Annotated in this window: 55 protein-coding genes and 2 pseudogenes (1 of these 57 running past the window's edge); 37 read left to right on the top strand and 20 right to left on the bottom strand. The window is 71.1% G+C overall.

Going from position 1 to position 55556, the window contains the following annotated elements:
- The 19 genes and pseudogenes from ACFYZB_RS14165 to ACFYZB_RS14075 form a co-directional block, all read left to right on the top strand.
- Window positions 1-726: pseudogene (locus tag ACFYZB_RS14165) on the top strand (trypsin-like serine protease) (its annotated part extends 387 nt beyond the left edge of the window); the annotation flags it as partial.
- Between the two features lie 196 nt (window positions 727-922).
- Entirely contained in the window at window positions 923-2053 is a 1131-nt protein-coding gene (locus ACFYZB_RS14160) for an LCP family protein (protein ID WP_388758192.1), read from the top strand.
- Window positions 2054-2208: 155 nt separating this feature from the next.
- Window positions 2209-2433 carry a 50S ribosomal protein L31 gene (gene rpmE, locus ACFYZB_RS14155; protein ID WP_014675000.1) on the top strand — a complete coding sequence of 75 codons (225 nt, stop codon included), beginning with the start codon at window positions 2209-2211 and terminating at the stop codon, window positions 2431-2433.
- A 105-nt stretch (window positions 2434-2538) separates the two neighbouring features.
- Window positions 2539-3606 carry a peptide chain release factor 1 gene (prfA, locus tag ACFYZB_RS14150; RefSeq protein ID WP_388758190.1) on the top strand — a complete coding sequence of 356 codons (1068 nt, stop codon included), beginning with the start codon at window positions 2539-2541 and terminating at the stop codon, window positions 3604-3606.
- A gap of 35 nt (window positions 3607-3641) precedes the next feature.
- Window positions 3642-4487: a peptide chain release factor N(5)-glutamine methyltransferase gene (gene prmC, locus ACFYZB_RS14145; protein ID WP_351215683.1), complete on the top strand. Its 846-nt coding sequence runs from the start codon at window positions 3642-3644 to the stop codon at window positions 4485-4487.
- 53 nt (window positions 4488-4540) lie between these two features.
- Window positions 4541-5188: an L-threonylcarbamoyladenylate synthase gene (locus ACFYZB_RS14140; protein ID WP_153546521.1), complete on the top strand. Its 648-nt coding sequence runs from the start codon at window positions 4541-4543 to the stop codon at window positions 5186-5188.
- Entirely contained in the window at window positions 5185-5862 is a 678-nt protein-coding gene (locus ACFYZB_RS14135) for a protein-tyrosine-phosphatase (RefSeq protein WP_351215681.1), read from the top strand. Before ACFYZB_RS14140 ends, ACFYZB_RS14135 begins: the two co-directional genes overlap by 4 nt.
- Before the next feature lie 89 nt (window positions 5863-5951).
- On the top strand, window positions 5952-7190 hold the full coding sequence (gene glyA / locus ACFYZB_RS14130; protein WP_388758187.1) for a serine hydroxymethyltransferase: 1239 nt from the start codon (window positions 5952-5954) through the stop codon (window positions 7188-7190).
- A 151-nt stretch (window positions 7191-7341) separates the two neighbouring features.
- On the top strand, window positions 7342-8670 hold the full coding sequence (locus tag ACFYZB_RS14125) for an MraY family glycosyltransferase (RefSeq protein WP_388758185.1): 1329 nt from the start codon (window positions 7342-7344) through the stop codon (window positions 8668-8670).
- 302 nt (window positions 8671-8972) lie between these two features.
- On the top strand, window positions 8973-9410 hold the full coding sequence (locus tag ACFYZB_RS14120) for a hypothetical protein (protein WP_153546527.1): 438 nt from the start codon (window positions 8973-8975) through the stop codon (window positions 9408-9410).
- A 273-nt stretch (window positions 9411-9683) separates the two neighbouring features.
- Window positions 9684-10454: a F0F1 ATP synthase subunit A gene (atpB, locus tag ACFYZB_RS14115; RefSeq protein ID WP_351215731.1), complete on the top strand. Its 771-nt coding sequence runs from the start codon at window positions 9684-9686 to the stop codon at window positions 10452-10454.
- Window positions 10455-10522: 68 nt separating this feature from the next.
- Entirely contained in the window at window positions 10523-10762 is a 240-nt protein-coding gene (locus ACFYZB_RS14110; protein ID WP_053670587.1) for an ATP synthase subunit C, read from the top strand.
- Window positions 10763-10800: 38 nt separating this feature from the next.
- Window positions 10801-11352, top strand: a complete 552-nt coding sequence (locus tag ACFYZB_RS14105; RefSeq protein ID WP_351215672.1) for a F0F1 ATP synthase subunit B — start codon at window positions 10801-10803, stop codon at window positions 11350-11352.
- Window positions 11349-12164 carry a F0F1 ATP synthase subunit delta gene (locus ACFYZB_RS14100; protein ID WP_351215670.1) on the top strand — a complete coding sequence of 272 codons (816 nt, stop codon included), beginning with the start codon at window positions 11349-11351 and terminating at the stop codon, window positions 12162-12164. The genes ACFYZB_RS14105 and ACFYZB_RS14100 overlap by 4 nt, the downstream gene beginning before the upstream one ends.
- Window positions 12165-12329: 165 nt before the next feature.
- The gene (gene atpA / locus ACFYZB_RS14095) at window positions 12330-13922 is read left to right on the top strand and encodes a F0F1 ATP synthase subunit alpha (protein ID WP_351215668.1); all 1593 of its coding nucleotides are present in this window, start codon (window positions 12330-12332) and stop codon (window positions 13920-13922) included.
- A 21-nt stretch (window positions 13923-13943) separates the two neighbouring features.
- Complete coding sequence (locus tag ACFYZB_RS14090) at window positions 13944-14861, top strand: F0F1 ATP synthase subunit gamma (RefSeq protein ID WP_351215666.1); 918 nt, start codon at window positions 13944-13946, stop codon at window positions 14859-14861.
- Complete coding sequence (gene atpD, locus ACFYZB_RS14085; RefSeq protein ID WP_388758181.1) at window positions 14862-16298, top strand: F0F1 ATP synthase subunit beta; 1437 nt, start codon at window positions 14862-14864, stop codon at window positions 16296-16298.
- 129 nt (window positions 16299-16427) lie between these two features.
- A complete protein-coding gene (locus tag ACFYZB_RS14080; RefSeq protein ID WP_023546729.1) occupies window positions 16428-16802 on the top strand; it encodes a F0F1 ATP synthase subunit epsilon in 375 nt (124 codons plus the stop codon).
- A gap of 148 nt (window positions 16803-16950) precedes the next feature.
- Complete coding sequence (locus tag ACFYZB_RS14075; RefSeq protein ID WP_351215662.1) at window positions 16951-17397, top strand: DUF2550 domain-containing protein; 447 nt, start codon at window positions 16951-16953, stop codon at window positions 17395-17397.
- 25 nt (window positions 17398-17422) lie between these two features.
- Here the strand turns inward: ACFYZB_RS14075 and ACFYZB_RS14070 are convergent, their stop codons facing one another.
- Together ACFYZB_RS14070 and ACFYZB_RS14065 are read right to left on the bottom strand one after the other, a co-directional pair.
- Complete coding sequence (locus ACFYZB_RS14070) at window positions 17423-19243, bottom strand: glycosyl hydrolase family 18 protein (RefSeq protein WP_388758178.1); 1821 nt, start codon at window positions 19241-19243, stop codon at window positions 17423-17425.
- A 198-nt stretch (window positions 19244-19441) separates the two neighbouring features.
- Window positions 19442-20650 (bottom strand): cytochrome P450, encoded by a 1209-nt coding sequence (locus tag ACFYZB_RS14065; RefSeq protein ID WP_351215658.1) that lies wholly within the window; start codon window positions 20648-20650, stop codon window positions 19442-19444.
- Between the two features lie 223 nt (window positions 20651-20873).
- Between ACFYZB_RS14065 and ACFYZB_RS14060 the strand changes: the two genes are divergently transcribed.
- From ACFYZB_RS14060 to ACFYZB_RS14045, 4 genes are all read left to right on the top strand, one after another.
- The gene (locus ACFYZB_RS14060; RefSeq protein WP_388758175.1) at window positions 20874-21569 is read left to right on the top strand and encodes a response regulator transcription factor; all 696 of its coding nucleotides are present in this window, start codon (window positions 20874-20876) and stop codon (window positions 21567-21569) included.
- The gene (locus ACFYZB_RS14055; RefSeq protein ID WP_388758173.1) at window positions 21566-23029 is read left to right on the top strand and encodes an ATP-binding protein; all 1464 of its coding nucleotides are present in this window, start codon (window positions 21566-21568) and stop codon (window positions 23027-23029) included. The genes ACFYZB_RS14060 and ACFYZB_RS14055 overlap by 4 nt, the downstream gene beginning before the upstream one ends.
- 73 nt (window positions 23030-23102) lie before the next feature.
- On the top strand, window positions 23103-23510 hold the full coding sequence (locus ACFYZB_RS14050; protein ID WP_351215652.1) for a hypothetical protein: 408 nt from the start codon (window positions 23103-23105) through the stop codon (window positions 23508-23510).
- Entirely contained in the window at window positions 23510-23728 is a 219-nt protein-coding gene (locus ACFYZB_RS14045; protein ID WP_388758170.1) for a hypothetical protein, read from the top strand. Before ACFYZB_RS14050 ends, ACFYZB_RS14045 begins: the two co-directional genes overlap by 1 nt.
- A 30-nt stretch (window positions 23729-23758) precedes the next feature.
- Here ACFYZB_RS14045 and ACFYZB_RS14040 read toward each other — a convergent pair whose 3' ends face one another.
- From ACFYZB_RS14040 to ACFYZB_RS14030, 3 genes are read right to left on the bottom strand one after another with little or no spacing between them, the layout of a single operon-like run.
- The gene (locus ACFYZB_RS14040) at window positions 23759-24331 is read right to left on the bottom strand and encodes a cob(I)yrinic acid a,c-diamide adenosyltransferase (RefSeq protein ID WP_388758168.1); all 573 of its coding nucleotides are present in this window, start codon (window positions 24329-24331) and stop codon (window positions 23759-23761) included.
- A gap of 13 nt (window positions 24332-24344) precedes the next feature.
- Complete coding sequence (locus ACFYZB_RS14035) at window positions 24345-25094, bottom strand: ABC transporter permease (RefSeq protein ID WP_388758166.1); 750 nt, start codon at window positions 25092-25094, stop codon at window positions 24345-24347.
- A gap of 10 nt (window positions 25095-25104) precedes the next feature.
- Complete coding sequence (locus ACFYZB_RS14030; protein ID WP_388758164.1) at window positions 25105-25890, bottom strand: ABC transporter ATP-binding protein; 786 nt, start codon at window positions 25888-25890, stop codon at window positions 25105-25107.
- Between the two features lie 96 nt (window positions 25891-25986).
- On the opposite strand from ACFYZB_RS14030, the gene ACFYZB_RS14025 reads away from it, so the two are divergent.
- The 3 genes from ACFYZB_RS14025 (at window position 25987) to ACFYZB_RS14015 (ending at window position 29218) form a co-directional block, all read left to right on the top strand.
- A complete protein-coding gene (locus ACFYZB_RS14025) occupies window positions 25987-26643 on the top strand; it encodes a TetR/AcrR family transcriptional regulator (protein ID WP_388758162.1) in 657 nt (218 codons plus the stop codon).
- A gap of 31 nt (window positions 26644-26674) precedes the next feature.
- A complete protein-coding gene (locus ACFYZB_RS14020; protein WP_388758160.1) occupies window positions 26675-27562 on the top strand; it encodes a LysR family transcriptional regulator in 888 nt (295 codons plus the stop codon).
- A gap of 87 nt (window positions 27563-27649) precedes the next feature.
- Entirely contained in the window at window positions 27650-29218 is a 1569-nt protein-coding gene (locus ACFYZB_RS14015) for an AMP-binding protein (RefSeq protein ID WP_388758158.1), read from the top strand.
- Between the two features lie 42 nt (window positions 29219-29260).
- Here ACFYZB_RS14015 and ACFYZB_RS14010 read toward each other — a convergent pair whose 3' ends face one another.
- Genes ACFYZB_RS14010 through ACFYZB_RS14000 form a run of 3 tightly spaced genes read right to left on the bottom strand, consistent with a single transcriptional unit; the run spans window position 29261 to window position 31091 of the window.
- A complete protein-coding gene (locus tag ACFYZB_RS14010; RefSeq protein ID WP_388758156.1) occupies window positions 29261-29959 on the bottom strand; it encodes a hypothetical protein in 699 nt (232 codons plus the stop codon).
- 11 nt (window positions 29960-29970) lie between these two features.
- Window positions 29971-30858, bottom strand: a complete 888-nt coding sequence (locus ACFYZB_RS14005) for an XRE family transcriptional regulator (protein ID WP_388758154.1) — start codon at window positions 30856-30858, stop codon at window positions 29971-29973.
- Window positions 30855-31091 (bottom strand): hypothetical protein, encoded by a 237-nt coding sequence (locus ACFYZB_RS14000; RefSeq protein ID WP_351215629.1) that lies wholly within the window; start codon window positions 31089-31091, stop codon window positions 30855-30857. The genes ACFYZB_RS14005 and ACFYZB_RS14000 overlap by 4 nt, the downstream gene beginning before the upstream one ends.
- Before the next feature lie 509 nt (window positions 31092-31600).
- On the opposite strand from ACFYZB_RS14000, the gene ACFYZB_RS13995 reads away from it, so the two are divergent.
- From ACFYZB_RS13995 to ACFYZB_RS13985, 3 genes are all read left to right on the top strand, one after another.
- On the top strand, window positions 31601-32449 hold the full coding sequence (locus ACFYZB_RS13995; protein ID WP_388758152.1) for a 3-hydroxyacyl-CoA dehydrogenase family protein: 849 nt from the start codon (window positions 31601-31603) through the stop codon (window positions 32447-32449).
- Window positions 32450-32613: 164 nt separating this feature from the next.
- Entirely contained in the window at window positions 32614-32937 is a 324-nt protein-coding gene (locus tag ACFYZB_RS13990) for an STAS domain-containing protein (RefSeq protein ID WP_100828269.1), read from the top strand.
- A 296-nt stretch (window positions 32938-33233) separates the two neighbouring features.
- Window positions 33234-35657, top strand: coding sequence for an ATP-binding protein (locus tag ACFYZB_RS13985; protein WP_388758588.1), 2424 nt, complete (start codon window positions 33234-33236; stop codon window positions 35655-35657).
- 14 nt (window positions 35658-35671) lie between these two features.
- Here ACFYZB_RS13985 and nucS read toward each other — a convergent pair whose 3' ends face one another.
- On the bottom strand, window positions 35672-36343 hold the full coding sequence (gene nucS, locus ACFYZB_RS13980) for an endonuclease NucS (protein ID WP_351215623.1): 672 nt from the start codon (window positions 36341-36343) through the stop codon (window positions 35672-35674).
- Between the two features lie 276 nt (window positions 36344-36619).
- On the opposite strand from nucS, the gene ACFYZB_RS13975 reads away from it, so the two are divergent.
- Complete coding sequence (locus ACFYZB_RS13975) at window positions 36620-37012, top strand: SCO5389 family protein (protein WP_030656147.1); 393 nt, start codon at window positions 36620-36622, stop codon at window positions 37010-37012.
- Window positions 37013-37127: 115 nt separating this feature from the next.
- Here ACFYZB_RS13975 and ACFYZB_RS13970 read toward each other — a convergent pair whose 3' ends face one another.
- Window positions 37128-38156: an LLM class flavin-dependent oxidoreductase gene (locus ACFYZB_RS13970; protein ID WP_388758149.1), complete on the bottom strand. Its 1029-nt coding sequence runs from the start codon at window positions 38154-38156 to the stop codon at window positions 37128-37130.
- A 221-nt stretch (window positions 38157-38377) separates the two neighbouring features.
- Here ACFYZB_RS13970 and ACFYZB_RS13965 point away from each other — a divergent pair, with 221 nt between their 5' ends.
- Window positions 38378-38710 carry an ATP/GTP-binding protein gene (locus ACFYZB_RS13965; RefSeq protein ID WP_388758147.1) on the top strand — a complete coding sequence of 111 codons (333 nt, stop codon included), beginning with the start codon at window positions 38378-38380 and terminating at the stop codon, window positions 38708-38710.
- 268 nt (window positions 38711-38978) lie between these two features.
- Here the strand turns inward: ACFYZB_RS13965 and ACFYZB_RS13960 are convergent, their stop codons facing one another.
- From ACFYZB_RS13960 to mce, 5 genes are all read right to left on the bottom strand, one after another.
- Window positions 38979-39866: an ABC transporter permease subunit gene (locus tag ACFYZB_RS13960; protein ID WP_388758145.1), complete on the bottom strand. Its 888-nt coding sequence runs from the start codon at window positions 39864-39866 to the stop codon at window positions 38979-38981.
- Window positions 39863-41269: an ABC transporter ATP-binding protein gene (locus tag ACFYZB_RS13955; protein WP_388758143.1), complete on the bottom strand. Its 1407-nt coding sequence runs from the start codon at window positions 41267-41269 to the stop codon at window positions 39863-39865. Before ACFYZB_RS13955 ends, ACFYZB_RS13960 begins: the two co-directional genes overlap by 4 nt.
- Window positions 41270-41514: 245 nt before the next feature.
- Window positions 41515-42450, bottom strand: coding sequence for a cellulose-binding protein (locus ACFYZB_RS13950; protein ID WP_228623609.1), 936 nt, complete (start codon window positions 42448-42450; stop codon window positions 41515-41517).
- Window positions 42451-42632: 182 nt separating this feature from the next.
- Entirely contained in the window at window positions 42633-46514 is a 3882-nt protein-coding gene (gene scy / locus ACFYZB_RS13945) for a polarized growth protein Scy (protein WP_388758140.1), read from the bottom strand.
- Window positions 46515-46719: 205 nt separating this feature from the next.
- Window positions 46720-47160, bottom strand: a complete 441-nt coding sequence (mce, locus tag ACFYZB_RS13940; RefSeq protein WP_055704832.1) for a methylmalonyl-CoA epimerase — start codon at window positions 47158-47160, stop codon at window positions 46720-46722.
- Between the two features lie 149 nt (window positions 47161-47309).
- On the opposite strand from mce, the gene ACFYZB_RS13935 reads away from it, so the two are divergent.
- The 3 genes from ACFYZB_RS13935 to ACFYZB_RS13925 all read left to right on the top strand — a co-directional run bounded on the left by ACFYZB_RS13935 (window position 47310) and on the right by ACFYZB_RS13925 (window position 50862).
- Complete coding sequence (locus tag ACFYZB_RS13935; protein ID WP_351216099.1) at window positions 47310-48509, top strand: acetyl-CoA C-acetyltransferase; 1200 nt, start codon at window positions 47310-47312, stop codon at window positions 48507-48509.
- A 51-nt stretch (window positions 48510-48560) separates the two neighbouring features.
- A complete protein-coding gene (meaB, locus tag ACFYZB_RS13930; RefSeq protein ID WP_351216101.1) occupies window positions 48561-49517 on the top strand; it encodes a methylmalonyl Co-A mutase-associated GTPase MeaB in 957 nt (318 codons plus the stop codon).
- A 151-nt stretch (window positions 49518-49668) separates the two neighbouring features.
- On the top strand, window positions 49669-50862 hold the full coding sequence (locus tag ACFYZB_RS13925) for an MFS transporter (protein ID WP_388758137.1): 1194 nt from the start codon (window positions 49669-49671) through the stop codon (window positions 50860-50862).
- A 142-nt stretch (window positions 50863-51004) separates the two neighbouring features.
- Here the strand turns inward: ACFYZB_RS13925 and ACFYZB_RS13920 are convergent, their stop codons facing one another.
- The 4 genes from ACFYZB_RS13920 to ACFYZB_RS13905 form a co-directional block, all read right to left on the bottom strand.
- The gene (locus tag ACFYZB_RS13920; RefSeq protein WP_351216105.1) at window positions 51005-51481 is read right to left on the bottom strand and encodes a MarR family transcriptional regulator; all 477 of its coding nucleotides are present in this window, start codon (window positions 51479-51481) and stop codon (window positions 51005-51007) included.
- 92 nt (window positions 51482-51573) lie between these two features.
- Window positions 51574-52335: an AIM24 family protein gene (locus ACFYZB_RS13915; protein ID WP_351216107.1), complete on the bottom strand. Its 762-nt coding sequence runs from the start codon at window positions 52333-52335 to the stop codon at window positions 51574-51576.
- Between the two features lie 53 nt (window positions 52336-52388).
- A complete protein-coding gene (locus tag ACFYZB_RS13910) occupies window positions 52389-53039 on the bottom strand; it encodes an AIM24 family protein (RefSeq protein WP_388758135.1) in 651 nt (216 codons plus the stop codon).
- 2 nt (window positions 53040-53041) lie between these two features.
- A complete protein-coding gene (locus tag ACFYZB_RS13905; protein WP_351216170.1) occupies window positions 53042-53674 on the bottom strand; it encodes an AIM24 family protein in 633 nt (210 codons plus the stop codon).
- A 160-nt stretch (window positions 53675-53834) separates the two neighbouring features.
- Between ACFYZB_RS13905 and ACFYZB_RS13900 the strand changes: the two genes are divergently transcribed.
- From ACFYZB_RS13900 to ACFYZB_RS13890, 3 genes are all read left to right on the top strand, one after another.
- Window positions 53835-54179, top strand: coding sequence for a DUF3817 domain-containing protein (locus ACFYZB_RS13900; protein WP_351216111.1), 345 nt, complete (start codon window positions 53835-53837; stop codon window positions 54177-54179).
- Window positions 54176-54469 carry an MTH1187 family thiamine-binding protein gene (locus ACFYZB_RS13895; RefSeq protein ID WP_351216113.1) on the top strand — a complete coding sequence of 98 codons (294 nt, stop codon included), beginning with the start codon at window positions 54176-54178 and terminating at the stop codon, window positions 54467-54469. The genes ACFYZB_RS13900 and ACFYZB_RS13895 overlap by 4 nt, the downstream gene beginning before the upstream one ends.
- A gap of 99 nt (window positions 54470-54568) precedes the next feature.
- Window positions 54569-55321: a hypothetical protein gene (locus tag ACFYZB_RS13890; RefSeq protein WP_388758132.1), complete on the top strand. Its 753-nt coding sequence runs from the start codon at window positions 54569-54571 to the stop codon at window positions 55319-55321.
- Window positions 55322-55378: 57 nt separating this feature from the next.
- Here the strand turns inward: ACFYZB_RS13890 and ACFYZB_RS13885 are convergent.
- A pseudogene (locus ACFYZB_RS13885) lies at window positions 55379-55556 on the bottom strand (IS200/IS605 family accessory protein TnpB-related protein); the annotation flags it as partial.

Below are 55556 nucleotides of genomic sequence, written 5' to 3'. Positions count from 1 at the left end.
CGCACCAGCTCCACCAGCGACGTCATCGCGCAGACGCTGAGGACGGCGACCCTGCCGATCCAGTCCGACAGCACCTGCTCCGGCGCCTACGGCAGCGACTTCGTCGCGGGCCACATGGTCCGCGCGGGCAACCCCGCGACCGGCAGCGACTCCGGCACCACCGCCACCTGCAACGGTGACTCCGGCGGCCCGCTGATCGTGAACAACCGCATCGTCGGCATCGTCTCCTGGGGCAGCTTCTCGGGCTGCAACACGATCCTGCAGACGGACCTGGACCGGGACGGCTACCAGGACTTCGTGCTGCGCCGCAGCAGCGACGGGGCGGTCTTCTGGCTGCACTACGTCCCGGCCACCCAGAGCTGGAGCAAGAAGGAGATCGCCGGCAACTGGTCCACCCGGAAGTTCACCGTCGCCCCCGGCGACGTCACCGGTGACTACCTGCCCGACCTGCTCTCGGTCGACTCCTCCGGCATCCTGTGGGTCTACCCGGGCAGGGGCGACGGCACCTTCGCCGCCCGCGTCGAGGTCGGCTCCGGCTGGGGCCAGTACAACTCCCTGCGCGGCCACGGGGACTTCGACGGCGACGGCAAGGCCGACCTGATCGCCCACCGGAGCGGCACCGACGACGTGTACCTGTACCGGGGCACCGGCAAGGCGACCAGCGAGATCTTTGCCACAAGGATCTCGGTCGGCACCGGTTTCCAGGCGTACGACATCTGGGGCTGAAACCGCAGGTGAGCAAGGATCACCGCCCGTGACCCGACCACGCAGAGTGCCCATCGCCGCACGCGGTGGGCATTTTGCGTTGTGCAACCCTTGCCCGAGTTTCTCCGTCTGCCCTTACGGGGCGACGATGGAGCGGTACCGACCGCGCCTGACCCTGAAAGCAGGGGGTAACCGACCGACGAGACCTAGGAGCGATGTGTCCGCCGAGAGCACGCCGGAGCCCGCCATAACCGCGCCGGATGAGACCGGCCCCCGAAGCGGTGGCAAGGGCCGCCGCCGCAAGGCCCGCAGCAGGAGCCGTAAGGCCCTGCTGGTCACGGCCTGGACGGCAGCCGGTGTGGTCGTGCTGGGCGGGGCCGGCGCCGGATACCTCTACTTCAAGCTCAACGGCAACATCCGAAGCGTCGACATCGACCAGGCCCTCGGCAACGACCGGCCCTCGAAGGTCGACAACGGCTCCGAGAACATCCTGGTCCTCGGCTCGGACACCCGCTCCGGCTCCAACAAGCAGCTCGGCGGCGGCACCGACGACGGCAGCGCCCGTTCCGACACGGCGATGATCGTCCACGTCTACCAGGGCCACAGGAAGGCAAGCGTGGTCTCCGTCCCGCGGGACACCCTGATCGACCGCCCGGCCTGCACCGACACCAAGGGCACCACGCACCCGGCGGCGTCCGGCGTGATGTTCAACGAGGCCTACGGCACCGGTGGCGCGGCCTGCGCGGTGAAGACCGTCGAGTCCCTCACCGGCATCCGCATGGACCACTACCTTGAGGTCGACTTCGCGGGCTTCCAGAAGCTCATCGACGACCTCGGCGGCGTACCGGTCACCACGACGAAGAACATCGACGACCCGCAGAGCCACCTCACCCTGCAGGCCGGCACCCACACCCTGGACGGCCGCCAGGCCCTCGGCCTGGTCCGCACCCGGCACGGCGTGGGCGACGGCTCGGACCTGGGCCGCATCCAGCTCCAGCAGGCCTTCGTCAAGGCACTGATCAACCAGGTCGAGCAGGTCGGCGTCTTCAGCAACCCGAAGAAGCTCTACGACCTCGCCGACACCGCCACCAAGACGGTCACCACCGACTCCGACCTCGGCTCGGTCAACTCCCTGATCGACTTCGCGGACGGTCTCAAGGGCATCGGCGCCAAGAACATGACCATGATCACCATGCCGGTCCAGTACGACCCGTCCAACCCCAACCGCGTGCTCATGGAGAAGCAGAAGGCCCAGCTGGTGTGGGACGCGCTGAGGAACGACCGGCAGATCCCGAAGTCGGCCACGGCGGGCACGGCCACCGGTGAGGCCAAGGGCGTGGTGAGGTAGCCGACGCCCCACCCGCTCACCCGCCGGAATAGAACGAGCGCACCCCCGGTTTGGGTGGATGGCCCCAGTCCTGGCAGACTGGTACGTCGGCTCCGGTTCACGCTCCCGCACCCCGCGGCGGCGACCCGGCGCCCTCCCGAAACCTAGGAGACACCTTGAAGCGCGACATCCACCCCGCGTACGTCGAGACGCAGGTCAGCTGCACCTGTGGCGCGTCGTTCACCACCCGTAGCACCATCGAGTCCGGCACCATCCGGGCCGAGGTCTGCTCCGAGTGCCACCCGTTCTACACGGGCAAGCAGAAGATCCTCGACACCGGTGGCCGTGTGGCCCGCTTCGAGGCCCGCTTCGGCAAGGCTGCCGCCGGCTCCAAGAAGTAGCGAGCCCCATATCGCCGGTCCACGGTCACGCCCTCGCGGGGGTGTGCCCGGGACCGGCGTTTTTGGTCGCCCGCCCTTCCCTTCACCGCAGTACAGGAGCCCAAGATGTTCGAGGCCGTCGACGAACTCGTCGCCGAACACGCCGATCTGGAGAAGAAGCTCGCCGACCCGTCGGTCCACGCCGACCAGGCGAACGCGCGCAAGCTGAACAAGCGCTACGCCGAGCTGACCCCGATCGTCGCCACGTACCGCTCCTGGAAGCAGGCCGGCGACGACATGGAGACCGCGCGCGAGCTCGCCGCCGACGACCCCGACTTCGCCGCCGAGGTCAAGGAGCTGGACAAGCAGCGCGAGGAGCTCACCGAGCGCCTGCGCTTCCTGCTGATCCCGCGCGACCCGAGTGACGACAAGGACGTCATCCTGGAGATCAAGGCGGGCGCGGGCGGCGACGAGTCCGCGCTCTTCGCCGGCGACCTGCTGCGCATGTACCTGCGCTACGCCGAGCGCGTCGGCTGGAAGACCGAGATCATCGACGCCACCGAGTCCGAGCTGGGCGGCTACAAGGACGTCCAGGTCGCGGTGAAGTCCCGCGGTCAGCTCGAACCCGGCCAGGGCGTGTGGGCCCGGCTGAAGTACGAGGGCGGCGTGCACCGCGTGCAGCGCGTGCCGGCCACCGAGTCCCAGGGCCGTATCCACACCTCCGCCGCCGGTGTCCTCGTGACCCCCGAGGCCGAGGAGGTGGACGTGGAGATCAACCCGAACGACCTCCGCATCGACGTCTACCGGTCCTCCGGTCCGGGCGGCCAGTCCGTGAACACCACCGACTCCGCGGTGCGCATCACGCACCTCCCGACCGGGGTCGTCGCCTCCTGCCAGAACGAGAAGAGCCAGCTGCAGAACAAGGAGCAGGCGCTGCGTATCCTGCGCTCCAGGCTGCTCGCCATGGCGCAGGAGGAGGCCGAGCGGGAGGCCGCCGACGCCCGCCGCAGCCAGGTCCGCACGGTCGACCGCTCCGAGAAGATCCGCACCTACAACTTCCCGGAGAACCGCATCTCCGACCACCGCGTCGGCTTCAAGGCGTACAACCTGGACCAGGTCCTGGACGGCGACCTCGACGCGGTGATCCAGGCCTGCGTCGACGCCGACTCGGCGGCGAAGCTGGCAGCCGCGTAAGACACCCACGCACGAGCACGACACGGAGGACTTGCGTGAACCTGCTGCTCGCGGAGGTGGCCCAGGCCACCCAGCGGCTGGCCGACGCCGGCGTGCCCTCGCCGCGTACCGACGCGGAGGAGCTCGCCGCGTTCGTGCACGGCGTCAAGCGCGGCGAACTGCACTCCGTGAAGGACTCGGACTTCGACGCCCGGTACTGGGAGGTCATCGCCCGGCGCGAACAGCGCGAGCCGCTGCAGCACATCACCGGGCGCGCCTACTTCCGCTACCTGGAGCTGCAGGTGGGGCCGGGCGTCTTCGTGCCCCGGCCGGAGACCGAGTCCGTGGTCGGCTGGGCCATAGACGCGGTGCGCGCCATGGACGTGGTCGAGCCGTGCATCGTCGACCTGTGCACCGGCTCCGGCGCCATCGCGCTCGCCCTCGCCCAGGAGGTCCCGCGCTCGCGCGTGCACGCCGTGGAGCTGTCCGAGGACGCCCTGGTGTGGACGCGGAAGAACGTGGCCGGGTCCAGGGTCGACCTGCGGCAGGGCGACGCCCTGACGGCCTTCCCCGACCTCGACGGGCAGGTCGACCTCGTGATCTCCAACCCGCCGTACATCCCGCTCACGGAGTGGGAGTACGTGGCTCCCGAGGCCCGTGACTACGACCCCGAGCTGGCGCTGTTCTCCGGTGAGGACGGCCTCGACCTGATCCGGGGCATCGAACGCACCGCACACCGTCTCCTGCGCCCCGGCGGGGTCGTCGTGATCGAGCACGCCGACACCCAGGGCGGCCAGGTGCCGTGGATCTTCACCGAGGAGCGGGGCTGGGCCGACGCGGCCGACCACCCCGACCTCAACAACCGCCCCCGGTTCGCCACCGCCCGCAAGGCGCTGCCGTGAGCACCACCCCCATGACTTCGATTTCGCAGTACGTGTACGAGGAGGCCCGCTAAATGGCACGGCGATACGACACCAACGACGCGACCGACCGCGCGACGGGTCTGCGCGAGGCCGCGTCCGCCGTCCGCCGGGGCGAGCTGGTGGTGCTGCCGACCGACACGGTGTACGGCATCGGCGCCGACGCGTTCTCCTCCGAGGCCGTCGCCGACCTGCTCGCCGCCAAGGGCCGGGGCCGCAACATGCCCACCCCTGTCCTCATCGGTTCCCCGAACACGCTGCACGGCCTCGTCACGGACTTCTCCGAGCTCGCCTGGGAGCTGGTCGACGCGTTCTGGCCGGGCGCCCTGACCCTCGTCGCCAAGCACCAGCCGTCCCTGCAGTGGGACCTCGGCGACACCCGCGGCACGGTGGCCGTCCGCATGCCGTTGCACCCGGTCGCGATCGAGCTGCTCACCGAGGTCGGTCCCATGGCCGTCTCCTCCGCCAACCTCACCGGCCACCCGGCGCCGGAGAACTGCGACGCCGCGCAGGAGATGCTCGGCGACTCCGTCTCCGTCTACCTCGACGGCGGTCCCACCCCGGCCAATGTGCCGTCGTCCATCGTGGACGTCTCCGGCCCGGTGCCGGTGCTGCTGCGCGAGGGCGCGATCTCCCCGGAGGAGCTGCGCAAGGTCGTACCCGACCTCGAGGTGGCGAATTGACGGCCCCTGAAGCGGGGCGTGGCATAGGCGTCGGGGAGCGTGTCGCGGAGGAGACGACGACGTTCGGCTTCCCCCACGACACCTTCCGCATCCTCCACGTCAGCACCGGCAACGTGTGCCGCTCGCCCATCACCGAGCGGCTGACCCGCCATTTCGTGGCGGAGCGGCTCGGCGTGCTCGGCGGCGGTCTGATCGTGGAGAGTGCCGGCACCTGGGGCCACGAGGGCGCGCCGATGGAGGCCAACGCGGAGACCGTGCTGGCCGAGTTCGGCGCGGACGCCTCCGGCTTCTTCGGCCGGGAGCTGCTGGACGAGCACGTGATCAGGGCCGACCTCGTGCTCACCGCCACCCGCGACCACCGCGCCCAGGTCATCTCCATGGGCCATTCGGCGGGCCTGCGCACCTTCACCCTGAAGGAGTTCACCCGGCTCGTCCGGGCGATAGATCCGGCCACCCTGCCGCCCCTGGACGACGGCGTGGTCATGCGCGCCCGCGCCCTGGTGCGTGCGGCGGCGGCGCTGCGCGGGTGGCTGCTCGCGCCCACGGCGGAGGCGGACGAGGTCCACGACCCGTACGGGGCGCCCCTGCCGTTCTTCCGGTCGGTCGGGGACGAGATACACCAGGCGCTGGATCCGGTGGTGACGGCGCTGACGGGGGTTCCCGCGCGGACCTGAGCACCCCCAAGGGGCCGCAATACCGGGCATCCAGGGCATCTCGGGCCTACATTGGACCTACGTCACCGTCGACCGTCCGGGAGCCCGCCATGTCGGTCACCCCTACCCTCGAGACCGATGTCCTGCGGCGGCAGGACCCGGCGATGGCCGAGATCCTGCTCGCGGAACTGGCGCGGCAGTCCACGACCCTGCAGCTGATCGCCGCCGAGAACTTCTGCTCGCCGGCCGTGCTCGCCGCCCTCGGCTCGCCGCTCGCCAACAAGTACGCCGAGGGCTATCCGGGCGCCCGGCACCACGGCGGCTGCGAGATCGTCGACCTCGCCGAACGCGCCGCCATCGACCGGGCCAGGGAACTGTTCGGCGCCGAACACGCCAACGTCCAGTCCCACTCCGGCTCTTCGGCCGTGCTGGCCGCCTACGCCGCCCTGCTCCGCCCCGGCGACACGGTCCTCGCCCTCGGCCTGCACTACGGCGGCCATCTCACCCATGGCTCGCCCGCGAACTTCTCCGGCCGCTGGTTCGACTTCGTCGGGTACGGCGTGGACGCGGAGACCGGGCTCATCGACCACGACCAGGTGCGCCACCTGGCCCTGGGCCACCGGCCCAAGGCGATCGTGTGCGGCTCGATCGCCTACCCGCGCCACATCGACTACGCCTTCTTCCGCGAGGTCGCGGACGAGGTCGGGGCCTATCTGATCGCCGACGCCGCGCACCCGATCGGGCTGGTCGCCGGCGGCGCGGCGCCGAACCCGGTGCCGTACGCCGACATCGTGTGCGCGACCACCCACAAGGTGCTGCGCGGTCCGCGCGGCGGGATGATCCTGTGCGGGAGCGAACTGGCCGAGCGCGTGGACCGGGCGGTGTTCCCCTTCACTCAGGGCGGCGCGCAGATGCACACGATCGCCGCGAAGGCCGTCGCGTTCGGCGAGGCGGCAACACCGGCCTTTGCCGTGTACGCCCATCAGGTGGTCGCCAACGCACGGGTTCTCGCCGGTCACCTGGCCGCCGAGGGCCTCACCGTCACCACCGGCGGCACGGACACCCATCTGATCAGCGCCGACCCGGCCCCGCTCGGCGTGGACGGCCGCACCGCACGCGGTCGGCTCGCCGCCGCCGGGATCGTCCTGGACTGCTGCGCCCTGCCGCACGGCGACGGCCGGGGCCTGCGCCTGGGCACGGCCGCGGTGACCACGCAGGGCATGGGGGAGCCGGAGATGGTGCGCATCGCCGCGCTGATGGCGGCCGTGCTGCGGGGCGAGAGCGAGCCGGCCGCGGCACGGGAGGAGGTGCGGGTTCTCACAGGTGCTTTTCCGCCGTATCCGGACTGAACGGGGGTAGGCGATGTCCCGTACGCCCCGATGTGCGCGGTGGTCCACAGCCGGGCGTGCAACCATCGTGGCTACCCGGAAGTCCCCATCCATATACGTCCATCGCTAGGGTATGGGGCTGTGATGGCCAGCGAGACCCGTGGGGAAGCCTGTGCGTGAATACCTGCTGACGCTCTGCATCACGGCCGCGGTGACGTACCTGCTGACAGGGCCGGTACGGAAGTTCGCGATCGTGGCCGGGGCGATGCCGGAGATCCGGGCGCGTGACGTGCACCGGGAACCCACTCCGCGCCTCGGCGGTATCGCCATGTTCTTCGGCCTGTGCGCGGGGCTGCTGGTCGCGGACCACCTGACCAACCTCAACGAGGTCTTCGCGAAGTCGAACGAGCCGCGGGCCCTGCTCTCCGGCGCGGCCCTGATCTGGCTGATCGGCGTCCTGGACGACAAGTTCGAGATCGACGCGCTGATCAAGCTGGGCGGGCAGATGATCGCCGCGGGCGTGATGGTCGTGCAGGGTCTGACGATCCTGTGGCTGCCCATCCCCGGCGTCGGCAACGTGGCGCTGACCCAGTGGCAGGGCACGCTGCTGACCGTGGCGCTCGTGGTCATCACGATCAACGCGGTGAACTTCGTGGACGGCCTGGACGGTCTCGCGGCCGGCATGGTCTGCATCGCGGCCGGCGCGTTCTTCCTGTACGCCTACCGGATCTGGTACTCGTACGGCATCGAGGCCGCCGCCCCCGGCACCCTGTTCGCGGCGATCCTGATGGGCATGTGCCTGGGCTTCCTGCCGCACAACATGCATCCCGCGCGGATCTTCATGGGTGACTCCGGCTCGATGCTGATCGGCCTGGTACTGGCCGCCGGCGCGATCTCGATCACCGGCCAGCTCGACCCGGACGCGCTGAACCTGTACGTGGGTTCCGAGAAGGCCGCGGTGCACGCGACGGTCCCGGTCTACATCCCGCTGCTGCTGCCGCTGACGATCATCGCGGTGCCGACGGCGGACCTGGTGCTCGCGATCGTCCGGCGCACCTGGCGCGGTCAGTCGCCGTTCGCCGCGGACCGCGGGCACCTGCACCACCGGCTGCTGGAGATCGGCCACTCGCACAGCCGGGCGGTGCTGATCATGTACTTCTGGTCGGCGCTGATCGCCTTCGGCGCGCTGGCCTACTCGGTCAACTCGGCCTCGATGTGGATCGTGCTCGGCGTGGTGTTCCTCAGCGCGGTCGGTCTGGTCCTGCTGCTGCTTCCGCGCTTCACGCCGCGGGTGCCGGTGTGGGCGCACTGGTTCGTGCCGCCGCGCTACCGGCTGCGCCGCCGTACGGCCCGGGCCGCTGTGGCCAGGGAGGCCGTGGAGGCCGTGGAGGCGGAGGAGACGCAGGAGACGACGGAACGGGCCCCCGTCACCGCGGGAGTCTCGGGCGTCAACGGAGCGACCGCGATCGGCGCTCGTTCGCGTTTTCTTGACCGGCGCTGACCCGCTCAAGGTAAGAATCAGACGAGAGCATTGCCAACTCGTGGTGCACCAAAGCCCTCCAATACCAGACAAATGGGCCCGGTTTTTGCACAGACGCGCACTGTCACTCTCATGTGTGACAGCAAGCACACCGACCAGGTAAAGACCTCATCAAATAGTTTGTGATACGGTTCACGAGAACCCGGGATAGAACCGAAGGACCGTAGTGCGACGGTCCATTGGTGTGAGGTCTCGATCACTCAGCCCGGGACTACGCTCGTCCATGACGACACCCTGCCCCCTGTGAAAGCGGAGTTGCCGCCATGCCGTCCAAAGACGCCCGGAACCTACTGCAGATCGCTGTGCCCGCAGCGGCTGCAGGCGCGATCGCCGTCGCCGTGAGCGCCGCGGTCGCGGGGGGCAAGGGCGCGCTCGGCGCGGCTGTCGGCACGGTGCTGGCCATCCTGTTCATGGGAATCGGTCTGTACGTGCTGCAGTGGACGGCAAAAACGCTCCCGCAGCTCTTCCAGGCCATGGGCCTCATGCTCTACATGGCCCAGCTGCTGCTCCTCTTCATCTTCGTCGCCGTCTTCAAAGGCACCTCCCTCTTCAACGGCAAGGCGTTCGCCGTGGGGATCGTGGTCACGACCGTCGCGTGGATGGCCGCACAGGCCCGCGCGCACCTGAAGGCCAAGATCTTCTACATCGATCCCGACTCCGCGAAGAGCGACAAGCCCGAGAAGACAGGGCCGTCATCGTGAGGGGTAGGGGCGGGATAAAGGCTTGTGAGATCTCCTGCTATCGTCCGGTGCCAACTGCGGCATCGCGGGCGCGGGCATCTGAGCTGACGCCTGCTCGATCGCGAGGCTCGATGCCCCCCAGCCGCCCCCACATCCGTAACACCAGTCCGGTGCCGATCCGCGGCCGCGCGCCGCGCCGACACAACGAGGTTGCCGTACCCATGCGTCACGCCGAAGGAGCCCGCGGTGAGTGCTGACCAGACCCAGCTCGCCTTTGACTGGAGTTGCCGGATCATGTCCGACAACGGGTGCGGCTTCCCGGCTCCGGGCCTGCACTCCTTCCTGTTCAAGCCGATCGTCACGGTCGGGGGCTTCGACTTCAACAAGGTGATGTTGCTCGCGCTCATCACCACCGCGCTCGTGGTCTCCTTCTTCTGGGCCGCGTTCGGCAGGGCGAAGGTCGTCCCGGGCAAGCTGCAGATGATCGGCGAGGCCGGCTACGACTTCGTGCGCCGCGGCATCGTGTACGAGACCCTCGGCAAGCGCGAGGGCGAGAAGTGGGTACCGCTCATGGTCTCCATCTTCTTCTTCGTGTGGATCATGAACGTCTGGTCCGTGGTCCCGCTGGCGCAGTTCCCGGTGGGCTCGATCATCGCCTACCCGATCGTGCTGGCCGTCCTCGTCTGGGTCCTGTGGGTCGGACTGACCTTCAAGCGGCACGGCTTCGTCGGCTTCTTCAAGAACATCACGGGCTACGACAAGTCGCTCGGACCGGTGCTCCCGCTCGTCATGGTCATCGAGTTCTTCTCGAACCTGCTGGTCCGCCCGTTCACGCACGCGGTGCGACTCTTCGCCAACATGTTCGCCGGTCACCTGATGCTGGTGATGTTCACCGTCGCCTCCTGGTACCTGCTGAACAGCTGGATGATCCCGGCCGCCGGCGTCTCCTTCGTGATGACGATGGCCATGATCTGCTTCGAGCTTTTCGTGCAGGCCGTCCAGGCGTACGTCTTCGTACTGCTGGCCTGCTCCTACATTCAGGGCGCTCTCGCCGAGCACCACTGAGCCCCACCACACCCCCGGTCGTCCGGTGGCCAACCCCCACCGGTCCGTAAAGAGAAGGAAGATTCAGCATGGCTGCCACTGAGACCCTCGCCGCTGTCTCCGGTTCCATCGGTTCTGTCGGTTACGGCCTCTCCGCCATCGGCCCCGGCATCGGCGTCGGCATCATCTTCGGTAACGGCACCCAGGCCCTCGCCCGCCAGCCCGAGGCCGCGGGTCTGATCCGCGCCAACCAGATCCTCGGCTTCGCCTTCTGTGAGGCGCTGGCCCTCATCGGCATCGTCATGCCGTTCGTGTTCGGTACGAAGTAAGACTTCCCCACCGACACGTTTCGACGAAAGGCACTGATGTGATCGCCAACCTGGTACAGCTGGCGGCCCCGGAGAAGGGCGGCAACCCGCTCCTTCCCGAGGGTCCGGAGCTGCTCGTGGGCACCATCGCCTTCGCCATCGTGTTCTTCTTCTTCTGGAAGAAGCTGCTTCCGAACATCAACAAGGTTCTGGAGGAGCGTCGCGCGGCGATCGAAGGCGGCATCGAAGAGGCCGACGCCATGAAGGTCGAGGCCCAGAGCGTCCTGGAGCAGTACAAGGCCCAGCTCGCCGAGGCCCGGCACGAGGCCGCGCGCCTGCGCCAGGAGGCGCAGGAGCAGGGTGCCACCCTCATCGCCGAGATGCGGGCCGAGGGCCAGCGGCAGCGCGAGGAGATCGTCGCCGCCGGTCACGCCCAGATCGAGGCCGACCGCAAGGCCGCCGCGCAGACGCTGCGTCAGGACGTCGGCAAGCTCGCCACCGAACTGGCCGGCAAGCTCGTCGGCGAGTCCCTCGAGGACCACGCCCGCCAGAGCCGTGTGATCGACCGCTTCCTCGACGAGCTCGAGGAGAAGGCCGAGGCCACGCGATGAACGGAGCGAGCCGCGAGGCCCTGGCAGCCGCACGTGAGCGTCTCGACGCGCTGACGGACTCCACGTCCGTGGACGCCGTGTCGCTCGCCGACGAGCTGGCGGCCGTCACCGCGCTGCTCGACCGCGAGGCCGGACTGCGCCGGGTCCTCACCGACCCGGCGAAGCCCGCAGAGGCCAAGGCGGACCTGGTCCAGCGTCTGATCGGCGCCCAGGTCAGCGGGCCCGCCGCCGACCTGGTGGCCGGGACGGTGCGCTCCCGCTGGTCGCAGTCGCGCGACCTGGTGGACGCGCTGGAGGAGCTGGCGGACATCGCCGACCTCACGGCCGCGGAGAAGCGGGGCACCCTGGACGAGGTGGAGGACGAGCTGTTCCGGTTCGGCCGGATCGTCTCCTCCAGCACCGAGCTGCGCGCCGCGCTGACCGACCGCTCCGCCGGTACGGCGGCCAAGACCGAGCTGCTGAACCGGCTGCTCGGCGGGCGGGCCAAGCCGGCCACGGAGCGTCTGGTGACGCGCCTTGTGACCGCGCCGCGTGGACGTAGCCTGGAAGCGGGACTGGAGTCCCTGTCCAAGCTGGCTGCCGAGCGCCGGGACCGCATGGTCGCCGTCGTCACCTCGGCGGTGCCGCTGAGCGACGGCCAGAAGCAGCGCCTCGGCGCCGCCCTCGCCAAGCTCTACGGCCGCCGGATGCACCTCAACCTGGACGTGGACCCCGAGGTGATCGGCGGTATCCGGGTGCAGGTCGGTGACGAGGTCATCAACGGCTCCCTCGCGGACCGGCTGGACGACGCCGCCCGCCGCATGGCGAGCTAGCAGCAACTCGATATTCGAGACGCTCGACATTCGGGACAACTCGACATCTCGAGAAAAGCAGTACGTACTTACGGCCCTGGTTGGGCCGTGCAGAGGATTCCTGGGGGTCGCCCCCAGACCCCCCAAGTGAAACTTCGGGCCCAACAAGGAGAGCAGGGAACCCAGATGGCGGAGCTCACGATCCGGCCGGAGGAGATCCGGGACGCGCTGGAGAACTTCGTCCAGTCGTACAAGCCGGACGCGGCCTCGCGCGAGGAGGTCGGTACGGTCACCCTTGCCGGCGACGGCATCGCGAAGGTCGAGGGTCTTCCCTCGGCCATGGCCAACGAACTGCTGAAGTTCGAGGACGGCACCCTCGGCCTCGCCCTCAACCTCGAGGAGCGCGAGATCGGTGCCATCGTCCTCGGTGAGTTCAGCGGCATCGAGGAGGGTCAGCCGGTCACGCGCACCGGCGAGGTCCTCTCCGTCGCGGTCGGCGAGGGCTACCTCGGCCGTGTCGTCGACCCGCTCGGCAACCCGATCGACGGCCTCGGCGAGATCGAGACGTCCGGCCGCCGTGCGCTGGAGCTGCAGGCCCCCACGGTCATGCAGCGCAAGTCGGTGCACGAGCCGATGGAGACCGGCTACAAGGCCGTCGACGCGATGACCCCGATCGGCCGCGGTCAGCGTCAGCTGATCATCGGTGACCGCCAGACCGGCAAGACCGCCCTGGCCGTCGACACGATCATCAACCAGCGCGACAACTGGCGCTCGGGCGACCCCAAGAAGCAGGTCCGCTGCATCTACGTCGCCATCGGCCAGAAGGGCTCCACCATCGCCGGCGTGCGCCGCGCGCTGGAGGAGAACGGCGCCCTGGAGTACACGACCATCGTCGCCGCCCCGGCGTCCGACCCGGCCGGCTTCAAGTACCTGGCGCCGTACACCGGTTCGGCCATCGGTCAGCAGTGGATGTACGAGGGCAAGCACGTCCTGATCATCTTCGACGACCTCTCGAAGCAGGCCGACGCCTACCGCGCCGTGTCCCTGCTGCTGCGCCGCCCGCCGGGCCGTGAGGCCTACCCGGGTGACGTCTTCTACCTGCACTCCCGGCTGCTGGAGCGCTGCGCCAAGCTCTCCGACGACATGGGTGCCGGTTCGATGACCGGTCTGCCGATCGTCGAGACCAAGGCCAACGACGTCTCGGCGTTCATCCCGACCAACGTCATCTCCATCACCGACGGCCAGTGCTTCCTGGAGTCGGACCTGTTCAACGCCGGTCAGCGCCCCGCGCTGAACGTCGGTATCTCCGTCTCCCGAGTCGGTGGTTCCGCCCAGCACAAGGCGATGAAGCAGGTTTCCGGCCGTCTGCGCGTCGACCTCGCCCAGTTCCGTGAGCTGGAGGCGTTCGCCGCCTTCGGTTCCGACCTGGACGCCGCGTCGAAGTCCCAGCTGGAGCGCGGCCAGCGCATGGTCGAGCTGCTGAAGCAGGACCAGTACCAGCCGATGTCCACCGAGGACCAGGTCGTCTCCGTGTGGGCCGGCACCACCGGCAAGATGGACGACGTCCCGGTCGCCGACATCCGCCGCTTCGAGCGGGAGCTGCTGGACTACCTGCACCGCAAGGAGCAGGGCCTCATGACCTCCATCCGTGAGGGCGGCAAGATGTCCGACGACACGCTCACGGCCGTCGCCGACGCGATCGCGGACTTCAAGAAGCAGTTCGAGACGAGCGACGGCAAGCTGCTCGGCGAGGACGTTCCTGCCGCTGCCGCCAAGTGACGTAAGGAAGGGACCTGACTCATGGGAGCCCAGCTCCGGGTCTACAAGCGTCGCATCCGATCCGTCAGCGCGACCAAGAAGATCACCAAGGCGATGGAGATGATCGCCGCCTCGCGTGTCGTGAAGGCACAGCGCAAGGTGGCGGCCTCCACGCCGTACGCGAACGAGCTCACGCGTGCGGTCACGGCGGTCGGCACCGGCTCGAACACCAAGCACCCGCTCACCACGGAGACGGAGAACCCGACCCGTGCCGCGGTCCTGCTCCTCACGAGCGACCGGGGCCTCGCCGGCGCCTTCAACTCCAACGCCATCAAGACGGCGGAGCAGCTGACCGAGCGCCTGGAGCGCGAGGGCAAGCAGGTCGACACGTACATCGTCGGCCGGCGCGGTGTCGCCCACTACAACTTCCGTGAGCGCAAGGTCACGGAGTCGTGGACGGGCTTCACGGACGAGCCGTCGTACGCGGACGCCAAGAAGGTCGCGGCGCCCCTGATCGAGGCCATCGAGAAGGAGACGGCCGAGGGCGGCGTGGACGAACTCCACATCGTCTTCACCGAGTTCGTCTCGATGATGACGCAGACGGCGCTGGACGCCCGGCTCCTTCCGCTGCGCCTCGAAGAGGTCGCCGAGGAGGCCCACCCCAAGGGTGAGATCCTCCCGCTGTACGACTTCGAGCCCTCGGCGGAGGACGTCCTCGACGCCCTGCTGCCGCGCTACGTGGAGAGCCGTATCTACAACGCGCTGCTCCAGTCGGCCGCTTCGAAGCACGCCGCCACGCGGCGCGCGATGAAGTCGGCCACCGACAACGCGGGCGAGCTGATCAACACGCTCTCCCGTCTTGCCAACGCGGCCCGCCAGGCCGAAATCACCCAGGAAATCAGCGAGATCGTCGGTGGCGCGAGCGCCCTGGCCGACGCGACCGCGGGGAGTGACCGATAAATGACCACCACTGTTGAGACCGCGACGGCTACGGGCCGCGTCGCCCGGGTCATCGGCCCGGTCGTCGACGTGGAGTTCCCCGTCGACGCGATGCCGGACATCTACCAGGCCCTGCACGTCGAGGTGGCCGACCCGGCCAACGCCGGCGAGAAGAAGACGCTGACCCTCGAGGTCGCCCAGCACCTGGGCGACGGCCTGGTCCGCACCATCTCCATGCAGCCGACCGACGGTCTGGTCCGCCAGGCCCCGGTCACCGACACCGGCGCGCCGATCTCCGTGCCGGTCGGCGACTTCACCAAGGGCAAGGTGTTCAACACCCTCGGTGAGGTGCTGAACGTCGACGAGTCCTACGACGGCGAGCGCTGGCCGATCCACCGCAAGGCCCCGAACTTCGACGAGCTCGAGTCCAAGACCGAGATGTTCGAGACGGGCGTCAAGGTCATCGACCTGCTCACCCCGTACGTCAAGGGCGGCAAGATCGGCCTGTTCGGCGGCGCCGGCGTCGGCAAGACGGTGCTCATCCAGGAGATGATCTACCGTGTCGCCAACAACCACGACGGTGTCTCCGTGTTCGCCGGTGTCGGTGAGCGCACCCGTGAGGGCAACGACCTCATCGAGGAGATGACCGACTCGGGCGTCATCGACAAGACCGCGCTGGTCTTCGGGCAGATGGACGAGCCCCCGGGCACCCGTCTGCGCGTCGCGCTGGCCGGCCTCACCATGGCCGAGTACTTCCGTGACGTCCAGAAGCAGGACGTGCTGTTCTTCATCGACAACATCTTCCGCTTCACGCAGGCCGGTTCCGAGGTCTCCACGCTGCTCGGCCGTATGCCGTCCGCGGTGGGCTACCAGCCGAACCTGGCCGACGAGATGGGCCTCCTGCAGGAGCGCATCACCTCGACCCGCGGTCACTCGATCACCTCGATGCAGGCGATCTACGTCCCCGCCGACGACCTGACCGACCCGGCCCCGGCGACCACCTTCGCCCACCTCGACGCGACGACGGTTCTCTCCCGTCCGATCTCCGAGAAGGGCATCTACCCGGCCGTGGACCCGCTGGACTCCACGTCCCGGATCCTGGACCCGCGCTACATCTCGCAGGACCACTACAACGCGGCCATGCGCGTGAAGAACATCCTGCAGAAGTACAAGGACCTCCAGGACATCATCGCGATCCTCGGTATCGACGAGCTCGGCGAGGAGGACAAGCTCGTCGTCCACCGTGCCCGTCGCGTGGAGCGCTTCCTGTCCCAGAACACCCACGTCGCCAAGCAGTTCACCGGCGTGGACGGTTCGGACGTCCCGCTCGACGAGTCGATCGCCGCGTTCAACGCGATCTGCGACGGCGAGTACGACCACTTCCCCGAGCAGGCGTTCTTCATGTGCGGTGGCCTCGAGGACCTCAAGGCCAACGCCAAGGAGCTGGGCGTCTCCTGAACTCCTTGAGTTCATGGGAGAGGGGCGCGGGCGCACTCTTCGGGGTGCGTCCAGCCCCTCTCTCCACGCCCACTAGAATTGACCCCAACACCCGGCAGAACCGCCGGGTGGTGACCCGAGGAGCCACCCTTGGCTGCTGAGCTGCACGTCGAGCTGGTCGCCGCCGACCGCCAGGTCTGGTCCGGCGAGGCCACCCTGGTCGTCGCGCGCACCACGTCCGGCGACATCGGCGTCATGCCCGGTCACCAGCCGCTGCTCGGTGTGCTGGAGTCGGGCCCGGTGACCATCCGTACGAGTGAAGGCGGGACGGTCGTCGCCGCGGTGCACGGCGGTTTCATCTCGTTCGCGGACAACAAGCTGTCCCTGCTGGCCGAGATCGCCGAGCTGTCGGACGAGATCGATGTCCAGCGCACGGAGCGGGAGCTGGAGCGCGCGAAGGCGGAGGGCGACGCCGCGGCCGAGCGCCGCGCGGACGTCCGCCTGCGTGCGGCGGCGGCGCGCTGATCCAGCCGCGCGGTACGTTGACATCACTCAGCCGCGGCCGGCCCGGAGCAATCCGGTGCCGGTCGCGGCTGAGGCAGATGTGGGTGTTTTTTCCGTTTCATTACTCAGTAACAGAAGCAGTTCCTAGGAGACGAGGAGGTCGGTGCCGATGGTCCTCGCTCTGACTGTGTGCGGGATCGTGGTCGCGCTCGTGGTGGTGGGACTGTTCCTGTTCGGGTTGCGCCGCAGGCTCATCCAGCGCTCCGGCGGGACCTTCGACTGTTCCCTGCGCTGGGACGTGGCCGAGAAACCGGACGCGGGCGGCAAGGGCTGGTCCTACGGCGTCGCCCGCTACAACGGCGACCGCATCGAGTGGTACCGCGTCTTCTCCTACGCCTTCCGGCCGCGCCGCACCCTGGAGCGGGCCGCCATCGAGGTGGCCGGCCGCCGGCTGCCCGAGGGCGAGGAGGAACTGGCGCTGCTCTCCGACGCGGTGGTCCTCGCCTGTACCCATCGGGGCACGCGCCTCGAACTCGCCATGAGCGAAGACGCGCTGACCGGATTCCTAGCGTGGCTGGAGGCAGCCCCGCCCGGTCAGCGCGTCAACGTCGCTTAGAGCTCTTTTTCCGGGTCCTGCGGTTCTACAGGTTGCTGCTGATGGCGTTCACGAGTTCACCGTCGCTGGTGTCGCCGCTGAACTCCCAGAAGAACGCGCCGCCGAGCCCCTGGGACTTGGCCCAGCTCATTTTCCCGGCGATGGTCGACGGGGTGTCGTACGACCACCAGTTGCTGCCGCAGTGGGCGTACGCGGTACCGGCGACTGTGCCGGTGACCGGGCAGGACGTCTTGAGCACCTTGTAGTCCTCGATGCCCTGCTCGTAGGTGCCGGCCGCGGGTCCCGTGGCCGTGCCGCCCGGGGCGTCCTGGGTGACGCCGGTCCAGCCCCGGCCGTAGAGGCCGATGCCGATGAGCAGCTTGGAGGCGGGGACGCCGACGGACTTGTACTTGGCGATCGCGTCGGCCGTGTCGAACCCGGCCTTCGGGATGCCGTTGTACGAGGTGAGCGGGGAGTGCGGGGCGGTCGGGCCCTGTGCGTCCCAGGCGCCGAAGAAGTCGTACGACATCACGTTGTACCAGTCGACGTAGCTCGCGGCGCCGGCGTAGTCGGCGGCCTCGATCTTGCCGCCGGAGGAGCCGTCGGCGGTGACCGCGGCCGTGACCAGTTTGCTGGAACCGAACTTGGCGCGCAGCGCGGCCAGCACGTTCTTGAAGGCCGCGGCCCCGCTGGTGTCACAGGACAGGCCGCAGGCGTTCGGGTACTCCCAGTCGATGTCGATGCCGTCGAAGACGTCGGCCCAGCGCGGATCCTCGACCAGGTTGTAGCAGGACTGGGCGAAGGCGGCCGGGTTGGCGGCGGCCTGGGCGAAGCCGCCGGACCAGGTCCAGCCGCCGAAGGACCACAGCACCTTGAGGTTCGGGTACTTGGCCTTCAGCTCGCGCAGCTGGTTGAAGTTGCCGGCCAGCGGCTGGTCCCAGGTGTCCGCCGCGCCGCTGACCGACTGGTCGGCGGTGAACGTCTTCTGGTAGTCGGCGTAGGCGTCACCGATCGCGCACTGGCCGTTCGTCACGTTGCCGAAGGCGTAGTTGATGTGCGTGATCTTCGCCGCGGAGCCGGACGTCACCAGGTTCTTGACGTTGTAGTTGCGGCCGTAGATGCCCCACTCGGTGAAGTAGCCGAGCTTGACCTTGTCGCCGCTGGGCGGGGGAGTGGTGGTGCCGCCGGTGGTGTGCACCTTGACCGCGCCGCTGACCGGGCCGGTCTGGTCGGCGGTGTCGCGGGCCTGCACGGTGTAGGAGTAGTCGGTGCCGGCACTCAGGCCGCTGTCCGTGTAGGAGGTCGTCGTCACCGTGCCGACGACCTTGCCGTCGCGCAGGACGTCGTAGTTCTTCACGCCCTTGTCGTCGGTGGCCGCGCCCCAGGAGAGCTTGACCGAGGTGTCGGTGATGTTCGAGGCGGTCGGGGTGCCGGGCGCGGAGGGCGGCGCGTCACCGGGGACGGTCGTACCGTCGCAACTGTCGCCGTTGAGCTTGCAGTTGCTCGGCGATCCCGGTCCCGAGCCGTTGAAGCCGAAGGAGACGGAGGCGCCGGGGGCGATGGTTCCGTCGTAGGACTTGTTCTTCGCGGTCCAGTGGGTGCCGGAGCTGGTGACGTCCGCGTCCCAGGCGGAGGTGACGGACGTACCGGAGGGGAAGTCCCACTCGACGGTCCAGGAACTGATGCTGCTGGTACCGGTGTTCTTGATGGTCCACTGACCGCCGAAGCCGGTTCCCCAGTCGCTGGTCTTGCTGAAGCTCGCCGTGGCGTTGCTCGCGGCCTGGGCGGGGTTCGCGAGACCGACGAGGCCGGCCAGGGGGAGCAACAGGGTCGCGAGCCCTGCCGCGGCTCTGTGTCTGAAGCGCATGCTGCGCCTCCTCGTTATGGGGTTGTGGGGTTGGGGGCGTCAGGGGCATGACTGAGCCTTCACGCCCATGGTGCTGCGAGAGTAGAAAGGTCTGGACCACGGGTCAATAGGTCTGGACCAATTCGGATGCTGGTCTTCGAAACCTCTCGCTGCTCCCCAACTCCTGTGCCGGTGAGGCGGCTTGGACCGGCAGGGCGGTCACCAGGCGACGGGCAGCTCGGCGAGGCAGTGGAAGACGGGGTGCTCACGGAAGCGGAGCCGGGAGGGCTCGCAGGCCAGACGGAGCGTCGGCAGCCTGGTGAAGAGGGAGCCGAGGGCGAGCGTCACCTCCAGCCGGCCCAGCGAGGCGCCGAGGCAGAAGTGGGCGCCATGACCCCACAGCAGATGGCCGGAGGCGTCGCGGTGGATGTCGAGCCGTCCGGGGTCGGGGAAGACGGCGGGGTCATGGTTGGCGGCGAGCAGACTGATCATCACCGACTCGCCCTCCCTGACCAGGGTCTCGCCGATCCGGAGGTCCTCCGTGGCCTGGCGCACCACGCCGTCCTGGACGATCGACCAGAACCGCATCGACTCCTCCACGAAGCCCGGCAGGAGCGCCCCGCTCCCGGCGAGGACCTCGGCGCGCAGCCGGTCATCGGTGAGCAGGCTCGACGCGCTGACCGCGATCTGCGTGGCGGTCGACTCGTGGCCGGCGACGAGCAGGAGTTTGAGCACTCCCAGGAGATCGGCGCGATCGAGGTCGCCGGTGATCACGTGCTGGTGGACGAGACGACTGACCAGGTCGTCACCCGGGTCGGACTCCTTGGCGCGCGCCGTCTCGTCGAGGAAGGCGATGATCCGGTGGTGCGCCGCCAGCGAGAGAGCCGGGTCACCGTCCGCGAGCATGATCTGGGTCTGCTCCAGGAAGAACGCGGTGTGCTCGTCCGGGATCCCCAGCAGCCGGGCGATGACCAGCGCCGACACCTTGGTGGCGAAGTCCCGTACCAGATCGGCGGGTTGCGGACCGGACGCCAGCGCGTCGGCCACCTGGTCGGTCACCTCCTGCACCCGGGGCCGCAGCGCGCGCACCCGGCGCACGGTGAACTCCGGGGCGACCGTCCTGCGCAGCCGGCCGTGCTCCGGATCGTCCATCCGCAGAAATCCGCTCGGCCGGTCGTCGACGGGCACGGGGAAGCGCACCGGAAAGCCGGGCCGCGTCTCGTCGGCGCTCAGCCGGGGGTCCTTGAGGGCCGCCCTCACCTCCTCGTGGCGGGTGATCAACCAGACCAGCTGTGCCTCACCGGCGCCTGCCGGCAGCCGGACCCGCGTCGGCGGGCCCTCACGCACCACACCGAGGGCCGGCGGAGGCGACATCGGACACACGCGGGCCAGCGGCCAGTCGAGGACGCGGGAGTCTGCACCGGGCATGGTCCTTCCCTTCATCGCGTACGAATACCCGGGCCACCCGGCATCCCGGCGACGGGTGCCCCAACCGGACCACACAAGCACCCGCCCCTGACACCCCGGTGACCCACCACTGACCCCCGGGGCCGGATCGACTCCGCCGGGCCGCGTCCGCCGCCGGCCCCGCCCACCCTGCCGCCCTCCCGGTGCGGGGTCGTACGCTGACCGGCGACGAGGAGGGCGGCCCATGACGGACACGGCGGGATCCGGTGCGGTGCTGGTCGTAGACGACGACGCGGCGATCCGGCGCTCGCTGGAGCGCGGCCTCAGGCTCAGCGGCTTCGCGGTGCGGACCGCCGCCGACGGGCCCGAGGCGCTGGCCGCGATCCGGGACGCGCCGCCCGATGTGCTGGTGCTCGACGTGTCGATGCCCGGCATGAGCGGCATCGAGCTGTGCACCCGGCTGCGCGACGAGGGCCGGGACCTGCCCGTCCTGATGCTCTCCGCGCTGGACGAGACCGCCGACCGGATCGCCGGGCTCCAGGCGGGCGGCGACGACTACCTGGTCAAGCCGTTCGCCCTGCAGGAACTGGTGCTGCGGCTGCGGGCCCTGCTGCGCCGCCGCCCGCCCACCGGCCGCGCGCACCTGCGGGTCGCGGGCCTGGTGATCGACCCGGCCGCCCGCACCGCCGAGCGGGACGGCAGGCCCCTGGACCTCACCCGGCGCGAGTTCGAGCTGCTGGAGGTGCTCGCCCGCAACGCCGGCCTGGTCCTCACCCGCGACCAGCTCCTGGAACGGGTCTGGGGCTACGACTTCGACGTGCGCACCGACGCCGTCGACACCTTCGTCAGCTATCTGCGGCGCAAACTCGAGGCGGAGGGGCGTCCGCGGCTGATCCACACCGTGCGCGGAGTGGGCTTCGTCCTGAGGGAACGGCCGTGAGACTCTCCACCCGGATCGCCCTCGCCGTCGGCTGCACCGTCCCGCTGCTGGTGCTGGCCTGCGGCTGGCTGCTGCTGCACCTGGTCGCCCGCGATCTGCACCGTACCGAGGACCAGCATCTGCGGCAGCGCGCGGTGGCCGTCGCCCCCGAGGCCCGGGCGCTGCTGCGGGCCACGGCGAACGGCAGGCCCAGGGCGGCGGACACCCGGGAGCGACAGCTGTTCAGCGCCGCGCTCGACGTCGGCGTACGCGTCGCCGGACCGGGCGCGGACTTCAGCGGCGGACCCCAGCCCGGCCCGGCCGTGGCCCTGCCCGACGTCTCCTCCGGCTTCGCCACCGTCCGCGACGGCGCCCGCAGTTGGCGGGCCCTGGCCCGGCCCCTGAAGGGCCCCACCGTCTCCGGCACCCTGTGGGTCTTCTCGCCCGACACCGCCGACCGCGCCCAACTCCGCCTCGTCCGGCGCCGGGTGATCCTCACCGCCGTACTCGCAGCCCCCCTGTCCGGGCTGCTCGCCTGGGGCCTGGCCACCGGCGCGAGCGCACCGCTGCGCCGCCTCACCCGCCGTACCGCAGGCCTCGACCCGCGCACCAGCACGGCCCGGCTGCCGGAAGGACGCACCGGGGTGCGGGAGGTGGACGAACTGGCCACGACCCTCAGGACCGTCCTCGCCCGCTACGACGAGCAGGCCGCCCGCACCGGCGAGGCCCTGGACACCGCCCGGTCCTTCTCCTCCGCCGCCGCGCACGAACTGCGCACCCCGCTGATGAGCATGGGCACCAACCTGGACATCCTCGCCGACCACCCCGGCCTGCCGGATGCCGACCGCACCGAGGTGCTCGCCGATCTGCGGCGCGAGCACGCCCGGCTGCTGGGCCTGCTGGTGATGCTGCGCGAGCTGGGGCGCGGGGACCTGGTGGAGGCGGAGGCGTTCCGGGACGTCGACCTGTCCGAGGTCGCCGACGCGGCCGTCGCGGAGGCCCGCCGCCGTGCCCCGGACGCCGACATCGCCCTGGACGCGGCACCCGGGCCCACCGTGCACGGCTGGGAACCGGGCCTCAGGCTGCTGCTGGACAACCTGCTCGGCAACGCCCTCGCCCACGGCCGCGACGCCCGGGGCCGGGCACGGGTGCGGGTCGGCGTGACCAGCACCGCCGGCCAGGTCCTCGTCACGGTCGACGACCACGGGCCCGGGGTGCCGCCCGACGCCCGCGCCCGGATCTTCGAGCGGTTCCAGCGGGGGCCGGACAGCGCGGGCTCCGGGCTCGGCCTCACCCTCGTCGCCCAGCAGGCCGCCCTGCACCGGGGGAGCGTCGCCGTGCACGAGGGGCCGGACGGCACCGGGGCGCGCTTCGCGGTACGGCTGCCGTCGGGCGGCGCGGACCTGCCCGGCCGCCGGGACTGGCTGATCGGTACAGCCGGGGCAAACCGGTCACAGAGTTTCCCCAAAGACACTTCCTAGCCTCCGTTGCGATGGACGACGGGCCCGTCCGAGAAGGGACACGGGCTCGTCCGCGAAGGGAACGGAGACACCGATGAACGCACGTCGACGGACGCGCACCCTGCTCGCCGGGTGCGCCGTGGCGGCCGTACTGGCGGGCACCGCCGGGGTGGCCTCGGCCGACAGCAGCACTCCCGCGACCGGGCCCACCGGTGACGGGGCGCACGCCCTGTGCAAGCGGGTGCCGAAGATCGACCGCCGGATCGAACGGGCCCTGAACCGGCTGGACGCCGGCCCCGGCACCCGTGGCTCCATCGCCCGCCTGGAGCAGCGCGTGGACAACGCGAAGAAGGCGGGCCACACTCAGGTCGCCACCTTCCTCCAGGACCGGCTGGACTTCCGCAAGTCGCTGGTGACCAGCCTGAAGCAGCGCCAGAAGGACCTCAACGACGTCAAGACGTGGTGCCAGGCCCACGGCGGCGTCGGGAAGGCGGCGAGCTGATGCGGGCACGCCGGGCGGCGTTGCCGGCGGTGGCGCTGCTCGTGGCGCTCACCGCGGGCTGCGCCCACCACGACGGGGCGTCCCCGGCGACACCGCCGGCCTCCGGCGCCCCTACCGGCACGCCCTCCGGATACGCCGAGATGCAGAAGAAGGTGAACGCGGCCGAGTCGGCGGCCGCCGCGGCCGACCGGGACGCGACGAGCAACGCGGACCGGTGAGGCGTACGGGTCCCGGGCGGGAGGCGCCCCTCAGCGCTCCCCGCCCGGCACCCACAGGACATCGCCGACCTCCTTGTTCGCCACCCGAGCCAGGATGAACAGCAGGTCGGACAGCCGGTTGAGGTAGGTCGCGGTGAGGGGGTTCATCGTGTCGCCGTGCGCTTCCAGGGCCGCCCAGGTGGAGCGCTCGGCGCGGCGTACGACCGTGCAGGCCTGGTGCAGCAGGGCGGCGCCCGGGGTGCCGCCGGGCAGGATGAAGGAGCGGAGCTTCTCCAGTTGCTCGTTGAAGCGGTCGCAGTCCGCCTCCAGCTTGTCGATGTAGAACTGCTCCACCCTCAGCGGGGGGAACTGGGGGTTCTCGACCACCGGCGTCGACAGGTCCGCACCCACGTCGAACAGGTCGTTCTGGACGCGGGTGAGCACCTTGACGACCTCCTCGTCCAGGCCGCCCAGCGCGAGCGCGGTGCCGATCACCGCGTTGGCCTCGTTGGCGTCGGCGTACGCCGAGATCCGGAGGTCGGTCTTGGCGACCCGGCTCATGTCACCGAGTGCGGTGGTGCCCTTGTCGCCGGTCCTGGTGTAGATGCGCGTCAGATTGACCATGCCGCCAGCGTAGTTACGCCCCGGCCGTCCGGAACACTCGTGTGCCCACCGTCACCGTCAGCGCCGCGAGACCGACGGCGACGAGGACGCCGTAGAGCATGTGCGCGGATCCGTAGTGCCCGACGTAGGCGTCACGCACCGCGTCCACCAGGTAGCGGAACGGGACGAAGTGCGACAGCACGTTCAGCCAGCCGGGTGCGAGGCTCATCGGGAGCATCAGGCCGGACAGCAGCATCGACGGCATCGACACCATGTTGATCAGCGGGCCGAACTCCTGCGGGGTGCGGACCTTCATGCCGAGCGCGTACGACAGCGAGGCCAGCGAGAACGTGAGCAGGGCGACGAACGCGAAGCCGATCAGGACGCCGGCGAGCGGCGCACGCAGGCCCATCACGAGCGCGGCCAGCACCAGCAGCACCGCCTGGAAGACGAAGACCGTGGCGTCGCGCAGCACCCGGCCGAGGAGGAGGGCGAGGCGGCTGACGGGGGTCACGCGCATCCGCTCCACCACCCCCTGACCCTTCTCGACGATCACGGTGAAGCCCGCGAACAGGGCGCCGAACAGGCCGAGTTGGAGCAGCAGGCCGGGGACCAGCACCTGCCAGGAGCTGCCTGTGCCACCGAGGGGGAGGCGGGTGAGCAGGGGGCCGAAGAAGAGCAGATGGAGCAGGGGGGTGAGCACCCCGAAGAGCAGCGCGAACCGGGAGCGCATCGACTGGCGCAGATAGCGGCCGTAGACGAGGGCCGTGTCGTTCAGGAGCATGCCGGGTTCCCTATACGGCGACGGGGGCGGAGTCGGCCGGGGCGGGGCCGCGACCGGTGATGGCGAGGAAGGTGTCCTGGAGCGTGGCGTCGAGCGAGCCGCCGTGCCGCAGCTTCAGGGCGCCCGGCGTGCCCTCGGCGGCGACCGTGCCCCGGTCGACGATCACCAGGCGGTCGGCGAGGGCGTCGGCCTCGTCCAGGTGGTGGGTGGTCAGGAAGACGGTCGTACCGTGATCGTCGCGCAGCCTCCGGACCAGGTCCCACAGGTCGGCGCGGCTGCCCGGGTCCAGCCCGGTCGTCGGCTCGTCCAGGAACAGCACCTTCGGCCGGTGCGTGAGCGCCATCGCGATGTCCAGCCGGCGTCGCTGCCCGCCGGAGAGCGCGCCGGCCTTCCGGTCGAGGAAGCCGGTGAGATCCAGCTCCCGCGCCAGCTCCTCCGCCCGCGTGGCCGCCTCGGCCTTCGGCAGGCGGTACAGCCGCCCCTGGGTGACCAGTTCCTCCCGCACGGTGATCTGCGGATCGACCCCGCCGGACTGGGCGACGTACCCGCTCGCCGCCCGCACCGCGGCGGGATCCGTCGCCAGGTCGTGCCCGGCGACGGTGGCGGCGCCGCCGGTCGGCCTCAGCAGGGTGGTGAGCATCCGCAGGGTGGTCGTCTTGCCGGCCCCGTTGGGCCCGAGGAAACCGAGGATCTCGCCCTCGCGGACGGTGAGGTCGATGCCGCGCACGGCCGCCACGGGTCCGGCCTTGGTCTGGAAGGTGCGGGCGAGTCCCGCCGCGCTGATGACTGCTGCCATGCGAACAGGAAAACAGAGACATTGAAAATTTGCAATGACTCCAACTTTTCTGAGCGCCCAAGTTTTCATGCGATCCAGCGAAGTTAGGATGCGGGCATGGCAGAGGGGCTCAGGGAGCGGAAGAAGCGGCAGACCAGGCAGTACATCTCGGATGTCGCCACGGGGCTGTTCGTCGAGCGCGGCTTCGACGCGGTCACGGTCGCGGAGATCGCGGAGACGGCGAACGTCTCCGTCAACACCGTCTACAACTACTTCCCCGCCAAGGAGGACCTCTTCTTCGACCGCTCCGCCGGCATGATCGACCGCCTGGCCCGCTGGGTCCGCGGCCGCCCCGAGGGCGAGTCGGCCGCCGCCGCCGTCCTGCGCGAACTGCGCGAGGAGGTCGAGGCGGTCTCACCCCGGGTCGGGCTGCTGCCCGGCTACGCCGCCTTCATGAAGGTCATCGAGGAGGCCCCGGCCCTGCGCTCCCGCCTGTGGGCCCTCGCCCAGGAGGTCCAGGCCAACCTGGAGCAGGCCCTGCGCGAGGAGACCGGCGCCGCGGACGAGGACGAACTGCCCCACCTGGTGGCCGGTCAGATCGGCTGGGTCCACAGCACGGTCATCGCGGTCATCGGCCGCGAGATGGTCAAGGGCCGTGATCCGCGCGAAGTGTCCCGAGAGGTCCTGGTGCTGCTGGACGACATCGAGGACCTGTTGAGCGAGAAGGTCCTCGGCTACGCGGTGCGGGCGGCAGGGCGGACCTCGGAGTCGTAGGACGCGGCGGGGCGAGGGCGAGACTACCGGCATGGATCTGCTGTCGCTGCGATACTTCCAGGCCGTCGCCCGTCACCAGCACATCAGCCGGGCCGCCGAGGAACTCCGGGTGGCCCAGCCGTCGGTGAGCCGCACCATCCTCCGGCTCGAATCGGAACTGGGCGTCCAGCTGTTCGACCGTCAGGGCCGCCGGATACGGCTCAACGAGCACGGCGCCGCCTTCCTGCGCCGGGTCGAGCGAGCCCTCGCCGAACTCGACGACGGCCGACGGGAGCTGGCCGACGCCTCCGGAGCCGGGCCCGGCCGTGTCGCCGTGGCCGCGGAGACCCTGTTCCAGCTCGCCGGGGTGCTCTCCGCCTTCCGTGCGCTGCGTCCCGGGGTGAGCGTGCGCCTGTTCCAGGCCCCGGTGGAGTCGATGCGACGGCATCTGGGCTCCGGTGAGGTGGATTTCGCGCTCGCCTCCCAGCCTCTCGCCGGGTCCGGGCTGTGCGCGGTGGAACTGGTCCGGGAAGAGGTGCTGCTGGCCGTGCCGCTCGGGCATCCGCTGTCCGGCCGGGGGAGCGTCGCGGTGGCCGAGCTGGCCGACGAGGACTTCGTCACCACACGCACCGGTCACTGGCAACGCACCCTGCTGGAGCGGCTCTTCGCCCGTGAGGGACTGACGCCCCGGGTGGTCTGCGAGGGGGACGAGGCCGCCGCCACGCCCGAGCTGATCGGCAGCGGACTGGGCATCGGTCTGATGCCGGCCATCGCCCGGCGGGCCCTCGGCGAGCACGGCAGGGTGGCCCTGCTGCGGGTGGACGCCGAGGACTGCCGGCGGACCCTGACCCTGGTGTGGCGTGATCATGCCCATCTTTCCCAGGCCGCCCTGGACTTCCGCCGCGTGGCCGTGGAGTCCTTCATGCCCGACGCGTCATAAGGACATGGCCAAACTGGTCGTGGAAGGCATGAGGGGCGGGAACTAGCGTCGAAGGCGTCCACTGGATCCGGCAGAGGGAGCACGGTGATGACCCGACAACGAGCCGCAGCGGAAACCGACTTCAGCAGCTATGCCGAGGCCGTACTCGACGCCCTGTCCGCCGAGCCGTCACGGGCGGCCGTCACCACCGCCGAAGGGCAGGTGATCAGCGCGGGCGCGTTCCGGGACCAGGTCCACCGGCTCGCCGGTGAGCTGGCGGAGCGAGGGGTGGGCCTCGGCACCACGGTCACCCTCCTCGCCGGCAACACCGCCGAGGCCCTCGTCGCCCGCTACGCCGCCAACCTGGCCGGCGCCCGGATCGTCGCCCTCTACGAGGGCATGAGCCCGCCGGTCATGGCCCGCGTGACGGAGAGCGTGGACTGCTCACTGCTGCTGGTGGACGACCGACAGCCCGCCGCTGCAAAGGAGTTGACCGCTCTTCCCGGCACTCCCCGGGTGCTCTCCCTCGGGCCGGGCGGCCCGGGCGAGGACGTACTGGCCGCGGCCGCCCGGCGCCCGGCCCGGCCGATGGGCCACCTGGTGGGACCGGACGACGACTGGTGCATCCGGCACACCGGCGGAACCACCGGAATCCCCAAGGGCATCCGCATGACCCATGGCTCCTACCGGCGGAGCCTGGACCGCCCCCTCACCGGCGCCGGCGATCCGCCCCGCCATCTGGCCTGCACCTCGCTCGCCCACCTCGCCGGAATCTTCGCCGACATGGCACTGCTCCGGGGCGGCTCGGTGGTCCTGCGGCACGGATTCGAGCCCGGGGACGTGCTGGCCACGATCGAGCGCGAGCGCATCACCCACACCTGGCTGCTGCCGCCACTGCTCTACCAGCTCCTGGACCATCCCGACCTGCCCCGCACCGATCTCTCCAGCCTCTCCCGGATCAGCTACGGCGGCACCGCCGCCGCACCGGCCAGGATGCGGGAGGCGGCCCAGGCGCTGGGGCCCGTGCTCTACGGCCTGTACGGGCAGGCCGAGGCCCAGCTCATCACCGAAGCGCGCCCCGAGGAGCTGGAGCTGAGCGGCCGGGGCGGGCAACTGACGGTCGGCCGGCCCCTGCCCGACGTGCGGATCGCCGTCCGGGACGCCGACGGCACCACCCTGCCGCCGGGAGAGGCGGGCGAGGTCCACGTGCGCTCGCCCTACGTGATGCGCGGCTACTGGAAGCAGCCGGAGCTGACCGCCGAGGTGCTGCGCGACGGCTGGGTGCGCACCGGTGACGTCGGCTATCTCGACGACGACGGCCGTCTCTACATCGTGGACCGGATCAAGGAGATGATCGTGGTCGTCGGCGGCCATGTCCATCCGGCCGAACTGGAGGAGCTGCTGCTGAGCCATCCCGCCGTCGCCCAGTGCGTGGTCTTCGGCAGCCGGGACGAGGAGTCGGTCGAGCACGTGCACGCCGCGGTGGTTCCCGCCGCGGGGCAGCGGCCCTCACTTGAGGAGATCCGCGACTTCGTCACCGCCCGCAAGGGCCGGCTGTACGCCCCCGAGGCCCTGCACCTGGTGACCGGCATCCCCCTCACGGCAGCGGGCAAGCCGGACCGGCGGGCCCTGCTGGAGCGCACCGCGCCCGGCGGCTCCGGCGAACGACGGCCATGAGCCGGCGGCGAGGAGATGCCCTCCCGAGCCGCGCCGGACCGGTCAGCGTGCCGCCTCCGTGAGCAGCGAGCTGACCCGGTCGGCGAAGCGGGGGCCCGGCACGGGTATCTCGACGCCGGGGTGCCGGGCGTAGCCGCGTCGGACGGCGTGGGCGACGTAGGTCGTGACGGCGTCGGTGCGAAGAGGCCGCCGGCGTGCTCCCGGGGACGAGAGCCGGCTGAGGACCCTGAGCACCGTGGGCACGGACGCGTCGAAGGTGCAGCTCACCGGCGGACAGGTGCCGGTCACGGGGATGGTGTCGCGGTCGGTCGTGGCGTCCAGGCCGGTCTGGTCGTACCAGAAGGCGGCCGCGTGGGCCTCGCCGCGCGCGCGATGGTGCAGCGACAGGCAGTACGCGGACGGGGCGTGGCCGGCACCGGCCGCGTACTGCCACCAGAAGCGGGCTCCCTCGTCGGTCCCGGCCACGTGCAGCGCGCAGCCGAGCAGCCAGGCGCACTCGGGCTCGGGGAGCTGGTCGGTGAGGAAGCGCAGACTGCCGGGGGCCAGCGCGCCGAGGAGGGAGTCGCACAGCGTGCGCAGGTCGCGGGTCGCGGCCGGGTCGGCGGGGCGGGCGTCGGCGACGCGGGTGAGGTCCTCCCCGTACCCGGGGTAGTCGCTGTCCTCGTAGGGGATCGTGTCGGCGGGGACGTCGGGGTGCCGGCGCAGGCGGGCGCGGGCGAGAAGGGCGTCTATCTCGGTCATGGCGGTAGGGGTCACTCCCGGGTGCCGGCGCGGCGCAGCAGGTCTTCGAGGGCCGCGCGGGCGTGGTGGTCGACGGCGTGGGCGATGGCCGGGCTCAGGCCGGTGACGTAGGGGATCGTTTCCTCCAGGTCCAGGCCGCACAGATGACCCAGCACGACCACGTCCATCTGGTCCCGGGGAAGGCGGGCTATGGCGTCGAAGAGGTCCACCAGGTCGGTCATCATCACGAGCCGGCCCGGCACGCTGTCGCTGACCTCCTCGGTGGAGAAGACCGCGGCGCGCAGGTCGGGACGGCCGTCGCGGTGGGCGGCGCGGGCGAGTACCCGGGAGCGCAGCAGGAGCCAGGCGTTGCGGCGGACGTTCGCGCTGCTCGCGACCGTGTTCCAGGACAGCCACAGCAGGTCGAAGGTCTCGCCCACGGCCCAGCGGACACGGTCCTCCGCCAGCAGAAAGGCGCGGGCGTAGGCGGTGTAGGGCGCGTGCATCGCCTCGGTGAAGGCCTGGTGGGCCAGGGGCGGGGGCTCCGGTTCGCAGGCCACCTGGTCGATGCACTGCTCGATCCACCACTGTCCCTTGCGGGCTTCGCGTGCCGCGGCGATCCACAGCCGGCGCATCGGCCGCACGGGCAGACCGAGCGCGTGGATCACACTGAAGGTCATCTCCCAGACCGGGTAGTAACCGTTGCCGCGCAGCAGTTCGCTGATCCGGGTCTTGGAGTAGCCGGAGCGGTGGACGAGGTCGTCCAGGGTCAGGCCGCTGGAGAAGACGCGGTGGCGCACCGGTTCCAGCCAGGCCCGGTGCGCCACTCCCGCCGCCGGGGAGATGGGGGCCGGTTTCCGGCCGCGCCTGCCGCCGGGCTCCGCGGCGGCCGGTTGGTCATCGCCGGGGGGTGAGCTCATCGGGGCGGCTCCTCCCCGGCGGCGGTGGAGGCGGGCGCGGGGCCGGCGGTGGGGTCGGCGGACGCCCGGGAACCCTCGGGACCGGTCAGGGCCTGGACCATCTGCTGCACGAGCAGGCCCAGGGACGGGAGCAGAGTGGCCATGGCGGCGACCTGTCCCAGCACGGTCATCACCGTGCTCCACGTGAGGACCGTCACCAGCACGGCAACGGTCCACACCCTCTTACTCGACATCACACACTTCGTTTCTGTGAGCAGGTCTCACTCCAACTGCCCCTCCGCCAAGCGGTGCTGAAGCGCCGTCGGGAGGGAGAGCCAGCATGACCCCGCTTCCGTCCGCCACGCCACGTGATCATGGAGTTACGGAACAATGAGCCCGAGAGCCGGGTTGCGCTACCCCGCGCCACCCTCGGCGCGCCGGGTAAATGACGGTGATTCAGCCGATTGAGGGGAAAAGCCGCGTCTGCCCGCGAACCACGGCGTACACGGCCATCATGGGAAGCCCCAAGGCGCCACTCGACATCGCACGGGGAAAACCGCGCGGCCTCCTGTGCTGAAGCGACACCCAAGAGGGGGCCGCGCGGGCGCGACCCGATCGGGGCTCGGCGGGGGCGGTCGTACTCCTGTCGGTGTGATGTCCGTCAAGTGAGACGTGACGCGCGTTACTTAACGGTCACACAGTCGCTCCGGAGCGCTATGGTCCGCCGGAGAAGCAGACTTGGAGCGCGTTCAAGGGAGTCGGAGTGGCACGGAAGCTCGCCGTCATCGGGGCCGGTCTCATGGGGTCCGGGATCGCTCAGGTCGCCGCGCAGGCGGGCTGGGACGTCGTCCTGCGGGACGTCACCGACGAGGCACTGAAGCGTGGCACCGACGGCATCAAGGCGTCGTACGACAAGTTCGTGAGCAAGGGGAAGCTGGCGGCCGGTGACGCCGAGGCCGCGCTGGCCCGGATCACCCCGACCACCGACCTGGACGCCGCTGCCGACGCCGACATCGTGGTCGAGGCCGTCTTCGAGAAGCTGGAGGTCAAGCACGAGATCTTCCGCGCGCTCGACAAGATCGTGCGCCCGGACACCGTGCTCGCCTCCAACACCTCCGCCATCCCGATCACCAAGATCGCGGCGGCCACCGAGCACCCCGAGCGGGTCGTCGGCGTCCACTTCTTCTCGCCGGTGCCGATGATGCAGCTCGTCGAGCTGGTCCGCGGCTACAAGACGAGCGACGAAACCCTCGCCACCGCACGGGAGTTCGCCGAGTCCGTCGGCAAGACCTGCATCGTCGTCAACCGGGACGTGGCGGGGTTCGTGACCACCCGGCTCATCTCCGCCCTCGTGGTGGAGGCCACCAAGCTCTACGAGTCCGGCGTCGCCACCGCCGAGGACATCGACCTCGCGTGCAAGCTGGGCTTCGGCCACGCCATGGGCCCGCTGGCCACCGCCGACCTCACCGGCGTGGACATCCTGCTGCACGCCACCGGCAACATCTACACCGAGTCCCAGGACGAGAAGTTCGCCCCGCCGGAGCTGATGCGCCGGATGGTGGACGCCGGTGACATCGGCCGCAAGAGCGGGCAGGGCTTCTACAAGTACTGAGCACCATCTGTACGGACATTCGCCGGATCTCACCCTCGGGGGTATCACCCCCCGGGGTGAATTCGGTATCGGTTCGCTTACAAACAGCAACCGCACCACCACTCACGCAGTCAGACGTTGCAACGTCACGGAGTACCGCCAACCGCATTCAACGGGGAGCGCATATGCATATCAGGGGCGACCACGCCGAGCTGGTCGTCGGGGGCCGCCTCGACGTCCGCAGCGCGGCGGACGCCCGTACGGCCCTGCACTCGGCCGTCGACACCGGCGTCGGCGACCTCGTCCTCGACCTGTCCGAACTGGACTCCTGGGACGCCACCGGACTCGGGGTGATCATGGGGGCCCACCGGCGGGCCGGCCGCTGCGGCCGCCGTCTGGTGCTGCGCGGCGTGCCGCTGCAGATGCAGCGCCTGCTGGTGGCCACCCGGCTGCACCGCATCCTCGCCATCGAGGGCGGCATCGGGGTGGAGTCGCTGCCCCGCGTGTGAGGCACGTACGGGTGTGAGCCGGGCGGGAGGGAACTTCTGCGACCGGCGAGACCCGGGCGCAGCCGTCGAAGCGCACGACGCGGGCAATCCTCACCGGACTGTGATGTCTCGGACCGCATGGCACCCCGCCCTGTCGGCGATACTGAGCGAAGGTTTAGGGTTCGGTCGCCCGCCGCCTCGCAACCCTCGATCGAGCGGGTCCGGACCAGAAGCGACAGCGCGGTGTGCGACAAGGCCGGGAGGGGCCGGAACCACGGGCACACGACGCTTTTGGGGGGTTTGAACCCATGGAACCCATGGACCCGATCAACCCGGGACCCGACGAGCACGGCGATGCGGCGAGCCGCCGCCCGCCCCGGGAATCCCTGACCTCCGACTTCGGCCAGAGCACGCCCGTACTCGCCCGTACGGCGCACGTCGTGGCCGGCGACCTGCTGCTGACCGTGAACCCCGTCGACGGCAGCGAGATAGAACCCTGCCCGCCGTTCGAACGCCCGGGGCAGCCCCGCAAGCGCACCGCCGCCGAGCGCGCCGAGGCCGAGCGGGCCGCCCGCCCGCCCGTGCCGCCCGGCCCCGCCCAGCCGGCGCTCTCCCTGCTGGAACGCCAGGACGAGCGCGAGCGTCTGGTGCGGCTGCTGGCCCGCGGCCGTTCGGTACGGCTCACCGGACCCGGCGGCAGCGGCCGCAGTGCCCTGCTGGACCTGGTCGCCGAGGACTGCCTGGACCTCGCACCCGACGGCGTGGTGCGCCTGACCGGCTTCCACCGCACGGTGAGCGACCTCCTGCACGACCTCTTCCACGCCGTGTACGACGCCCCGCGCCACCGTCCCGATCCGGACGAACTGCGCGTACTGGTCCGCGAGATCGGCGCGGTCGTCGTCCTGGACGACATCGAGTTCGGCGGCACCGCCCTCGACGAACTCCTCGACACCACCCCCGAGTGCGCGTTCCTGATCGCCGCCACCCCCGACGTGCCCGCGCCCTCCGAGGGGTCCGCGGTCGAGGAGGTCTTCCTCAGCGGCCTCGACCGCGCCGGCGGAGTGGAGATCCTGGAGCGGGCCGTCGGCCGCGTCCTCACCGAGGAGGAGGCCAACTGGGCCGGCGACCTGTGGTTCGAGTCCGAGGGGCTGCCGCTCAGGTTCGTCCAGGCCGGCGCCCTGCTCCAGCAGCGCGAGGAACTGCGGGCCAGCACCGGAGCCGTGGACGAGTACGGCGTCTTCGAGGACGTACGCGATGCGGGCGAGCCGGCCCTGGAGCCGGCGGACGAGGTCCCGCTGCCCTCCCTCGGCGAGGCCGCCGCGCCCGCCCCGCTGCTCGCCTCCCGGCTCAGCGCCTCCGCCCGCGCGGCCCTGCGCTTCGCCGTCGCCCTCGGCGGTGAGGTGCCGCACCAGGCGCATCTGCCGGCGCTGATCGGTGACACCCACGCCGACGCCGCCCTCGGTGAGCTGGCGCGCTGCGGGCTGGTCTCGCCGGTCGGCGCCCGCTACCGGCTCGCGGCCGGTGTGCAGACCCAGCTGGAGGCCGCCGGGTACGCCGACGACGCCCCGGCCCAGGCGCTGGCCGCCGCCGAGCACTACACCTGGTGGGCCGGGCATCCCTCGGTCACTCCCCAGCGGGTGTGCGCGGAGGCGGACGCGGTCCTGGCCGCGCTCGCCGTGATCGTCCCGCACCCGGCTCCGTCCGCCGAGGGGGAGGAGAACCGCGCGGTACGGCTCGCCCGCACGGCCGCGCCCGCGTTCGCCGCCGGGCTGCACTTCAGCGCCTGGGAACGGGCCCTGCGCTCCGGCGCGGAGGCCTCGCGGCTGGCCGGTGAGGTGTCCGAACAGGCCTATTTCCACCACGAGTTGGGTGTTCTCGCGCTCTGCTTCGGCCAGCTCGACCGGGCCCGCGCCGAGCTGGAGGCGTCCATCGGGCTGCGCGGGGCGCTCGCCGACAAGCGGGGCACGACCGCCGGGCGCCGGGCGCTCGCGCTGGTCGCCGACCGCTCGGGCGACGTACCCGGGATCGTCGCGACGGCGGGGGAGGAGCTGCCGGAGGTACGGCACGAGGAGTCGGCGCCGCCGCCGTACGTGCCCTTCGGGGACCCCCTGGTCACGACCCGGCTCCCGGCCGCCACGGGGCGGGGCTGGGGCCTTGGGCGGCTCGCCCGCCGCAACCTCGTCGCGGTCGGCTCCGGTGCGCTGCTCGCCGCCGTACTGGGCACGGTCGTCACGCTGGGCATGACGTCCAACGAGAACGCCGACAAGAACCCGGCCGGCAAGGTCGACGTCAACCCCTCGGCGAGCCAGGGCACGGGCGACGGAACCCTGGGCGCCGACCCCAACCAGACCCCGTCCGCGGGCACCGGCCCGACCCGACCCGCCGCCCGCCCTACGGGCCCGGGCACCTACGGCACGACGGACGACCCGACCCCGTCCCAGCCGGCCACGTCCCCCTCGGCCGACCCGGGGCACACCACGGGCACGGGCGGCGGCGGCACGACCCCGACCCCGTCCAAGTCCCGGACCAAGTCGGGTTCACCGACACCGAGCAAGTCGAGTCCGTCGAGCACGGGAACGTCCACACCGTCGCCCACGGACAGCTCCACCCCGACGGTGACGCCCACGACCACGCCTCCGAGCACCACGAACACGGCGAGCGGCCCGGCGTCCAGCAGCCCGGCGAGCGCATCCCAGAGCACGGGCACGGGAACGCCGACCGGCTCGGGCACGGTGATGTGAGGTAGACAGCTCCGCTAGAACAAGCGGAGCTTGTCGTCCTCGATGCCGCGCAGGGCGTCGTAGTCGAGGATCTGGCAGTTGATGCCGCGGTCCGTGGCGAGCACGCGGGCCTGGGGCTTGATCTCCTGCGCGGCGAAGACGCCGCGGACCGGGGCCAGGTGCGGGTCCCGGTTCAACAGCTCCAGGTAGCGGGTGAGTTGTTCGACACCGTCGATCTCGCCCCGGCGCTTGATCTCCACCGCGACCGTCCGGCCGTCCGCGTCGCGGCACAGGATGTCCACCGGGCCGATGGCCGTCATGTACTCGCGGCGGATCAACGTGTATCCCTCGCCGAGCGTCTCGATGCGGTCGGCGAGCAGCTCCTGCAGGTGCGCTTCCACGCCGTCCTTGATCAGACCCGGATCCACGCCGAGTTCGTGCGAGGAGTCGTGGAGGATCTCCTCCATCGTGATGATCAGTTTCTCGCCCGCTTTGTTGACGACGGTCCACACGCCCTCGTCCTCGCCCGTGCCCTCCTTCAGCGTGCAGGGCGGCGACATCCAGTTGAGGGGCTTGTAGGCCCGGTCGTCGGCGTGGATGGAGACGCTGCCGTCCGCCTTGACCAGGATCAGGCGGGGCGCCGAGGGCAGGTGGGCGGTGAGCCGGCCGGCGTAGTCGACCGAGCATCGGGCAATGACGAGACGCATGGTCGGCAACGCTACTCGACGCCCCTCGGTGCGCGCGATTCGCCTGCCCCGCACCCGATCGATCGTCCCAATTGTCCCTGGAAACTCTTGTTCATCCCTGGCCGATTGTGCCCGTAACGGGACCGTTCCATATACGCATTCTGCTGGTGTGGTCACCGACGGTTGCCTACCGTAGTAAACGGGAGGTCGCCGTATATGTACTGAGCGTGTTCGAAATAGCGAACTCCCCTATCTGTCCGGCAACCCCTGCTCTTCGGGGGTGCGAGAGGAGAACCCATGTCGCTCGACGTCTCACCGGCCCTACTCGAACAGGCCGAGCGAGGCGAGGTCGACGAAGCAGCATTCGTCGACTGCGTCCGGACCTCCCTGCCCTACGCGTGGGAGATGATCAGCTCCCTGGTGGCCCAGCTGAAGGTCGACGGCGGACCGTTCGCCGACAACCAGACGCCCCCGCCGGACGAGCAGGCACGCGGTCAGCTGCTGCGTGCGCTCGCGAGTGACGCCATCCGCGGCGCCCTGCAGCGGCACTTCGGTGTGCGGCTGGCCTTCCAGAACTGCCACCGGGTGGCGGTGTTCCCGCTGGACGCCTCGGTGGACGAGACGTTGGCCCGCTTCACCTCGGTACGCAGCCAGTTGCTGAACCAGTCGCCGGAGCTTCGGGACTGCTGACGGGGCAGCCCCGGTCCGGCCGACGCTGTGAGCCGCTTGCTTGCCGCTCCACCCGCGGGAGGTGCATTCAGTGCTGGGGCGGCAAGCCCTCATGACGGACGGCGGGTTGTGCGGGTCAGCGCAACTGGGGCAGCACCTCGGCGCCCAGCCGCCGCAGGTTCTCCTCCGTCGCGGCGAGATCGCCCGAGCCCTCCGTCAGGAGGGCGAAACGGGAGATGCCGGTGCGCTCCGAGGTGGCCGCGAGCCGGTCGGCGGCCAGCCGCGGGGTGCCGACCGGGTGCAGTCCGCAGAGCAGTTCGGTGTAGGCGTAGGGGTCGCGCATCGCGCGCTCCCGGCCGTCGACCGTCACATGCGCCTCCAGCCCCTGCTTCAGCCAGCCCGGCATGGCCTTCATGAGCGTCTCCGCCGCGTCCGTGCGCCGGTCGGCGAGCTGGCACACCCCGGCCGAGACATGCGCGGCGCCCGCGATCTCCTCGCCGGGCCGGCCCGCCGCGCGGGCGCAGCGCCGCCACAGGTCGACCATCTCGGCCTTCTCCTCGTCCCCGACGTGCATGCCGAGCAGCATCGGCAGCCCGCGCTCGGCAGCCAGCCGTACGCTCGCCGGCGAGGTGCACGCGACGACGACCTCCGGTCCGGGGGTCTCCGTGAGCGCCTCCGACGGGCGCGGTACGACCGGCACCTGGCGGAACCGGAACCGCTCCCCGGCCGCTCCGACCCGCGGCTCGCGCAGCCAGCGCAGCAGCAGATCGAGTGATTCCGGGAACCCGTGTTCGTACGCCGCCAGGCCCGTGCCGAAGACCTCCAGGTCCACCCAGGGCCCGCCGCGCCCGACACCCAGGCTGAACCGTCCGCCGCTCGTCAGGTGCAGCAGCGCGGCCTGCTCGCCGAGGGCGACCGGGTGGGTCGTGGGCAGTACGCTGACCGCCGTGCCCACCCGGATGCGGCGGGTACGGCCGAGCAGCAGCCCGGCCAGCGTGACGGCGGACGGGCACGTGCCGTACGGCACGAAGTGGTGCTCGGCCAGCCACACGGCGTCAAGACCGGCCTCCTCGGCGACCTCCGCCGAGCGGACCGCCCGGTGCAGGGCCTCCCCGGGACCCTGGCCCGGGAACTGGGCGCCCAGCACAAAACTTCCTACATACATCGCATTTCCTGCTTCCTTGGCTCCGACCCGGAGCTCCCCCACCCGGCATAACCGTCTGACACGTGCCCAGGACACGGCCCGGCGGAGAGATTTGCGGATTGTCTGCAGAATGGGTCGCCCCGGAGGGGGACTTGTGCCGGTTGGTTCCGTACCCGTACCCCACTTGGCGGCGCGTAGGCTGGAGACAGCCGTGCTTTCTGTATAGCCCCGAGAGGTGTCCCGTGTCCCCGCGTCGCAACCGACCGAAGGCAGCCGGATCGTCGGGCCGGAGCGCCGAGGACGACCCCGCAGGCCGGTACGGCGGCTGGCAGTCGACCGAGAGCTGGCAGGGCGAGGAGTGGAGCGTGCGCCATGTCGCCGGGGCGAGCGCCGAGGGCAAGACCTACCGCTGCCCGGGCTGCGACCAGATGATCCCCTCCGGGGTCCCGCACGTGGTGGCCTGGCCGGAGTACGCGGGCGTGGACGACCGCCGCCACTGGCACAAGGCCTGCTGGAACGCAAAGGACCGCCGCACCACCCGGGCACAGCGGTCCCGTAACGCGCCGAGGTTCTAGCCGTCCGCCGGCAGACCCGGCCCCGGGACCGGTCGGGCGCCCTCCGGTCCGACCGCAGCAGCCGCGAGGGCCTGGCCCGTCGTCCGACGTCACAGGGAACCGCCGACCCCTGTCGCGACACATGCGCCGGGCCCCCGCGCGCGTGCGGCAACACGAAGGGCCTCCCCGGCTGCGGCGGGGGATGGTGTCATCCACCGCAGGCCGGGAAGGCCCTCGGGTCGTCGAGTGACCGGGCCGCCGCGCGGCGCCGGTCAGTGGTGCCGGAACCTCACACGTCCCGCTTCTCCAGCAGCGCGTAGGCGCCGGCGAACGCGGCTGCCGAGAGACCCAGCATGATCCACAGCGGGTCCCAGCCCGTGGGGCCGGAGCTGCTCAGGGAGTTGTCGTAGAAGCAGCTCATCTGGCTCGGGATGGAGTACTCCAGCAGCCACTGCCGCACCTTGGCCAGCGACTGCGAGGCCATGAACAGTGCGATCACCAGCGGGGCCAGCACGGCGCCGATCATGATGGTGATGGCGCCCGCGGAGTGCCGGATGATCGAGCCGATGAGCAGCGAGAACAGCCCGAGCAGCGCGATGTAGAGGCTGATGCCGACGGTCGCCTTCAGCCAGTCGCCGCCGGAGGGGGTGCGGGCGCCGCCGACGCCCTTCAGCATGGACGCGTGGATCATGGCCATGAGGCCGGACGTGGCCAGGGTGACCACGAAGGCGACGGCGAAGAACACGATCGCCTTGGCGGCGAGCACCCGGCCCCGGCTCGGGCAGGCGACCATCGTCGTACGGATCATGCCGGTGCCGTACTCCGAGGCCGTGGTCAGCACGCCGAGCGTGATGATGCACATGCTGCCGAGGAGCAGGCCGAAGAACCCGAACTGGAGCGGGTTCTGGTCCGACAGGCTCTCCGACCCGGAGTTGGAACTGACCACCGAGCCGGCCATCAGGCCGATGACGAGGACGAGGACGATGAAGACACCGAGCGTCCACATCGTCGACCGCACCGACTTGATCTTGGTCCACTCGGAGGCGAGCGCGTGCCCGAGGTGGGTCCGCACGACCGGGATCGGCGAGGTGTAACCGGGGTATGACCCGCCGGGCGCCGCCTGCCAGTCGGGCGCGGCGGCCGGGGCCTGCGGCATCGGGGGCTGGTGGGTGCTCATCGGGCGTCCTCGGGCTTGGTCAGGTCGGCGGGGGCGGTGGCCGGGGCGGGCGGGGCGGCGGCGGGGGGCGCCTGCTGCGGCGCGGGCGGTGCCGCGGCGGCCGGGGCCGCCGGCGGCTGTGCCTGCGGGGCCGGGGCGGCCGGCTGTGCCTGCGGGGCCGGGGCGGCCGGCTGTGCCTGCGGGGCCGGGGCGGCCGGCTGTGCCTGCGGGGCCGGGGCGGCCGGCCGTGCCTGGGGCGTCTGCTGGGGCGGCTGGGCGTAGGGGTTGGGGGCGCCTGCGCCCGCGCCGGCGGGAGCGCCGGGAGCGCCGTAACCGGGCGCCTGCGGGCCGCCGTACGCGCCCGCGGGCGCCTGCGGCATGGCGAACGGCTGGCCGCCCTGCTGGGGCGGCGGCGGGGCGTACCAGCCGGGCTGGCCCTGGCCGGGCACCGGCATCGGCGGCTGCGCGCCCGGCGGCAGCGGCTGCTGCAGGCCCGCCTTCTGGTCGGTGGTCGACCGGTAGTCGACCGCGCCCTGCGTCATCCGCATGTAGGCCTCCTCCAGCGAGGCCTGGTGCGGCGAGAGCTCCCACAGCCGCACCCCCGCCTCGTGCGCGAGGTCGCTGATCCGGGGCAGCGGCAGCCCGGTCACGCGCAGCGCGCCGTCCTGCTCCGGCAGCACATGGCCGCCCGCCTCGGTGAGCGTGGTGCCGAGCTTCTCGCGCAGCTGCGGCTCGGTGTCCGGGGTGCGCACCCGGGCGAAGTCGGCGGAGTTCGCCGAGATGAAGTCCTTCACGCTCATGTCGGCGAGCAGCTGGCCGCGCCCGATGACGATGAGATGGTCGGCGGTCAGCGCCATCTCGCTCATCAGGTGCGAGGAGACGAAGACCGTACGGCCCTCGGCGGCCAGGGACTTCATCAGATTGCGGACCCAGAGGATGCCCTCGGGGTCGAGGCCGTTGACCGGCTCGTCGAACAGCAGCACCTGCGGGTCGCCGAGCAGCGCGGCCGCGATGCCGAGGCGCTGGCCCATGCCGAGCGAGAAGCCCTTGGAGCGCTTGCGTGCCACGTCCTGCAGGCCGACCACCCCGAGCACCTCGTCCACGCGCCGGGCCGGGATGCCCGACAGCTGGGCGAGGCTCAGCAGATGGTTGCGGGCACTCCGGCCGCCGTGCACGGCCTTGGCGTCGAGCAGCGCGCCGACCTGGCGGGGGGCGTTGGGCAGCTTGCGGTAGGGGTAGCCGCCGATCGTCACCGAGCCGGACGTCGGGTTGTCCAGCCCGAGGATCATCCGCATCGTCGTCGACTTGCCCGAGCCGTTCGGCCCGAGGAAGCCGGTGACGGCCCCGGGCCGCACCTGGAAGGAAAGGTTGTACACGGCGGTCTTGTCGCCGTAGCGCTTGGTCAGGCCGACAGCCTCGATCATGCTCCGCACCCATCGAAAGGTTCAGGACAGCAGGGCGCACCACGCCCCCGTAAGGGTTAGGAGGATACCGAGGCGCTGACGGTTCCACCCAAGAGAAAGTAAAGCTGTGCGTCCCGGTCCTTGAGCACTGCGTGACCGCCGGTGAGCGCGGCGATCACGGAAGAACGCGGCCACGCCAGGACGAAGCCCCCTGCCACCGGAGCGGCAGGGGGCTTCGACTCGTCGAGCGCGTGTGTGCGGAAGCGTTACCGGGACTGCTGCGCCGGCACCCCACGGGAGATGGGCTCGTCGTCGCCCGGCGTGCCCGCGGCGGCCACCGCGGCGCCCGTCAGGGTCGCCAGCATCTCGCGGACGTTGGTCAGCTGGGCGTTGATCGAGTCGCGGCGGTTGGTCAGCGCGGCGAGCTCGCGCTCGGATTCCGAGCGGATGCGGTCGGCCTTGGCGTTGGCGTCGGCCACGATGTCCTCGGCCTGGCGCTGGGCGGTCTCCACCGTCTGGCGGGCCCGGCGCTCGGCGTCGGTGCGCAGCTTCTCGGCCTCCAGGCGCAGCTGCTCGGCGCGGTGCTCGATCTCCGCCAGCCGCTTCTCGGCCTTCTGCTGACGGGAGGCCAGGTCGCGCTCGGACTGCTCGCGGCGCTTGGCGAGGTTCGTCTCGAAGTCGGCGGCGGCCTGCGCGGCCTTGGCGCGGGTCTCCTCGAAGAGGGCGTCCGCCTCCTCGCGCTTGGACTGCGCGTCCTTCTGCGCCTCGGTACGCAGCTGGGCGGCGTCGCCCTTGGCCTTCTCGACGATCCGGACGCCCTCGTCCTCGGCCTTGGCCTTGCGCTCGGCGGCGTAGGACTCGGCGTCGTTGCGGACCTGCTGGGCCGCGGACTCGGCGAGGTCTCGGTGCTGTTCGGCCGCCCGCCGGGCCTCCTCACGCAGTTCCTTGGCCTCTTCCTCGGCCAGCCGCAGGATCTTCTCGACCCGGGCACCGAGACCCGCGTACGACGGCTCGGCGTCGGTGACCTGGGCCTGGGCGTTCTGCGTCTCGAGGTGGAGCTCCTCGATGCGCTTCTCCAAGGCGGTGATGCGGGCGAGAGCACTGTCACGGTCGGAGACGAGCTTGGAGATACGTTCGTCCACCTGAGCGCGGTCGTACCCACGCCGCACAAGCTCGAAGCCGTAGGGGGAAGTGTCGCTCATGGGGTTCCTGTCAATGAGACCGGTGAGGTGATAAGGGGAATCCTAGGGGCCGAAGCGGTGTGTCATCGAGCGGATACGGTTTTGATCTGGAGAATGGCACCTCTTTTGGGTGGCTGACCGCCGGAGGGCTTGCCAACGACTCGGGCAAAGCCCCCAGACGTTACCGGAACGCACCGCTCAGGTTAGCCGTCTGACGACTTGCCACCCGATCGGGGGGCGCCCACCGTCGCGCCGGCCTTGACCGAGCCGTCCTTGCCCGACGTCGGCGCCTCGAAGGACTCGAGCGCCTCCAGGACGTCCTGGACCCGGGAGATCTCGGCGTTGATGTCCTCGCGCCGGCGCACCAGGATCTCCAGCTCGCGCTTGCCCTCCTCGACCGTGCGCCGCGCCTCGCGGATCGCCTCGGCCTTGAGCTCCTCGGCCTCCTTGACGAGACTGGCCTTCTTCTGCTCGGCCTCCTTGAGCAGCCCCTCCGCCTTCTTGACGGCGGCGATGCGCACCTTGCCCGCCTCGGAGTTGGCCTCCGAGACCAGCTCCTTGGCCTTCGCCTCCGCCTTGGCCAGCTGCTCCTCCGCGGCCTTGATGAGGGCGTCGCAGCGGTCGCCGGTGGACTTCATCGTCTCGGCGGCCTCGCGCCGGGCCCGCTCGTGCAGCTCCTCGATCTCGGTGGTGATGCGGTCGCGCAGTTCCTCCGCGCGCTCGCGGATCGCGGTCGCGTCCCGGCGGGCGCCGACCAGCAGCTCGTCGGCGTCCGTACGGGACTTCTCCACCAGCGAGTTGCCCTCGATCGTGGCCTCGGAGACGATCCGCTCGGCCTCGCTGCGGGCCGCGCCGACCATCGTGTCGGCCTGCGACTCGGCGTCCGCGGTGGTCTTCAGCGCCTGCTCCTGCGCCTCGCCGAGCAGCTTGTCGACCTCGGCCGTGGTCTCGGTGATGAGCGTGTCGACCTGCTCGGCCGCCTCCGAACGCCGCTTGTTGGCTTCCTTGCGGGCCTCGTCCAGGGTCCGCTCGGCCTCCTCGCGGGCGGAGGTGACCAGCCGTTCGGCTGTGTCCTCCGCGTCCGCCCTGAGCTGCTCGGCCTCCGCCCGTACCCGCTCGGCGTGCGCCTGCGCCGAGCCGACGGTCTCGGCGGCCTCCGCGCGCAGCCGCTCGGCCTCGCCGGCGGCGTCCCCGAGGAGCTGCTCGGCGGCTGCCAGGGCCTCCGCGCGCACCCGGTCCGCCTCGGCGGCGGTCTCCGTCTGCAGCCGGTCCGCCTCGGCGAGCGTCTCGTTCTGCAGGCGCTCGGCCTCGTTACGGGCCTCCGTGATGAGGGTGTCCGCCTGGGTCGCCGCGTCCGAACGGATCCGGTTGGCGTCCTCGCGGGCGTCCGCCCGGGTCCGGGCGGCGGCCTGGTCGGCCTCGGCGAGCGCGTCCGAGGCCTCGGTGCGCACCCGCTGGGCGTACTCGCCGGCGTCCGCGCGCAGCCGTTCGGCCTCCGCCATCGCCTCCGCGACCGTACGTTCGGCCAGCGCCTTGGCGGCCTCCGACGCCTCGTTCGCCTCGCGGCGGACACGGCTCGCGTCCTCGCTCGCCCGCTCCCGCTCGGCGTAGGCGTCGGCGCGGACCCGGTCCGCCTCCTCCTCGGCCTCCCGCTTCGTCCGGTCCGCCGCGTGCTCGGCGGCCGAACGCAGCCCGGTGATCTCCTCCTGCGCCTGCTCGTGCAGCCCGGCGACGGAGTCCCGCACCTGCTGGGCGTGCTGCTCGGCGGCGGACACCATCTCGGTGGCGCGCCGGTCGGCCTCCTCGACCAGCCGGGTCGCCTCGGCCTGTGCCTCCTCCACGCGCCTGCGGGCGGAGGCCAGCAGCTCCTCGCTCTGCTCACGGGCCCGCCGGCGCTCCTCCTCGGCCTCCTCGCGGGCGGCACCGAGGGTCTCCTCGGCCTCGCGGCGACGCCGGACGGCCTCCTCCTGGGCGGCGGCCAGGGTCTCCGACGCCTCGGCACCGAGCCGTTCGGCGGCGGCCTGTGCCTCCGCGCGCACCCGGTCCGCGGTGTCCTGGGCCTCCGCCTTCAGCCGCTCGGCCTCGGCGGCGGCCTCCGAACGCAGCCGTACGGCGACGGCCTCGCCCTCGGCGCGGGAGGCGGACGCGTCGGACGCGGCCTCGGTGCGCAGCCGGTCGGCCTCGGCCTCGGCCTGCTGCTGCAGCGTGCGGATCCGGTCGGCCGCCTCGGCGCGCAGCCGCTCGCTCTCCTCCGCGGCCTCGCGGCGGATCCGGCCGGCCTCTTCGCGGGCATCCGTGAGCGCCTGCTCGGCCGATTCCAGCCGGTCCTGCGCCTCCGTCTGCAGCCGGGTCAGCTCCCCGGCGGCCTCGGCGCGGCGGGCCTCGACGGCGCGCTCGGTCTCCGCGCGCAGCTCGCGCGCCGCGGTCTCGGCGTCCGCCTTGACGGACTCGGCCTGCTCGTCGGCCTCGGCACGCAGCCGCTCGGCCTCCTTGCGGGCCCGGTCCAGGGTCTCCTCGGCCTGCCGGCGCAGGCTGGTGGCCCGCTCGATGGCCTCGGTGCGGACCTTCTCGCTGTCGGTGGTCGCGGTCTGCCGCAGCTCGTCTGCGTCCGCCTTGGCCTTGGCCAGCAGCTCCTCGGCGGACCTGGCCGCCTCCTCGATCTGCGCGACCGCCTCCCGGCGCGCCTCCGCGCGGATCGACTCGCCCTCGGCGACCGCGTCGGCGCGCAGCTGCTCGGCCTCGCCGCGCAGCCGGCGGGCCTCCTCCTGCAGCTCGACCGTCTTGGCGCGGTACTCCTTGGTGTCGTCCTTCGCCGCGCCTTTGAGCTGCGCGGCGATGTCGTGCGCCTCGGCGCGCAGCCGGTCCGCCTCGGCCTCGGCCTCGGTGCGGATCCGCTCGGCCTCCTCGGCGGCGGCCCTGGTGGTCCGCTTGGCCTCCTCGGAGGCCTTGTTCAGCACGTCCTCGGCGGTCTTGGCGGCCTTGGACAGCTGGGTCGCGCTCTCCTCGGCGGTGATCGTGCGGGCCTTCTCGGCGGCCTCGGCGACGATCTTCTCGGCCTCGGCACGGGCGTCCGCGACCAGCTGCTCGGCCTCGGACCGGGTGGTCTCGGCCTCCTTGGTGGCCTCCTCGACCAGCCGGGCGACCTGCTCCTTCGCCGTACGCGTGCGGGCCTCGCCCGCGGCCTCGGCGCTGGAGAGGGTCTTGGCCGCGGCCTGTTCCGCCTCCGTGACCAGCTTCTCGGCCTCGGCCTGCGCCTTGCGCAGCGCCTCCTCGGCCGCCGCCATCCGCTCCTCGGCGGCCCGGCTCAGCTCGGTGGCCTGCCGGCGTGCGGCGTCCGACTCGCCGGCCGCGTCGGTGCGCAGCTGCTCGGCGTGGTCGGTGGCCTCCTGGGCCTGCTGGGAGGCGGCGTTCAGCAGGCGTTCGGCGTCCGTGCGGGCGCGGCGCAGAAGCTGCTCGGCCTCCGCACGGGCCGCCTCGGCGTCACTCTGCAGCCGCTCGCGGGCCTCCCGGGTCAGCCGCTCGGCCTCGGCGCGGGCGGTGGCCAGCGCCTGGTCGGCCTCGGCGCGGGACTCGTCCATGAGCCGGCGGGCCTGCTGTTCGGTGCGGGCGCGCAGCTGCTCCGCCCAGGCCACGTTCTCGTTGACGTGCGACTCGACCGTGGCGCGGCGCTCGGCCAGCTCCTGGTCGAGCTGCTGGCGCCGGGTCACCGCCTCCTGGTGCAGTTCGGCCTGGAGCCGGGCGGCCTGCTCGGCGTGCTCCTGCAGGATGCGCTGGGTCTGCGCGCGGGCCTGGCTCAGCTCCCGCTCGGCGTCCTGACGCAGCTGGTCGGCCTGCATCTGGGCATTGCGGAGCAACTGCTCGGCCTGATAGCCGATGTCACCGCCGTCGAAGGCGGGCCGGGTCATCAGGGTGCGGCGCGCCTCGTGCAGCTTGGCGCGCAGCACCTCGACCTGGTAGCCGAGGTCCTCGGCGTGCTGGATCGCCTTCTCCCGCTCGGTCTTCAGCCGCTTCATCTCGGCCTCGAACCGAGAGAGGTGGTCGACGTCAGCCGCCGGCTCTCGCTCCTGGCTCTCGTAGCCCCGCACTGCGCGGTCCCATCCGTCCCCTGGTCAGCTTCTCCAACGAGCCTCGTCCTCCGCCGAACGGGGCCCCCGGGGAATGGTGTCAGATCAACGGCGGAGCACGGGCTGCTGCCCCGACGCTCGTCCCCCGAAACCCGGACCCCGGCATCGGTCGTCCCCGGTTTCGGGGACGACCGCCCCCAACCCTACCGGCCCTTATGTACGGGGGTCAGTGCTCAGGGGACTCAACAGGGGCCGAAGTGACCAGTTCTGTGAGCACGCCGTGGCAATCCTTGGGGTGCAGGAAGGTGATCCGCGACCCCATGGAGCCGCGCCGCGGCTCGTCGTACAGGACCCGTACGCCCTTGTCCCGGATGTCCGCGGCGTCGCCGTCCACGTCCGCGGTACCGAAGGCGATGTGGTGGACACCCTCCCCGTTCTTCGCCAGCCACTTGCCGACCGCGGAGTCCTCGCGGGTCGGCTCCAGCAGCTGGAGGTAGGAGGCGCCGCCGTCCGAGGTCTCGTTGATCTTGAGCATGGCCTCGCGCACGCCCTGTTCCTCGTTGACCTCGGTGTGGAACACCTCGAAGCCGTAGGTGGCCCTGTAGAACTCGACGGTGGCGTCGAGGTCGTGGCAGGCGATCCCGATGTGGTCGATTCGCGTCAGCATGGATTCAGTGCAGCGCTACGGCGGTGGTTGCGCAACGTGCGAGCGATCACACTGACAGGCCGATGACGGCACGGAGTGCCATCAGTACATTCGAAGTAAACCCTCGTTCACTCCTCGGCCTGGGCAGGCCGGTAAGGGGATCGCAGCTCATGCCTTCTGGAACGAACAGCTCGGTGATCGTCGCGGGCGCGCGTACGCCCATGGGACGACTTCTGGGCTCTCTCAAGTCCTTCTCCGGAGCCGATCTGGGCGGCTTCGCGATCAAGGCCGCCCTCGACCGTGCGGGGATCGGCGGCGACCAGGTGCAGTACGTGATCATGGGACAGGTGCTCCAGGCAGGCGCCGGCCAGATCCCGGCCCGCCAGGCCGCCGTGAAGGCCGGCATCCCGATGAACGTCCCGGCGCTCACCATCAACAAGGTGTGCCTCTCCGGCCTCGACGCCATCGCGCTGGCCGACCAGCTGATCCGCGCCGGCGAGTTCGACATCGTCGTGGCGGGCGGCCAGGAGTCCATGACCAACGCCCCCCACCTGCTGCCGAAGTCCCGCGAGGGCTTCAAGTACGGCGCGGTCCAGATGATCGACGCCATGGCGTACGACGGCCTGACCGACTCCTTCGAGGGCATCGCCATGGGCGAGTCCACGGAGAAGCACAACACCCGCCTCGGCATCGGCCGCGCCGAGCAGGACGAGATCGCCGCCCTGTCCCACCAGCGGGCCGCCGCCGCGCAGAAGAACGGCCTGTTCGAGGCCGAGATCACCCCGGTGGAGATCCCGCAGCGCAAGGGCGACCCGGTCCTGTTCAGCAAGGACGAGGGCATCCGCGGCGACACCACCGTGGAGTCCCTGGGCAAGCTGCGCCCGGCCTTCAGCAAGGAGGGCACGATCACGGCGGGGACGAGCTCCCAGATCTCGGACGGCGCGGCCGCCGTGGTCGTGATGAGCAAGGCCAAGGCCGAGGAGCTGGGTCTGACCTGGCTCGCCGAGATCGGCGCGCACGGCAATGTGGCCGGACCGGACAACAGCCTGCAGTCCCAGCCGTCCAACGCCATCCTGCACGCGCTGAAGAAGGACGGCCTGGAGGTTTCCGACCTGGACCTCATCGAGATCAACGAGGCCTTCGCCGCGGTCGCCGTGCAGTCGATGAAGGACCTCGGCGTGTCCACCGAAAAGGTGAACGTGAACGGTGGTGCGATCGCCCTGGGCCACCCGATCGGCATGTCCGGCGCCCGGCTCGTGCTGCACCTGGCGCTGGAGCTCAAGCGGCGCGGCGGCGGGGTCGGCGCGGCCGCGCTGTGCGGTGGCGGCGGCCAGGGTGACGCGCTGATCGTGCGGGTACCGAAGGCGTAACCACCCTCGTTGCACGCGTCTGTACGTCTGTGAACCGAACGGAGTTGTTTGATGCAGGACGTCTCCTCTCTGGTGGCCCAGGCCAGGGAAGGCCGGCCGCGGGCCGTGGCCCGGCTGATCTCCCTCGTGGAGGGGGCGTCCCCGCAGCTCAGGGAGGTCATGGCGGCGCTGGCCCCGCTGACCGGCAACGCGTATGTGGTCGGCCTGACGGGCTCCCCGGGCGTCGGCAAGTCGACCTCCACCTCCGCGCTCGTCACGGCGTACCGCAAGCAGGGCAGGCGGGTCGGCGTCCTGGCCGTCGACCCGTCGTCCCCCTTCTCCGGCGGCGCCCTGCTCGGCGACCGGGTGCGGATGTCGGAGCACGCCTCGGACCCCGGGGTGTACATCCGCTCCATGGCCACCCGCGGCCACCTGGGCGGCCTGGCCTGGGCCGCGCCCCAGGCGATCCGCGTGCTGGACGCGGCGGGCTGCGACGTGATCCTGGTGGAGACGGTCGGCGTCGGCCAGTCCGAGGTCGAGATCGCCTCCCAGGCGGACACCAGCGTGGTCCTGCTGGCCCCCGGCATGGGCGACGGCATCCAGGCGGCGAAGGCGGGCATCCTGGAGATCGGCGACGTCTACGTCGTCAACAAGGCGGACCGGGACGGAGCCGACGCCACCGCCCGCGAACTGAACCACATGCTGGGCCTCGGCGAGTCCCGCGGCCCCGGCGACTGGCGCCCGCCCATCGTGAAGACGGTCGCGGCCCGCGCCGAGGGCGTCGACGAGGTCGTGGAGGCGCTGGAGAAACACCGCGCGTGGATGGAGGAGCGCGGCGTCCTGACGGAGCGCCGCAGGGCCCGTGCGGCCCGTGAGGTGGAGACCATCGCGGTGACGGCCCTGCGCGAACGCATCGGCGACCTCCACGGCGACAGCCGGCTCAGCGCGCTCGCGGAGCGGATCGTCGCCGGTGAGCTCGACCCGTACCGCGCGGCGGACCAGCTGGTGGCGGGCCTGACCCAGGGCTGAAGGCGGTCGCCAACCGACGGACCCCACTGGTAAGTTGGCGGGCATGTTCCTCTCCGTGGCGTAGAGCGGCACCGGACCGCGAGGCCGACGAACGACCGGCCCTCGCGTCCCTCGGTGTCCCCTCTTCCGCCTCCACCAGAGGAACTCCAGCATGTCCACGCATGCCCCCGCGCGGCCCTCGTACGCCGCCGTCCTGCGCGTGCCGCACGCCCGCCGCGCCTTCGCCTCCGCCCTCATCGCCCGCCTGTCCTACGGCACGGTCTCCCTGGCCGTGCTGCTGTCCGTCACCCGTGCCACCGGCTCCTACGCCGTCTCCGGCGCCGTACTGTCCCTGTTCGGCGCCACGACCGTCTTCCTGTCACCCCTCAGGGCCTCGCTGATCGACCGCCACGGCCCGCGCCGCGCCCTGCCGCCCATGGCCACCCTGTACGGCGGTCTGCTCTGCGTCCTCGCCGCGCTGACCTGGCGCCCGGGCGCCCCCGCCCCGGCCCTCGCCGCGACCGCCGCCCTCGCCGGCGCCTGTGCGCCCCCGCTGGGCCCGGCCATGCGCGCGCTGTGGTCGGAACTGGTGGCGGAGCCGGGCCTGTTGCAGCGGGCGTACAGCCTCGACGGGGTCGCCGAGGAACTGCTGTACGTCACCGGTCCCGTGCTGGTCGGCGTCCTGAGCGGCTGTGCTCCGCCGGCCGCCGGGATCCTGCTGAGCGCGCTGCTGGTCGTGGGCGGCACCGGTGTCTTCGCCACCTCCCCGGCCCTGCCCGGCCCGCGCCCCGCCACCGCGCCCGGTCGGGGCACCGGCGCCCTCGGCGGGCTGTCGGCGCCGGTCGCCGTCGCCACGGGCCTCGGGCTGGCCCTCAGCGGTGTGGACCTGCTGGTCATGGCCTTCGCCGCCCAGCACTCCTACGGCACCGCCCTGGTGTCCTGGGCCATGGGCGCGCTCTCGGCGGGCAGCGCGGTGGGCGGGCTGCTCAACGGGGTGATCCGCTGGCGGGCCCCGGCCCGCACCCGCCTGTGCCGCTTCGCGGCGGCTCTCGGTGTGGTGATCGCCGGGGCGGGGCTGGCACCGGGAGTGTGGAGCCTGCTGGCCGCGATGGTGTGCGCCGGCGCGTTCATCGCTCCCGCGCTCACCACGGCGTACCTGCTGGCCGCAGAGGTGGCGGGGGAGGGGGCGCGGACGCGGGCCGGGGCGTGGGTCAACACGGGGGTGAACGCGGGGAGTTCGGGCGGGGCGATGGTCACGGGGCTGCTCATCGGGCACATGCCGCTGCCCTTGTGCTTCGTCCTGGCCGGGGGCGCGGCTCTGATCGGCGCCGTCGTGCCGTCCGCCGTCACCGGGTCTCGCGCCTGAAGCCGCCGTTGCCGCTACGGGCGGTCCGTCTCCCCAGTGCACCGCAAGGGCCTGGGCACCCCCAGGCGGTACGGGTGGGCGCAGACAACACCCACCCCAACCCCCCGGCCCCACTACCCCACCCCGAGCCGATGAGCCGAGCTCAGGGACGCCCCCGCTGCCCCCTCAGGTGCTCGGCGATCGGCTTCAGTGCCTTGTCCAGGTCCGTCAACGCCTCCGGCGACAGCAGGTCGATGAAGTGCCGCCGCACGGAGGCGACATGATGTGGCGCCACCCTCTTCATCGTGTCCATGCCATGCTCGGTCAGCACGGCGTACAGCCCCCGCCGGTCGGACTCGCAGTTCTCTCGGCGCACCAGGTTCGCGTTCTCCATCCGCGTGATCTGGTGCGACAGCCGGCTCTTCGACTGCAGGGTCGCGGAGGCGAGGTCGCTCATCCGCATCCGGTGGTCGTCCGACTCGGACAGGTTCACGAGGATCTCGTAGTCGTTCATTGTCAGGCCGAACGGCTGCAGATCCCTCTCCAGCTGGTACGTCAACAGCCTGTTGACCTCCAGGTGGGTGCGCCAGGCGCACTGCTCCGCATCGGTCAGCCAGCGCGTGGCCGTCTCGGTCTCCATGTATGAAGTCTACCTAAGAAGTTGAATGGCGAACTACTTTGGGTGGTGTGACAGTGCGCACGCGTTCGATGTCACCCTCCGCAGACTACCGCTCACAGCCCGAAGCGGCGCTGGAGGTCTCCCAGCTGTCCGGGAAGGCGCGGTTGACCCGAGGGTTGCGGACCGTGTCCGCCCGGTGCCGCTCCGCCACCCCCGGGCACCCCGGGTTCGGACGGAACGACACCCGTCGCCGCCTCCTCCATGAGGGTCTCCGTCGACTGCAACAGGACCGTCCCGGCGCCCACGAACTCGAACTGGTGCTCCTCTCCGGATACCCCGCCCAGGCCAGTCATCGCACGTAGACCGCCCAGTACCCCCGTCAGATATCCGTGGTCGTAGTGATGGCACGGCGACGGGCAGTCGGCCCACCCGACGAGCGCCTGAGGATCGACCCGGATCGGAGGTTCCATGAACACCACCGGACCGTTAGATGCGGCCACAAACTTTCCGGTTCCGATAAGGGTCAGAAAACCCGGCACGATCGATTGCTTGAGCGCGAGACTTGGCTGAAAAGCGAGCAGGTTGCCCGCGCGAATGGTCAAGTTCCCGTCGTCCAGGTCGTAGGAGTTGACGTCGAAGGCCCGGTCGGCGAGGAGCATCTTGCCCGAGCCCGCCGCCACGACCCAGTCGCTCGCGTGCAGTGGCGAATGGAACGAGGTGCGGACGAGCCGGTCGAGTCGGCCGTGCCCGATGCCGTTGAACTCGATCGCCCCGTAGTAGGCGATCATCTTCCCCTTCTGCAGGAACCACTGCCCGCTCTTGAGCTCGACACAGAACGTGTACTTGTTCACGTTGTCGTCGGCGGGCAGGGTCATGGGGTCGTGCACCACCGGGCCGCCGGGGGTGCCGTACGTGCTTCCGTACGCGCTCACAGCTTCTCCTCCGACGCCTGGACGTACACCGTGCCGTTGCCGCTCAGCTCCAGCTGGAAGGCCTCGCCGGAACCGCGGCCCACCATCTCGCGCCAGCCCAGCGCGGCGGACAGCTTGTTGCGGACCTCGCCGTGGTGGGCGACGTACGCCTGCGGGTCGACGTGGACCGGGCGCTGCGGGGTGATCGGGATCTCGAAGACGCCGCCGTGCGCCATCACGGCGACGCAACCCTGGCCCTGGAGGGTCGTCGTGAACAGGCCCTGTCCGGTGACCTGGCCGCGGACCAGGCCCATCACCCCGCCCTGGGAGCCCATGAACATCGTGCCCTGCCGGAGCGTGCCCTCGAAGGCGAGCAGGCGGTCGGCCTCGACGTAGAGGGTGTCGCCGGTCAGGTGGATCACGTGGACGTGGTGACCGCCGTGCCCGAAGAAGACGGTGCCGCTGCCCTCGACGGTCATCAGCGGGGTCGCCTCGCCCGTCACCCGGCGCCCGATCATGGACATCAGCCCGCCCTGGCCGCCCTGGATGTTCGGCGTGAAGGACACGTCCCCCTTGTAGGCGAGCATCGCCCCGCGCTGACTGAACAGCCGCTGCCCGGGCAGCACGGTCGCCTCGACCATCTTCGAGTTGATCTCCCGGAACGCCATGGCTACAGATCCCCCGCGATCGTGTTCCGCTCGCTCGGCTGCACGTACACCAGTCCGTCGCCCTCGAAGCGGATCTGGAAGGCCTCGCCGCCGCCCTCCCCGAGGAACGTGCGGAACGTCACTCCGGACTGGAAGGACTGCCGGACGCTGCCCTGGTGGGCGATGTAGGCGCCCGGGTCGACGATCAGCGGGTACTGCGGGGTGACCCGGAGCACCACCGCCGGCCCGTCGGACAGGAGCGCGGCCTGCCCGTGCCCCTCGACGGTCGTCGTGAACAGGCCGTTGCCCTGCGAGGCGCCGCGCAGCCCGGTGAACGTCGTGCCCGTGCGCAGCCCCGCGTCGGTCGCCAGCAGGTTGCTCGACTCGACATACAGCTTGTCCCCCTGGAGGGCGACCAGGTTGATCTCCGAGGCCCGGTCCGCGAACCAGCAGGTGCCGTGCCCCTTCACCTCCATCACCGTCATCTGCTCGCCGGTGAGCCGCCGGGTCACCATCCCGCGCAGTCCCTCGCCCCCACCGGTGAGCTTCTTGAAGCTCATCTGCCCGTCGTACGCGACCATCGAGCCGTTCTTCGCCTTCACGGCGTCCCCGGTCATGTCGACGGCGAGCACCTTGCTGCCTTGCAGTCGGAACATCGCCACGCAGCGAAAGTAGCGGCGCCGCGGGTGGACGGAACAGGGCCCATAGGTGGACACCGACCCTGAGCGGACCCCTACGGGCGCCGTTTGCCACAATGGGGCCTCGCTTGTGCTTCCGTTCACAAACTGTGGACGTCTCTCCCACCGAAGGTGACCAGTGGACCTCAAGACAGCCTCCGCCCTCCGCCGCCTCCGCCTGGTCTCGGCCCCGGAAGCCGTGTCCTTCCTGATCCTGCTCGTCTGCTCGGTCCTGAAGCGGACCACGGACTTCAACGCGGTCCCCGTGATGGGCGCGGTCCACGGCGTCCTGTTCATCCTGTACGTGATCTTCTGGGCGGACGCCTGGAACCGCACCAAGTGGCCGCTGCGGACCGGGCTCCTCTACTTCGTCCTCTCGGTGCTGCCCACCGGCGGCTTCTTCGCCGAGCGCAAGCTCAAGCGTGCCGCCGAGGACGAGGTCATCGCGGCCCGCGCCCGCAAGGAAGGAATCGTGAACGCATGATCGTCGCCTTCTCCGTGACGCCCCTCGGCGTCGGCGCGGACGTGGGGGAGTACGTCGCCGACGCCGTCCGCGTGGTCCGCGAGTCGGGGCTGCCCAACCGCACCGACGCCATGTTCACCTCCGTCGAGGGCGAGTGGGACGAGGTCATGGACGTCGTCAAGCGCGCCGTCGCCGCCGTGGAGGAGCGCGCCCCGCGCGTGTCGCTCGTGCTCAAGGCCGACATCCGCCCCGGCGTGACCGACGGACTCACCTCCAAGGTCGAGACCGTCGAACGGCACCTCGCGCAGTAGTCGGCCCCCTTTTTTGAGCGGTCGTGGGCGGAGGTGTACGTTCCCCTCCTGATCATCCGAGCGATCGCTCAACTTCACGTTCTGGCCTGGGGGAACACCATGGGTCTCTACCGAGAGACACACATACGCGCCGACCTCGACGAGGTGTGGGCGCGCACCCAGGACCCCGTCACGCGCCTGCGCTGGGACCTCCGCTTCACGTCGATCGCCCCGCTCCCGGCCATGGCGGGCGAGCCGCGGCGTTTCACCTGCACGTGGCGGGTACTGCCGCTTTTCACCGTGCCCGCCACCGGCGTCGCCGCCGGCGAGAAGGACCGCCCCGACGGCACGCGTGTGTGCGCCCTGCGTTTCTCCTCCTCGCACCCGCTCTCCCCGGTTGCCGAGGCGAGCGCCTACTGGCGCTACGTGCCCGACGCGCACGGCGTGCGCCTGCTCACCGGGTACGACTACCGGGCCCGCGGGGGAGCGTTCGGCGCGGTCGCCGACCGGGTGCTGCTGCGGCCGCTGACCGGCTGGGCGACGGCGTGGTCCTTCGACCGGCTCCGGCTGTGGCTGGAGCGCGGGATCACTCCGGAACGGGCCCTGGTCAACTGGCTCGTCGAGCTGGCGGTGCGCGCGCTGGTCCTCACGGTGTGTCTGACCGGGCTCGGGCTGGAGTCGCTGCTGCGGCTCTTCGGGTCCTTCGCGGACACCGTGGCCTATCTGTGCCCGCTGGTGCTGGTCGTCGGCGGCTCGCTCGCGGTCTTCAAGGCACCGCTGGCCGGGACGCCCGCCGCGCGGCGGTGTCTGCGGGCGCCGGTCACCCAGGCGCGTACGCCCCGGGTGCTGCGCCGGCTCGAGGCGTACGGGTGACGGCCCGCGCCCCTCAGGATCGGCGCATCTCCCCGGAGCCTGTCAGTGCCACCGTTCCTAATCAGTGAGCGGGAGTGAGTCTTGGACCCACGCCTGGTCACTGCGGACACCCCGAACGGTTGTGGATGCCCTGGTCGCCCGCGTACTCGCCGCGTCCGGCGGCACGGATCGTGTCCGTGGTCCGGGGATGCGGGGGCGGGGTCCCTCGCGCCCAGGGACACGCCGGTCGGCCTGG

Source organism: Streptomyces sp. NPDC001852 (genome assembly GCF_042891825.1).
Taxonomy (GTDB): Bacteria; Actinomycetota; Actinomycetes; order Streptomycetales; family Streptomycetaceae; genus Streptomyces.
The sequence above is the reverse complement of the archived record's forward strand: the minus strand, read 5'-3'. Positions and strand labels throughout refer to the sequence as shown.

Bases quoted from the DNA above. Each gene is read 5' to 3' on its own strand.
- ACFYZB_RS13895 (WP_351216113.1), top strand. From the start codon at position 54,176: ATGATCGTCGCCTTCTCCGTGACGCCCCTCGGCGTCGGCGCGGACGTG.
- ACFYZB_RS14030 (WP_388758164.1), bottom strand. From the start codon at position 25,890: ATGGCAGCAGTCATCAGCGCGGCGGGACTCGCCCGCACCTTCCAGACC.
- ACFYZB_RS14120 (WP_153546527.1), top strand. From the start codon at position 8,973: ATGCCGTCCAAAGACGCCCGGAACCTACTGCAGATCGCTGTGCCCGCA.
- ACFYZB_RS14025 (WP_388758162.1), top strand. From the start codon at position 25,987: ATGGCAGAGGGGCTCAGGGAGCGGAAGAAGCGGCAGACCAGGCAGTAC.
- ACFYZB_RS13935 (WP_351216099.1), top strand. From the start codon at position 47,310: ATGCCTTCTGGAACGAACAGCTCGGTGATCGTCGCGGGCGCGCGTACG.
- meaB (WP_351216101.1), top strand. From the start codon at position 48,561: ATGCAGGACGTCTCCTCTCTGGTGGCCCAGGCCAGGGAAGGCCGGCCG.
- ACFYZB_RS13960 (WP_388758145.1), bottom strand. From the start codon at position 39,866: ATGAGCACCCACCAGCCCCCGATGCCGCAGGCCCCGGCCGCCGCGCCC.
- ACFYZB_RS14005 (WP_388758154.1), bottom strand. From the start codon at position 30,858: ATGAGCTCACCCCCCGGCGATGACCAACCGGCCGCCGCGGAGCCCGGC.
- ACFYZB_RS14050 (WP_351215652.1), top strand. From the start codon at position 23,103: ATGAACGCACGTCGACGGACGCGCACCCTGCTCGCCGGGTGCGCCGTG.
- ACFYZB_RS14040 (WP_388758168.1), bottom strand. From the start codon at position 24,331: ATGGTCAATCTGACGCGCATCTACACCAGGACCGGCGACAAGGGCACC.
- ACFYZB_RS13950 (WP_228623609.1), bottom strand. From the start codon at position 42,450: ATGAGCGACACTTCCCCCTACGGCTTCGAGCTTGTGCGGCGTGGGTAC.
- ACFYZB_RS14100 (WP_351215670.1), top strand. From the start codon at position 11,349: ATGAACGGAGCGAGCCGCGAGGCCCTGGCAGCCGCACGTGAGCGTCTC.
- ACFYZB_RS14065 (WP_351215658.1), bottom strand. From the start codon at position 20,650: ATGCCCGGTGCAGACTCCCGCGTCCTCGACTGGCCGCTGGCCCGCGTG.
- ACFYZB_RS14045 (WP_388758170.1), top strand. From the start codon at position 23,510: ATGCGGGCACGCCGGGCGGCGTTGCCGGCGGTGGCGCTGCTCGTGGCG.
- atpA (WP_351215668.1), top strand. From the start codon at position 12,330: ATGGCGGAGCTCACGATCCGGCCGGAGGAGATCCGGGACGCGCTGGAG.
- ACFYZB_RS14015 (WP_388758158.1), top strand. From the start codon at position 27,650: ATGACCCGACAACGAGCCGCAGCGGAAACCGACTTCAGCAGCTATGCC.
- glyA (WP_388758187.1), top strand. From the start codon at position 5,952: ATGTCGGTCACCCCTACCCTCGAGACCGATGTCCTGCGGCGGCAGGAC.
- ACFYZB_RS14140 (WP_153546521.1), top strand. From the start codon at position 4,541: ATGGCACGGCGATACGACACCAACGACGCGACCGACCGCGCGACGGGT.
- ACFYZB_RS13990 (WP_100828269.1), top strand. From the start codon at position 32,614: ATGCATATCAGGGGCGACCACGCCGAGCTGGTCGTCGGGGGCCGCCTC.
- ACFYZB_RS14000 (WP_351215629.1), bottom strand. From the start codon at position 31,091: ATGTCGAGTAAGAGGGTGTGGACCGTTGCCGTGCTGGTGACGGTCCTC.
- nucS (WP_351215623.1), bottom strand. From the start codon at position 36,343: ATGCGTCTCGTCATTGCCCGATGCTCGGTCGACTACGCCGGCCGGCTC.
- ACFYZB_RS13910 (WP_388758135.1), bottom strand. From the start codon at position 53,039: ATGGCGTTCCGGGAGATCAACTCGAAGATGGTCGAGGCGACCGTGCTG.
- ACFYZB_RS14110 (WP_053670587.1), top strand. From the start codon at position 10,523: ATGGCTGCCACTGAGACCCTCGCCGCTGTCTCCGGTTCCATCGGTTCT.
- ACFYZB_RS14070 (WP_388758178.1), bottom strand. From the start codon at position 19,243: ATGCGCTTCAGACACAGAGCCGCGGCAGGGCTCGCGACCCTGTTGCTC.
- ACFYZB_RS13915 (WP_351216107.1), bottom strand. From the start codon at position 52,335: ATGACCCTGCCCGCCGACGACAACGTGAACAAGTACACGTTCTGTGTC.
- ACFYZB_RS14010 (WP_388758156.1), bottom strand. From the start codon at position 29,959: ATGACCGAGATAGACGCCCTTCTCGCCCGCGCCCGCCTGCGCCGGCAC.
- ACFYZB_RS13970 (WP_388758149.1), bottom strand. From the start codon at position 38,156: ATGTATGTAGGAAGTTTTGTGCTGGGCGCCCAGTTCCCGGGCCAGGGT.
- ACFYZB_RS13985 (WP_388758588.1), top strand. From the start codon at position 33,234: ATGGACCCGATCAACCCGGGACCCGACGAGCACGGCGATGCGGCGAGC.
- ACFYZB_RS13905 (WP_351216170.1), bottom strand. From the start codon at position 53,674: ATGTTCCGACTGCAAGGCAGCAAGGTGCTCGCCGTCGACATGACCGGG.
- ACFYZB_RS13890 (WP_388758132.1), top strand. From the start codon at position 54,569: ATGGGTCTCTACCGAGAGACACACATACGCGCCGACCTCGACGAGGTG.
- ACFYZB_RS14035 (WP_388758166.1), bottom strand. From the start codon at position 25,094: ATGCTCCTGAACGACACGGCCCTCGTCTACGGCCGCTATCTGCGCCAG.
- ACFYZB_RS14020 (WP_388758160.1), top strand. From the start codon at position 26,675: ATGGATCTGCTGTCGCTGCGATACTTCCAGGCCGTCGCCCGTCACCAG.
- ACFYZB_RS13925 (WP_388758137.1), top strand. From the start codon at position 49,669: ATGTCCACGCATGCCCCCGCGCGGCCCTCGTACGCCGCCGTCCTGCGC.
- prfA (WP_388758190.1), top strand. From the start codon at position 2,539: ATGTTCGAGGCCGTCGACGAACTCGTCGCCGAACACGCCGATCTGGAG.
- ACFYZB_RS13920 (WP_351216105.1), bottom strand. From the start codon at position 51,481: ATGGAGACCGAGACGGCCACGCGCTGGCTGACCGATGCGGAGCAGTGC.
- ACFYZB_RS13955 (WP_388758143.1), bottom strand. From the start codon at position 41,269: ATGATCGAGGCTGTCGGCCTGACCAAGCGCTACGGCGACAAGACCGCC.
- atpB (WP_351215731.1), top strand. From the start codon at position 9,684: ATGTCCGACAACGGGTGCGGCTTCCCGGCTCCGGGCCTGCACTCCTTC.
- ACFYZB_RS13975 (WP_030656147.1), top strand. From the start codon at position 36,620: ATGTCGCTCGACGTCTCACCGGCCCTACTCGAACAGGCCGAGCGAGGC.
- mce (WP_055704832.1), bottom strand. From the start codon at position 47,160: ATGCTGACGCGAATCGACCACATCGGGATCGCCTGCCACGACCTCGAC.
- ACFYZB_RS14060 (WP_388758175.1), top strand. From the start codon at position 20,874: ATGACGGACACGGCGGGATCCGGTGCGGTGCTGGTCGTAGACGACGAC.
- ACFYZB_RS14090 (WP_351215666.1), top strand. From the start codon at position 13,944: ATGGGAGCCCAGCTCCGGGTCTACAAGCGTCGCATCCGATCCGTCAGC.
- ACFYZB_RS14075 (WP_351215662.1), top strand. From the start codon at position 16,951: ATGGTCCTCGCTCTGACTGTGTGCGGGATCGTGGTCGCGCTCGTGGTG.
- atpD (WP_388758181.1), top strand. From the start codon at position 14,862: ATGACCACCACTGTTGAGACCGCGACGGCTACGGGCCGCGTCGCCCGG.